Origin of the sequence: Aquibacillus koreensis (genome assembly GCF_025154055.1) — a bacterium.
In the GTDB taxonomy this organism is placed as follows: domain Bacteria; phylum Bacillota; class Bacilli; order Bacillales; family Amphibacillaceae; genus Aquibacillus_C; species Aquibacillus_C koreensis.
Map to the genome: position 1 here is coordinate 1 of NZ_JAOALK010000033.1, position 57671 is coordinate 57671.

General features: G+C 36.9%; 60 protein-coding genes, 1 pseudogene, 1 riboswitch and 1 other annotated feature (1 of these 63 running past the window's edge). Of the genes and pseudogenes, 22 read left to right on the plus strand and 39 right to left on the minus strand.

Annotated elements, in window-relative coordinates; genetic code table 11:
* Positions 1-167: 167 nt before the first annotated feature.
* Both leuS and NYQ66_RS08635 read right to left on the minus strand, forming a co-directional pair.
* Entirely contained in the window at positions 168-2585 is a 2418-nt protein-coding gene (gene leuS / locus NYQ66_RS08630; RefSeq protein WP_259868845.1) for a leucine--tRNA ligase, read from the minus strand.
* A 95-nt stretch (positions 2586-2680) separates the two neighbouring features.
* Positions 2681-2897, minus strand: a binding site (T-box leader).
* A gap of 650 nt (positions 2898-3547) precedes the next feature.
* On the minus strand, positions 3548-3832 hold the full coding sequence (locus tag NYQ66_RS08635) for a YtzC family protein (protein ID WP_259868848.1): 285 nt from the start codon (positions 3830-3832) through the stop codon (positions 3548-3550).
* Positions 3833-4006: 174 nt separating this feature from the next.
* On the opposite strand from NYQ66_RS08635, the gene NYQ66_RS08640 reads away from it, so the two are divergent.
* Positions 4007-4969: a TIGR01212 family radical SAM protein gene (locus NYQ66_RS08640; RefSeq protein ID WP_259868851.1), complete on the plus strand. Its 963-nt coding sequence runs from the start codon at positions 4007-4009 to the stop codon at positions 4967-4969.
* The gene (locus tag NYQ66_RS08645) at positions 4963-5529 is read left to right on the plus strand and encodes a class I SAM-dependent methyltransferase (RefSeq protein WP_259868854.1); all 567 of its coding nucleotides are present in this window, start codon (positions 4963-4965) and stop codon (positions 5527-5529) included. Before NYQ66_RS08640 ends, NYQ66_RS08645 begins: the two co-directional genes overlap by 7 nt.
* A gap of 47 nt (positions 5530-5576) precedes the next feature.
* On the opposite strand, the gene NYQ66_RS08650 is transcribed toward NYQ66_RS08645, so the two are convergent.
* On the minus strand, positions 5577-6647 hold the full coding sequence (locus NYQ66_RS08650; RefSeq protein ID WP_272479957.1) for a tetraprenyl-beta-curcumene synthase family protein: 1071 nt from the start codon (positions 6645-6647) through the stop codon (positions 5577-5579).
* 179 nt (positions 6648-6826) lie between these two features.
* Here NYQ66_RS08650 and NYQ66_RS08655 point away from each other — a divergent pair, with 179 nt between their 5' ends.
* Together NYQ66_RS08655 and NYQ66_RS08660 are read left to right on the plus strand one after the other, a co-directional pair.
* Entirely contained in the window at positions 6827-7345 is a 519-nt protein-coding gene (locus NYQ66_RS08655; RefSeq protein WP_259868857.1) for a gamma carbonic anhydrase, read from the plus strand.
* Between the two features lie 69 nt (positions 7346-7414).
* Entirely contained in the window at positions 7415-8299 is an 885-nt protein-coding gene (locus NYQ66_RS08660) for a C39 family peptidase (RefSeq protein ID WP_259868859.1), read from the plus strand.
* On the opposite strand, the gene asnB is transcribed toward NYQ66_RS08660, so the two are convergent.
* Together asnB and metK are read right to left on the minus strand one after the other, a co-directional pair.
* Positions 8289-10190 carry an asparagine synthase (glutamine-hydrolyzing) gene (gene asnB / locus NYQ66_RS08665; RefSeq protein WP_259868861.1) on the minus strand — a complete coding sequence of 634 codons (1902 nt, stop codon included), beginning with the start codon at positions 10188-10190 and terminating at the stop codon, positions 8289-8291. The two genes, NYQ66_RS08660 and asnB, sit on opposite strands and share 11 nt — an antisense overlap.
* Before the next feature lie 738 nt (positions 10191-10928).
* The gene (gene metK / locus NYQ66_RS08670) at positions 10929-12128 is read right to left on the minus strand and encodes a methionine adenosyltransferase (protein ID WP_259868864.1); all 1200 of its coding nucleotides are present in this window, start codon (positions 12126-12128) and stop codon (positions 10929-10931) included.
* 531 nt (positions 12129-12659) lie between these two features.
* Between metK and NYQ66_RS08675 the strand changes: the two genes are divergently transcribed.
* From NYQ66_RS08675 to NYQ66_RS08685, 3 genes are read left to right on the plus strand one after another with little or no spacing between them, the layout of a single operon-like run.
* A complete protein-coding gene (locus NYQ66_RS08675; protein WP_259868865.1) occupies positions 12660-13655 on the plus strand; it encodes an ABC transporter substrate-binding protein in 996 nt (331 codons plus the stop codon).
* A gap of 12 nt (positions 13656-13667) precedes the next feature.
* Positions 13668-14450, plus strand: coding sequence for an ABC transporter ATP-binding protein (locus NYQ66_RS08680; RefSeq protein ID WP_259868866.1), 783 nt, complete (start codon positions 13668-13670; stop codon positions 14448-14450).
* Positions 14425-15234, plus strand: coding sequence for an ABC transporter permease (locus NYQ66_RS08685; protein ID WP_259868868.1), 810 nt, complete (start codon positions 14425-14427; stop codon positions 15232-15234). The genes NYQ66_RS08680 and NYQ66_RS08685 overlap by 26 nt, the downstream gene beginning before the upstream one ends.
* 84 nt (positions 15235-15318) lie before the next feature.
* On the opposite strand, the gene ytkD is transcribed toward NYQ66_RS08685, so the two are convergent.
* The 3 genes from ytkD to NYQ66_RS08700 form a co-directional block, all read right to left on the minus strand.
* Positions 15319-15795 (minus strand): RNA deprotection pyrophosphohydrolase, encoded by a 477-nt coding sequence (gene ytkD / locus NYQ66_RS08690; protein WP_259868870.1) that lies wholly within the window; start codon positions 15793-15795, stop codon positions 15319-15321.
* Between the two features lie 41 nt (positions 15796-15836).
* Positions 15837-16415 carry a hypothetical protein gene (locus tag NYQ66_RS08695; protein ID WP_259868872.1) on the minus strand — a complete coding sequence of 193 codons (579 nt, stop codon included), beginning with the start codon at positions 16413-16415 and terminating at the stop codon, positions 15837-15839.
* A 208-nt stretch (positions 16416-16623) separates the two neighbouring features.
* The gene (locus NYQ66_RS08700) at positions 16624-16938 is read right to left on the minus strand and encodes a hydrolase (RefSeq protein ID WP_259868874.1); all 315 of its coding nucleotides are present in this window, start codon (positions 16936-16938) and stop codon (positions 16624-16626) included.
* A 114-nt stretch (positions 16939-17052) separates the two neighbouring features.
* Between NYQ66_RS08700 and NYQ66_RS08705 the strand changes: the two genes are divergently transcribed.
* A complete protein-coding gene (locus tag NYQ66_RS08705) occupies positions 17053-17283 on the plus strand; it encodes a DUF6154 family protein (protein WP_259868876.1) in 231 nt (76 codons plus the stop codon).
* Between the two features lie 66 nt (positions 17284-17349).
* Here NYQ66_RS08705 and NYQ66_RS08710 read toward each other — a convergent pair whose 3' ends face one another.
* Positions 17350-18195 (minus strand): ABC transporter ATP-binding protein, encoded by an 846-nt coding sequence (locus tag NYQ66_RS08710; RefSeq protein WP_259868878.1) that lies wholly within the window; start codon positions 18193-18195, stop codon positions 17350-17352.
* 277 nt (positions 18196-18472) lie between these two features.
* Between NYQ66_RS08710 and NYQ66_RS08715 the strand changes: the two genes are divergently transcribed.
* Complete coding sequence (locus tag NYQ66_RS08715) at positions 18473-19723, plus strand: Y-family DNA polymerase (RefSeq protein WP_259869172.1); 1251 nt, start codon at positions 18473-18475, stop codon at positions 19721-19723.
* A gap of 274 nt (positions 19724-19997) precedes the next feature.
* Here the strand turns inward: NYQ66_RS08715 and NYQ66_RS08720 are convergent, their stop codons facing one another.
* The 6 genes from NYQ66_RS08720 to NYQ66_RS08745 form a co-directional block, all read right to left on the minus strand.
* On the minus strand, positions 19998-20549 hold the full coding sequence (locus NYQ66_RS08720; protein WP_259868881.1) for a GNAT family N-acetyltransferase: 552 nt from the start codon (positions 20547-20549) through the stop codon (positions 19998-20000).
* A gap of 43 nt (positions 20550-20592) precedes the next feature.
* Positions 20593-22074 (minus strand): o-succinylbenzoate--CoA ligase, encoded by a 1482-nt coding sequence (locus NYQ66_RS08725; protein ID WP_259868882.1) that lies wholly within the window; start codon positions 22072-22074, stop codon positions 20593-20595.
* A gap of 152 nt (positions 22075-22226) precedes the next feature.
* On the minus strand, positions 22227-23045 hold the full coding sequence (menB, locus tag NYQ66_RS08730) for a 1,4-dihydroxy-2-naphthoyl-CoA synthase (protein ID WP_259868884.1): 819 nt from the start codon (positions 23043-23045) through the stop codon (positions 22227-22229).
* Between the two features lie 139 nt (positions 23046-23184).
* Positions 23185-23985, minus strand: a complete 801-nt coding sequence (gene menH / locus NYQ66_RS08735) for a 2-succinyl-6-hydroxy-2,4-cyclohexadiene-1-carboxylate synthase (RefSeq protein WP_259868885.1) — start codon at positions 23983-23985, stop codon at positions 23185-23187.
* 4 nt (positions 23986-23989) lie between these two features.
* On the minus strand, positions 23990-25729 hold the full coding sequence (gene menD, locus NYQ66_RS08740; RefSeq protein WP_259868886.1) for a 2-succinyl-5-enolpyruvyl-6-hydroxy-3-cyclohexene-1-carboxylic-acid synthase: 1740 nt from the start codon (positions 25727-25729) through the stop codon (positions 23990-23992).
* On the minus strand, positions 25726-27123 hold the full coding sequence (locus NYQ66_RS08745) for an isochorismate synthase (protein WP_259868887.1): 1398 nt from the start codon (positions 27121-27123) through the stop codon (positions 25726-25728). Before NYQ66_RS08745 ends, menD begins: the two co-directional genes overlap by 4 nt.
* Before the next feature lie 366 nt (positions 27124-27489).
* On the opposite strand from NYQ66_RS08745, the gene NYQ66_RS08750 reads away from it, so the two are divergent.
* A complete protein-coding gene (locus tag NYQ66_RS08750; protein WP_259868888.1) occupies positions 27490-28437 on the plus strand; it encodes a 1,4-dihydroxy-2-naphthoate polyprenyltransferase in 948 nt (315 codons plus the stop codon).
* A gap of 60 nt (positions 28438-28497) precedes the next feature.
* The gene (locus tag NYQ66_RS08755) at positions 28498-28884 is read left to right on the plus strand and encodes a hotdog fold thioesterase (RefSeq protein WP_272479959.1); all 387 of its coding nucleotides are present in this window, start codon (positions 28498-28500) and stop codon (positions 28882-28884) included.
* 49 nt (positions 28885-28933) lie between these two features.
* Here the strand turns inward: NYQ66_RS08755 and NYQ66_RS08760 are convergent, their stop codons facing one another.
* Both NYQ66_RS08760 and NYQ66_RS08765 read right to left on the minus strand, forming a co-directional pair.
* Complete coding sequence (locus NYQ66_RS08760) at positions 28934-29509, minus strand: ECF transporter S component (RefSeq protein ID WP_259868889.1); 576 nt, start codon at positions 29507-29509, stop codon at positions 28934-28936.
* 148 nt (positions 29510-29657) lie between these two features.
* Positions 29658-29805, minus strand: a riboswitch (FMN riboswitch).
* A 63-nt stretch (positions 29806-29868) separates the two neighbouring features.
* Entirely contained in the window at positions 29869-30927 is a 1059-nt protein-coding gene (locus tag NYQ66_RS08765) for a M20/M25/M40 family metallo-hydrolase (RefSeq protein WP_259868891.1), read from the minus strand.
* Between the two features lie 170 nt (positions 30928-31097).
* Between NYQ66_RS08765 and NYQ66_RS08770 the strand changes: the two genes are divergently transcribed.
* Positions 31098-32099, plus strand: coding sequence for a potassium channel family protein (locus NYQ66_RS08770; RefSeq protein WP_259868893.1), 1002 nt, complete (start codon positions 31098-31100; stop codon positions 32097-32099).
* On the opposite strand, the gene NYQ66_RS08775 is transcribed toward NYQ66_RS08770, so the two are convergent.
* Positions 32091-32492: a YugN-like family protein gene (locus NYQ66_RS08775; RefSeq protein WP_259868894.1), complete on the minus strand. Its 402-nt coding sequence runs from the start codon at positions 32490-32492 to the stop codon at positions 32091-32093. The genes NYQ66_RS08770 and NYQ66_RS08775 overlap by 9 nt on opposite strands.
* A 148-nt stretch (positions 32493-32640) precedes the next feature.
* Positions 32641-33987, minus strand: coding sequence for a glucose-6-phosphate isomerase (locus tag NYQ66_RS08780; protein WP_259868896.1), 1347 nt, complete (start codon positions 33985-33987; stop codon positions 32641-32643).
* 242 nt (positions 33988-34229) lie between these two features.
* Here NYQ66_RS08780 and NYQ66_RS08785 point away from each other — a divergent pair, with 242 nt between their 5' ends.
* A complete protein-coding gene (locus NYQ66_RS08785; RefSeq protein ID WP_259868898.1) occupies positions 34230-34469 on the plus strand; it encodes a DUF378 domain-containing protein in 240 nt (79 codons plus the stop codon).
* A gap of 47 nt (positions 34470-34516) precedes the next feature.
* On the opposite strand, the gene yugI is transcribed toward NYQ66_RS08785, so the two are convergent.
* A complete protein-coding gene (gene yugI, locus NYQ66_RS08790) occupies positions 34517-34915 on the minus strand; it encodes a S1 domain-containing post-transcriptional regulator GSP13 (protein ID WP_259868900.1) in 399 nt (132 codons plus the stop codon).
* 320 nt (positions 34916-35235) lie between these two features.
* On the opposite strand from yugI, the gene NYQ66_RS08795 reads away from it, so the two are divergent.
* On the plus strand, positions 35236-36060 hold the full coding sequence (locus tag NYQ66_RS08795; RefSeq protein ID WP_259868902.1) for an alpha/beta fold hydrolase: 825 nt from the start codon (positions 35236-35238) through the stop codon (positions 36058-36060).
* 61 nt (positions 36061-36121) lie between these two features.
* Entirely contained in the window at positions 36122-37294 is a 1173-nt protein-coding gene (locus NYQ66_RS08800; RefSeq protein WP_259868903.1) for a MalY/PatB family protein, read from the plus strand.
* 425 nt (positions 37295-37719) lie between these two features.
* Here the strand turns inward: NYQ66_RS08800 and NYQ66_RS08805 are convergent, their stop codons facing one another.
* The gene (locus NYQ66_RS08805; protein ID WP_259868905.1) at positions 37720-38295 is read right to left on the minus strand and encodes a superoxide dismutase family protein; all 576 of its coding nucleotides are present in this window, start codon (positions 38293-38295) and stop codon (positions 37720-37722) included.
* Positions 38296-38373: 78 nt separating this feature from the next.
* A complete protein-coding gene (locus tag NYQ66_RS08810; RefSeq protein WP_259868906.1) occupies positions 38374-38577 on the minus strand; it encodes a hypothetical protein in 204 nt (67 codons plus the stop codon).
* A gap of 119 nt (positions 38578-38696) precedes the next feature.
* Here NYQ66_RS08810 and NYQ66_RS08815 point away from each other — a divergent pair, with 119 nt between their 5' ends.
* Entirely contained in the window at positions 38697-39086 is a 390-nt protein-coding gene (locus tag NYQ66_RS08815; protein ID WP_259868908.1) for a kinase-associated lipoprotein B, read from the plus strand.
* Positions 39087-39180: 94 nt separating this feature from the next.
* Here the strand turns inward: NYQ66_RS08815 and NYQ66_RS08820 are convergent, their stop codons facing one another.
* The 3 genes from NYQ66_RS08820 to NYQ66_RS08830 form a co-directional block, all read right to left on the minus strand.
* Entirely contained in the window at positions 39181-40359 is a 1179-nt protein-coding gene (locus tag NYQ66_RS08820) for a cation:proton antiporter (protein ID WP_259868911.1), read from the minus strand.
* Between the two features lie 7 nt (positions 40360-40366).
* Positions 40367-40855 carry a cation:proton antiporter regulatory subunit gene (locus NYQ66_RS08825; RefSeq protein ID WP_259868913.1) on the minus strand — a complete coding sequence of 163 codons (489 nt, stop codon included), beginning with the start codon at positions 40853-40855 and terminating at the stop codon, positions 40367-40369.
* A 199-nt stretch (positions 40856-41054) separates the two neighbouring features.
* A complete protein-coding gene (locus NYQ66_RS08830; protein ID WP_259868916.1) occupies positions 41055-41318 on the minus strand; it encodes a phosphocarrier protein HPr in 264 nt (87 codons plus the stop codon).
* Between the two features lie 308 nt (positions 41319-41626).
* Between NYQ66_RS08830 and deoD the strand changes: the two genes are divergently transcribed.
* From deoD to NYQ66_RS08845, 3 genes are all read left to right on the plus strand, one after another.
* Positions 41627-42334, plus strand: coding sequence for a purine-nucleoside phosphorylase (gene deoD / locus NYQ66_RS08835; protein ID WP_259868919.1), 708 nt, complete (start codon positions 41627-41629; stop codon positions 42332-42334).
* A 125-nt stretch (positions 42335-42459) separates the two neighbouring features.
* Positions 42460-42822 (plus strand): hypothetical protein, encoded by a 363-nt coding sequence (locus NYQ66_RS08840; RefSeq protein WP_259868921.1) that lies wholly within the window; start codon positions 42460-42462, stop codon positions 42820-42822.
* A 165-nt stretch (positions 42823-42987) separates the two neighbouring features.
* Positions 42988-43467, plus strand: a complete 480-nt coding sequence (locus tag NYQ66_RS08845) for a divergent PAP2 family protein (protein ID WP_259868923.1) — start codon at positions 42988-42990, stop codon at positions 43465-43467.
* 84 nt (positions 43468-43551) lie between these two features.
* Here the strand turns inward: NYQ66_RS08845 and NYQ66_RS08850 are convergent, their stop codons facing one another.
* The 3 genes from NYQ66_RS08850 to NYQ66_RS08860 form a co-directional block, all read right to left on the minus strand.
* Positions 43552-44232: a 3D domain-containing protein gene (locus NYQ66_RS08850; RefSeq protein ID WP_259868925.1), complete on the minus strand. Its 681-nt coding sequence runs from the start codon at positions 44230-44232 to the stop codon at positions 43552-43554.
* Positions 44233-44299: 67 nt separating this feature from the next.
* A complete protein-coding gene (locus tag NYQ66_RS08855; protein ID WP_259868927.1) occupies positions 44300-44611 on the minus strand; it encodes a YuiB family protein in 312 nt (103 codons plus the stop codon).
* 230 nt (positions 44612-44841) lie between these two features.
* Positions 44842-46059, minus strand: coding sequence for an NAD(P)/FAD-dependent oxidoreductase (locus NYQ66_RS08860; RefSeq protein ID WP_259868929.1), 1218 nt, complete (start codon positions 46057-46059; stop codon positions 44842-44844).
* A gap of 261 nt (positions 46060-46320) precedes the next feature.
* Here NYQ66_RS08860 and NYQ66_RS08865 point away from each other — a divergent pair, with 261 nt between their 5' ends.
* Positions 46321-47304 (plus strand): NAD(P)/FAD-dependent oxidoreductase, encoded by a 984-nt coding sequence (locus NYQ66_RS08865; RefSeq protein WP_259868930.1) that lies wholly within the window; start codon positions 46321-46323, stop codon positions 47302-47304.
* 100 nt (positions 47305-47404) lie between these two features.
* Here NYQ66_RS08865 and NYQ66_RS08870 read toward each other — a convergent pair whose 3' ends face one another.
* From NYQ66_RS08870 to NYQ66_RS08885, 4 genes are all read right to left on the minus strand, one after another.
* Positions 47405-47767: a HesB/IscA family protein gene (locus NYQ66_RS08870; protein WP_259868932.1), complete on the minus strand. Its 363-nt coding sequence runs from the start codon at positions 47765-47767 to the stop codon at positions 47405-47407.
* A gap of 56 nt (positions 47768-47823) precedes the next feature.
* Positions 47824-48687 (minus strand): diaminopimelate epimerase, encoded by an 864-nt coding sequence (gene dapF, locus NYQ66_RS08875; protein ID WP_259868934.1) that lies wholly within the window; start codon positions 48685-48687, stop codon positions 47824-47826.
* Between the two features lie 44 nt (positions 48688-48731).
* Positions 48732-48971, minus strand: coding sequence for a DUF1450 domain-containing protein (locus tag NYQ66_RS08880; RefSeq protein WP_259868936.1), 240 nt, complete (start codon positions 48969-48971; stop codon positions 48732-48734).
* Positions 48972-49061: 90 nt separating this feature from the next.
* The gene (locus NYQ66_RS08885; RefSeq protein ID WP_259868937.1) at positions 49062-49382 is read right to left on the minus strand and encodes a YuzD family protein; all 321 of its coding nucleotides are present in this window, start codon (positions 49380-49382) and stop codon (positions 49062-49064) included.
* Between the two features lie 237 nt (positions 49383-49619).
* On the opposite strand from NYQ66_RS08885, the pseudogene NYQ66_RS08890 reads away from it, so the two are divergent.
* Positions 49620-49838, plus strand: a pseudogene (locus NYQ66_RS08890) (NifU family protein); the annotation flags it as partial.
* 813 nt (positions 49839-50651) lie between these two features.
* Here NYQ66_RS08890 and thrB read toward each other — a convergent pair.
* The 4 genes from thrB to NYQ66_RS08910 form a co-directional block, all read right to left on the minus strand.
* Complete coding sequence (gene thrB, locus NYQ66_RS08895; RefSeq protein ID WP_259868939.1) at positions 50652-51551, minus strand: homoserine kinase; 900 nt, start codon at positions 51549-51551, stop codon at positions 50652-50654.
* Complete coding sequence (gene thrC / locus NYQ66_RS08900) at positions 51548-52609, minus strand: threonine synthase (RefSeq protein WP_259868942.1); 1062 nt, start codon at positions 52607-52609, stop codon at positions 51548-51550. The genes thrB and thrC overlap by 4 nt, the downstream gene beginning before the upstream one ends.
* Positions 52610-52612: 3 nt before the next feature.
* Positions 52613-53908 (minus strand): homoserine dehydrogenase, encoded by a 1296-nt coding sequence (locus NYQ66_RS08905; protein WP_259868944.1) that lies wholly within the window; start codon positions 53906-53908, stop codon positions 52613-52615.
* Positions 53909-54079: 171 nt separating this feature from the next.
* Entirely contained in the window at positions 54080-55090 is a 1011-nt protein-coding gene (locus NYQ66_RS08910) for a protein kinase family protein (protein ID WP_259868946.1), read from the minus strand.
* A 135-nt stretch (positions 55091-55225) separates the two neighbouring features.
* Between NYQ66_RS08910 and NYQ66_RS08915 the strand changes: the two genes are divergently transcribed.
* A complete protein-coding gene (locus tag NYQ66_RS08915; RefSeq protein WP_259868950.1) occupies positions 55226-55735 on the plus strand; it encodes a phosphatidylglycerophosphatase A family protein in 510 nt (169 codons plus the stop codon).
* Between the two features lie 218 nt (positions 55736-55953).
* Here NYQ66_RS08915 and NYQ66_RS08920 read toward each other — a convergent pair whose 3' ends face one another.
* The 3 genes from NYQ66_RS08920 to mobA form a co-directional block, all read right to left on the minus strand.
* Positions 55954-56523, minus strand: coding sequence for a GNAT family N-acetyltransferase (locus NYQ66_RS08920; RefSeq protein WP_259868952.1), 570 nt, complete (start codon positions 56521-56523; stop codon positions 55954-55956).
* Between the two features lie 261 nt (positions 56524-56784).
* A complete protein-coding gene (locus tag NYQ66_RS08925; protein WP_259868954.1) occupies positions 56785-57171 on the minus strand; it encodes a YbaN family protein in 387 nt (128 codons plus the stop codon).
* A gap of 23 nt (positions 57172-57194) precedes the next feature.
* Positions 57195-57671 carry the 3' portion of a molybdenum cofactor guanylyltransferase gene (gene mobA / locus NYQ66_RS08930; RefSeq protein WP_259868956.1) on the minus strand. The gene runs 123 nt beyond the window's last position, so only the last 477 of its 600 coding nucleotides appear in the window; its start codon lies off the right edge, out of view; the stop codon is at positions 57195-57197.

Below are 57671 nucleotides of genomic sequence, written 5' to 3' on the forward strand. Positions count from 1 at the left end.
AATCGCTCAAGTAGAGCAGTCTAAGAACTGCCCTTGAGCGAAGCCCTTACATCCACGGGGCAAGCCCGCGTGGTTTTACGGGCTATTTCTATAACAGTGAAAAAGAAGCTACTCGAGAGGAAAAGTTAATCCACTCAAGTAGCTTCTTACTATTATAATAGTCAACTTTAGTTAGCTACAATATTAACAAGCTTACCAGGAACAGCAATCACTTTTCGAACCGTTTTGCCTTCAAGACGTTCTTTAATAGCATCCATTTCAAGTGCTTGCTTCTCTAATTCATCTTTAGATGCGTTTTTATCTACCATCATCTTTGCTCGAACTTTCCCCATTACCTGAATGACAATTTCCACTTCATTCTCTACAAGCTTCGCTTCATCATATGCAGGCCAAGCTTGGTATGCAATTGTTTCATCATAGCCTAGCTTCTCCCATAATTCTTCTGCTAAGTGTGGAGCAACAGGAGATAGTATTTTCACGAAGCCTTCTGCGTAATCTTTTGAAATTTGTTCCGCTTTATATGCCTCATTGATAAACACCATCATTTGAGAGATACCTGTATTAAACCTTAGATCTTCGAAGTTTTCAGTGACTTTTTTAATTGTCTCATGATAAATTTTTTCTAATTCATCATTGGAAACACTATCTACAATTTGAGAAGAAAGTTCATTATTATCATTAATAAACAAACGCCATACACGATCTAGGAATCTACGCGCACCATCTAATCCATTCGTAGACCAAGCAATAGAAGCATCTAAAGGTCCCATAAACATTTCATACAATCGTAAGGTATCAGCACCATGGCTTTCTACTATCTCATCTGGATTTACGACGTTCCCTTTAGATTTACTCATCTTCTCATTATTTTCACCTAGGATCATCCCTTGGTTATATAACTTTTGGAATGGTTCCTTCGTTGGTACTACACCAATATCATAAAGGAATTTGTGCCAGAAACGTGCATATAACAAGTGAAGCACTGCATGTTCTGCACCACCAATATAGGTGTCTACCGGCAACCATTTGTTCAAATAATCTTCGCTTGCCAACTGTTCACTGTTATCAGGGTCAATAAAACGCAAGAAATACCAACAGCTACCAGCCCATTGTGGCATGGTGTTTGTTTCTCTTCGTCCTTTCATCCCTGTTTCTGGATTGACTACATTCACCCAGTCATTAATATTTGCAAGTGGAGATTCACCCGTACCTGATGGTTTAATCTCTGTAGTTTTCGGTAAAACAAGCGGCAACTCATCTTCAGGCACTGCTGACATTGTTCCATCTTCCCAATGAATAATAGGAATCGGTTCACCCCAATATCGTTGACGGCTAAACAACCAGTCTCTTAAGCGATAGGTAACTTTCTTTTCACCTTTGCCATTCTCCACTAACCAATCAATTACTTTTGTGATTGCATCTTCTTTATTAAGTCCATCTAAGAAACCAGAGTTAATGTGAGGTCCATCGCCCGTAAATGCTTCTTGTTCCACATCTCCACCATCAACAACTGGAATGATAGTTAGATCAAACTTCTTAGCAAACTCATAGTCACGTTCATCATGAGCTGGTACTGCCATGATTGCGCCTGATCCATATGTCATAAGAACGTAATCTGCAACCCAGATCGGAAGTTTTTCACCATTAACTGGATTTACGGCATAAGCACCTGTGAATACACCTGTTTTATCTTTAGCTAAATCTGTTCGTTCAAGATCACTTTTCACTTGTACTTGGTCAATGTACTGATCAACTGCACCTTTTTGCTCATTGGTTACAATTTTATTAACAAGTGGATGTTCAGGTGCTAAAACTGCATAGGTAGCTCCATATAATGTGTCAGGTCTAGTTGTAAACACAGTAAAAGTATCATCAAAGCCATCAATATCAAAATGTACTTCAGCACCTTCTGAACGACCAATCCAATTTCGTTGCATGTCTTTAATGCTCTCTGGCCAATCCAAATCTTCTAGGTCTTCTAACAAACGATCAGCGTATGCAGTAATCTTTAGCATCCATTGTTTCATCGGTTTCCTTACAACTGGATGCCCGCCACGCTCACTTTTTCCATCGATCACTTCTTCGTTAGCCAATACAGTTCCTAATGCAGGACACCAGTTTACGGCTACTTCATCGATATAAGCTAATCCTTTTTCAAATAATTGCAAGAAAATCCATTGGGTCCATTTATAATAATGTGGGTCCGTTGTATTGATTTCACGATCCCAATCATAAGAAAAACCAAGAGCCTGAATTTGTCTACGAAACGTATCTATATTATGTTTCGTGAATTCTGCTGGATCATTTCCTGTATCAAGCGCATATTGCTCTGCAGGTAAACCAAAAGCATCCCACCCCATTGGGTGTAATACTTCATATCCTTGCATTCGCTTCATACGAGAAATGATATCTGTTGCTGTATAGCCTTCTGGATGCCCTACATGAAGACCTGCACCTGATGGATACGGAAACATATCTAATGCATAGAACTTTTCTTTATTTGTATCAGATTTTGTCTTAAATGTTTTGTTATTCAACCAATATTCTCGCCATTTGTTCTCGATTTGATTGTGATTAAATGACATTGCAATTGCCTCCTCATTTGTTCGCATTTTCTTTTTTGATTATCAATTTCAGGGAACGTTTGTTCTAATTATATACAAAAAAGCCCTCATCCCAAAAATGGGACGAGAGCTTAACTTCCCGCGGTACCACCCAACTTTAGTGCATAAATGATGCACCCGCTTCAAGTCCTTAACGCGGATAACGGCAAAAGCTACTCAGTTCACTTTTGCGACATCAAAGGTGAGTTCATAAAGTACAGGAGTAACTCACACCAACCGTTACCTCTCTTTAACCTGTTTAGCTTTATTACTAATCCTTCTCATCGTCGTTCAATAGTTATTGTAATCGTATTTTAAAGAAAGCGTTCCTCTTTGTCAAGGTTTCCCACTATGTACACTTTTTTCTACGTACTTTATGTATTTATGTAACCCACGCAAAGTTGGGTATTTCCGGATTTGATATAAACTCCGACGTAACTAAAAATGGAAATATTGCTCTACCGTTCCGGAAATACACTTCGCTTTCCGTGGGGCGAGCGCCGAGCCGCTTCGTCGCTTTGCTCCTGCAGGGTCTCGCCTGTCTCGCAGATCCCACAGGAGTCTACGTGTATTTCCTCCACTAGCATTTATATACAATATAGAAATAAAACTTATTCATGTAGATGTATTTATGAACTCTGCTAAAAGTTCACTCATTTACAAGGCATAGTTACTAGCGGATCGAGTGAAATTGGCGACACTCCTGCGGGAACAGCGCGAGCCAAAGATCCACTCAGGAGCGTACTTTGCGACTGAGTTAGCTGAGGCCGTGCCCGCAAGAGGAATCTGAACTTAGAAAAATTCGGGTTCTGGGATTTTTCGTGATTCCTCCTCGGAAAGGGAGTCAATTTCACTTGAGGAGCGGGTGGGTTAGTTACGACGGAGTTTATAGAAACACTGCACTAAACATAAAGAGCCCCTACTAAAGTAAGGACTCTAAATGATTATTCATATTTATTAAGCTGAATGTGATCAAGAACCATGTCATTCATATAATTCGTAACAACTAAGTGAATACGATGCAGTTGATCTCTTTGTTGATGACTAGCACTATCCATTAATTTACGTATTTCATTCTCAACGTTTGCTAACTCTCGTTGAACATTGGAATATTCACTATTGATTTCATAGCCATTACGATTCGAGATATCTAGTTGCTCTTCCGCATTTTCGATACATTGATTGGCTTGTTGAATGATATTATCAACTGACTCTCTAGTTGCCACCATCATCACCTCATTTATTAATTTGTATTAACAAGAAAAAAACATGCATGGCAATTGTTAACTAACGTAGATAAAACAGTGTTCCAATAATTCCCTTCAACCAAGAAAGGCTTTTTGCTTCTAACCACTTCATGCTACAATTAAATCTATAATTTTCTAATTAAAGGAGTTTTCTTTTTGAACAATCCATTCCCCTATTCATTTGATCAAAAAAGATACCATTCATGGAATTATCATTTGAAAAATACATTTGGACATAAAGTATTTAAAGTTGCACTCGATGGCGGTTTCGATTGCCCGAATCGTGATGGTACTGTTGCTCATGGTGGATGTACGTTTTGCTCTGCTGCAGGTAGCGGAGATTTTGCAGGAGACCGTGTAGACGATCTTGAAACACAGTTCACCGATATAAAATCAAAAATGCATCAGAAATGGAAAGACGGAAAGTATATGGCATACTTTCAAGCTTATACAAACACACATGCACCTGTCGCGGAACTTCGTGAAAAGTTTGAAAGTGTGTTAAATCAAGAAGGAGTGGTCGGCCTATCCATTGCAACAAGGCCTGATTGCCTTCCAGATGATGTTGTGGAATACCTAGCCGAATTAAATGAACGCACGTATTTATGGGTTGAGCTCGGATTACAAACGATGCACCAACAAACGTCTGATTTAATAAACCGTGCACACGATTTAGATTGCTACTTAGAAGGTGTAGCAAAATTAAGAAAACATAACATACGAATATGTTCTCACATTATAAACGGGTTACCTGGCGAGGATTATAACATGATGTTACAAACTGCAAAGGCTGTTAGCGAAATGGATGTACAAGGAATTAAAATCCATTTGCTACATCTATTAAAAGGAACGCCAATGGTGAAACAGTACGAGAAAGGTTTGTTAACATTCTTATCAAAAGATGACTATGTCAAATTAGTGGTTGACCAGTTGGAACTTCTTCCAGAAGACATGATTATCCACCGTATAACGGGTGACGGTCCTCCTGATTTATTAGTAGGTCCTATGTGGAGTTTAAACAAATGGGATGTATTGAATGCAATAGATGCAGAATTAAAAGAAAGAAATAGTTGGCAAGGGAAATATTACAATAAGAAAGAAAGTGTTTTATCATGTTAAAAAGAGTATTGTCTTATGCCCATGAACTGCTTCAGTCTTCTATTCAACCTGGTGAAACAGTTATTGACGGAACATGCGGGAATGGAAAAGACACAATTGTATTAAGCAAGTTAGTCGGAGATTCAGGACAAGTACTTGCCTTTGATGTGCAGGAGCAAGCAATAGAAAATACAAAACAACGCCTTGCAGAGGAAAAGATAAGTAACGTGAAATTAATTCATGATAGCCATGAAAACGCAGAAACGTATTTGCCTGAAGAAGTTTACGGATTCGTAGGCGGAGCAATTTTCAACCTTGGTTATTTGCCAGGCAGTGATAAATCCGTCATTACGAAACCTACTAGTACGATCCAAGCAGTTGACACGATTGTAAAATATCTAAAGTCAGGTGGTCTAATTATTCTTGTTGTCTATTACGGGCATGAAGGTGGCGAAGCGGAAAAGAATGCACTTTTAGATCATTTGCGTAGCTTTGAGCAAAAAAATTATAACGTCCTGCAATACGGTTTTATTAATCAAAAAAACAGTCCGCCGTTTATTTTGGCTATCGAGAAGAAATAAAAAATGTACAACACTTATCCTGTAGTGGGATAAGGTTGTACATTTTTTTATTTCTTGCCGGCTAATTTATTATAAACACGAGCATTCACATGAAAGAAACTAGACCTTCTTCCACTTGCTTGCAATAAGGTTTTTGTAATATCTTTACCACTCTGTAGTAGCTTAACTTTCGGGTCAGCTAAGTACAACCCTACTAAACCATTGTGAATCATTTCATGAAAATGTTTGTGTGGTAGGTCCTGCACATGAAAATTAGTTTGATTTATAAAATATAACAATCGTTCTTTTAGATGGTCCGTGTTATCGTAATAGTTACAAAAATTTAAATCGCCTTCCTCTGAATCCTCTAATTGATCGATATAATAATCCAACAAAATATGCAACCCTTGCATAAACGGAAAGTAACTATCAAATATAGCTTTAGCTAGTTCTTTCGTCATCGTTTGACCCATCGTATAGCTAACTAAACAAAAAATTCCTAATGTCGAACCGCTGGAAGCAGAAAACTCATACCAACTAAGAGAAGGCCACTTTTCCTTATATTCGTTAAACCAATTTTCTAATCGTGGAATTCTTTCTTCCTCTTTTACATGCTTATGTACTTGTAAATCACTATATAATTGTTCCAATTGCAAAGCATAGGGTTTGATCCAAGCGTAATTGTCTAGTGTACGTAAGCTATCTTGGCACGTTTGTACCAGCGCAGCTAAATAACCATCATCATTTTGTTCTTCTCTATTTGCATAATAATTTATCAATTCTTTTTCTGGAGATAGCGCATCTTCCATGGACTGGTGTAATAATCTAAAATCATTTGGATCTAACGATGTACTGCGATCACAGAGGTTGTCCAAATAATCACTTATGGTTTGATAAGCCACAATAAACCTAATTGCATCTTTCCATCGTTGACCAGCTAAGATACTGTAAACACCACCGCCTTGACAATGGAACTTTTTTGACCGAATACTAGCTAAAGCTTGTTCCCTCAACTCTGCATTAGGTATTTGCTCTGCACGATTAATCCAACCGGCTAATTCCTTATTCACTTGTGGAAAAACTTTTCTATATACGAATTGCATTAAATATGGTGATGTTCTTGGTATCGTCTTTGGCACTTACTTTCCCCTCATTTCTAAACTGAAGTAACAATAGTATCATTGTAAAGCAAAAATGTCACAGATGAACATGTACGATACATCTGTTTGTAATTTGTCATAAACTCTAGGTTATACATATCTAGTTATTTTATTGTGTTATTATTTAATATATCACCACAAAACGGAGGGAGATTCAAATGATTTACGAATATAAAGGGAAAAATCCCACCATTCACGAGTCAGCATATATAGCAGAGGATGTCGTTATAACAGGAGATGTACACATAGATGAATTAGCAAGCGTATGGTTCAAGACAGTCATCCGGGGTGATGTAGCACCTGTACATATTGGTAAAAAGACAAACATTCAAGATCTAAGTATGCTTCACCAAAGTCCGAATTTGCCTCTTATTATTGAAGATGAAGTAACAATTGGACACCAAGTAACCCTGCACTCTGCCATCGTAAGGAAAAAAGCATTAGTCGGTATGGGATCTATTATCTTAGACGGTGCAGAAATAGGTGAACAAGCTTTTATTGGAGCAGGTAGTTTAGTTCCTCCAGGTAAAAAGATCCCACCAAGAACGCTTGCTTTTGGCAGACCCGCTAAAGTTATACGGGATTTAACCGATAAAGATATAGAAGAGATGGAACGTATTAAAGCATCGTATATCGATAAAGGACAGTATTATAAATCACAACAAGAGAAAGTGTAAGATATTGTTATGATTGATCTTTAGTTTTTTTGTCCAAATGAGATATCCTATAGACAAGGAGGTACCATCATGCTTCAGTTTATTGTTATTACATTTTCACTCATGATGACACTCATCCTAACTTTTTTGGCAAAAAAAACAAGGAGACATATTCTTAAGCAAGCCTTCATGATCTATGCTATTTTGTTTGGAATAACTAGCCTTATAACAAGTGGGATGATCCTATACAATCATAAAACAGGGATTTATAACTGGGTTAAATCACACACGGTGGATGAGTACGTATCGGCAACAGCGTTACCATCCGAAAGAATAGAATCGCTACTACCAATCGTTGAACCTATTCATATGCGTGAAGAAGTCCACTTAGACGTACCAATCATTGGTCAACATCCAGAGTTACCAAGAGGTTGTGAAGTAACTAGCCTTGCAATGTTACTTCAGTATCACGACGTGGATGTAGATAAAATGACTCTAGCCAAACAAATCAGAAAAGATGATACACCTTATAAAAAAACAAAAAATGGTGTTCATTTCGGAAACCCACATAAAGGTTTTGTTGGAAGTATGTATTCGTTCTCCAAGCCTGGTTATGGTGTGTACCACGAGCCTGTTGCTGATTTAGCAAAACAGTATCTTGGCGAACAAGTAGTTGACTTTAGTGGCGGTTCCTTTGAGGACATCTTAAATCACGTCAACCAAGATCGACCAGTCTGGGTGATTACGAATGTTTCTTATAAAAAATTAAGTGATAAGCAGTTTGAAACGTGGCAAACCGATGATGGACCAATTCAGATAACAATGAAGGAACACTCTGTATTAGTTGTTGGTTATGACGAGGAGTATATCTATTTTAATGAGCCAATAAAAGCAGAAAAAAGAAAAGTACCCATACAAAACTTCAAAGAAGCATGGGTACAAATGGGAAAGCAAGCAATTACGGTTACACCGTAAGCTTGCTTTTTGTTCTATCTTCTGCTCTCAATTCTTCAAAAGAGAACTTTCTTTCCACATAAATTTGATGCCATAACATGAACATTAAAACTGTCCAGATCTTTCTGCTATAGTCACCTTTACCTTGACAATGCGCATCTAAAAGACCACGTATATAATCCTTATGCAACAAGTGATCTGTTTCACTCTCATTGATCAATGTCTTCGCCCAATCATTCAATTCATTTTTCAACCAATGACGAATCGGAACAGGGAATCCAAGCTTTTTACGATCCAATACATGATCCGGCACGATTCCTCTGGAAGCTTCTCTTAGGATGCTCTTTGTCGTTCCATTTGCAATCTTAAGATCAACCGGAATCTCACTAGCAACTCGGAATACTTCTTTATCTAAGAATGGAACACGTAATTCCAGTGAATGAGCCATTGTCATTTTATCTGCTTTTAACAAAATGTCACCGCGTAACCACGTATGAATATCAATATACTGCATTTGATTTACTGGATGATCATTTTTCACATTGTTATATAGAGCCTCTGTGATTTGTTGATAATGCAGGTTAGGATTATAGCCTTTTAACAGTAAGCTTTTTTCCTCATCTTCAAACATTTTTGCATTACCAATGTAACGATCCTTAAGTGGTGTTGTTCCGCGCTCTAAAAAGCTTTTGCCTCTTACACCTTCAGGTAAGACAGCAGCTACACGGGATAACAAGCCCTTTGCAGGTGTCGGAATAGATTGGAAGATCTTTAAAGATTCGGGTTCACGATATATATTATACCCTCCAAATAACTCATCGGATCCTTCCCCTGACAATACTACCGTAACATGTTTGTTTGCTTCTCGTGCAACAAAGTATAAAGGAACACAAGCTGGATCTGCTAGTGGATCATCCATATGCCACATGATTTTTGGTAACTTTTGAACATATTCCTCTGGTGTGATCATATAAGAAATATTTTCAACGTTTAATTTCTCAGCTGTTTCTTTTGCGACATCTACTTCTGAGTAACCATCTTGTTCAAAGCCAACAGAAAATGTTTTCAGATTTGGATTAAACTCTCTCGCAATAGCAACAATTAGTGTCGAGTCTATTCCACCTGATAAAAATGATCCTACAGGTACATCACTTCGCATGTGCACATTAACAGAATCATACATAACATCCTGAATACGTTTAAGCCATTCGTTCTTTTCCATTAATATTGGCGAGAATGTTGCATGCCAGTAACGGTGGAAAGCGATAGGTTCTCCAGGCTTCTTAACAAAATAATGACCTGGCTCTACTTTTTTAATCCCTTCTGTAAGGGTCATCGGTTCTGGTGCGAATTGAAAGCTTAAGTACTGTTGCAATGCTTCTTGGTTCACTTTTTCATCTTCATGAAAAGTTAAACTTTTTTTCTCTGAAGCAAAGAAGGTTCCTTCATCTGTTTCTCTATAGAAAAGAGGTTTAATACCAAACGGATCTCTCACCCCATATAATACTTGCGCTTGTTTGTCCCAAATAAGAACTGCGAACATACCTCTTAAGTGCTTGAAAGCTTCTTCTTTATGTTCTTTAAACATCGCTATGATTACTTCCGTGTCAGAATCCGTTTCAAACGTATAGCCTTTTTCCTCTAATTCTTTTCTTAATTCGACGTAGTTATAAACTTCACCATTAAAGATCATCCAATAGTTATCATCATCATAACGAAATGGTTGATGTCCACATTCAATATCAATAATACTTAAACGTCTAAATCCAAATGAAATATAGTCATCATGAAAGTACCCTTCATCATCAGGACCTCTATGAGAAATGACATTATTACGTTGTTGAAATAAATCTTGTTTATCTTGATCTTGTTCTTGCGGAAGATTTCTAATCATTCCTATAAAACCACACATAGCGTTGCCTCTCTTTCTGATATCAACATGTAAATGAGTATATCACAAATTAAATTGATTCAACATATAGTTCGTGCTTCTTTGTTATAATTTGACGTTCTCACAATGTAATTCGTTTCATGTAGATGTTAATTTCTATCGGATTTTTGTTACTTGCAGAAAATCAATTGAGTGCGACGTATTTTAATTATCGAATTCATCTTCTTAAGTTCGAATTCACACAAGAAGACGTGCAGAAGCCACTCAAAATCAGACTCGGATTTGGACAACAAGAACGAGTTTAAAGGCCATCAGAACCAGACCTGAATTCCGAGAGCAAGTGCGAGCGAAAGCCATTCTGTGTCAGTATTAGGCACCGATTCGGACATCAGGTGTGACCGTGAGCCATTCTGTGTCAGTATTAGGCACCGATTCGGACATCAGGTGCGACCGTGAGCCATTCTGTGTCAGTATCTGGCACCGATTCGGACATCAGGTGCGACCGTGAGCCATTCTGTGTCAGTATTAGGCACCGATTCGGACATCAAGTGCGAGCGAAAGCCATTCTATGTCAGTATCTGGCACCGATTCGGACATCAGGTGTGACCGTGAGCCATTCTGTGTCGGTATTAGGCACCGATTCGGACATCAGATGCGATCATAAGCCATTCTGTGTCAGTATCAGGCACCGATTCGGACAGATCCTTCTGTTTTTTCCCAAGCAAAAAGAACCAAGCGCTTGGCACTTGATTCCTTCTATTACTTTTTCACGTATGATTTTAAATCTTCCACTTTATCCGTTTTTTCCCACGGGAATTCAACATCTGTACGTCCAAAATGTCCGTACGCTGCAGTATCTTTATAAATTGGTCTTCTTAAATCAAGCATTTTTATAATTCCAGCAGGTCGCAGGTCAAATATAGCACGTACAGCTGCAACAAGTTCCTCTTCGCTTACTTGCCCACTCCCAAAAGTATTAATGGAAATAGATACTGGTTCAGCAACACCAATAGCGTAAGCAAGTTGTACTTCACATGTATCAGCTAACCCAGAAGCTACAATGTTTTTCGCTACATAGCGAGCTGCATAAGCAGCTGAGCGGTCAACTTTTGTTGCGTCTTTCCCACTAAATGCACCACCACCATGACGTGCATAGCCACCATAAGTATCTACAATAATTTTTCTACCGGTTAAACCTGCGTCTCCTTGAGGTCCACCGATTACAAATCTACCTGTAGGGTTGATGAAATACTTTGTCTTTTCATCCAACAACTGCTCTGGAACGACTGGATTAATGACATGTTCCTTTAAGTCATCTTGTATCTTTTTTAACTCTACTTCCGGATGATGTTGGGTAGAAATTACAATTGTATCCACTCTTAAAGGTTGGTTATTTTCATCATATTCTACCGTCACCTGTGTTTTACCGTCTGGACGTAAGTAATCGAGTGTTTCGTCTTTTCGTACATCAGATAAGCGCTTTGCTAATTTATGAGCTAATGAGATTGGTAGCGGCATTAATTCAGGTGTTTCGTTTGTAGCATACCCAAACATCAAACCTTGGTCTCCAGCACCTATTGCCTCTATTTCATCATCAGACATTTTTCCTTCTCGTGCTTCTAACGCCTGATTCACACCACCAGCAATATCTGCGGACTGTTCATCAATTGCTGTAAGTACAGCACACGTTTCATAATCAAAACCATACTTCGCACGTGTGTATCCTATATCTTTAATTGTTTGCCTTACGATACTTGGAATATCTACATAAGTAGACGTCGTGATTTCCCCTGCTACTAACACTAAACCTGTTGTAACAGTTGTTTCACATGCCACACGCGCATTAGGATCGTTTGTTAAAATTTCATCTAAAATTGCATCAGAGATCTGATCACTAATTTTGTCCGGATGACCTTCTGTTACAGACTCTGAAGTAAATAATCGACGATTTGCAGCCATTCTGCTAAATCCCCCTTCATATTCTTTTATTACGGAACTACTCTATTTTCTAGCATATGTTATTAAGAAAGCTAATGATCAACAACTCTATGTGTATGGAAAAATTAAATCATTAACCGATAGCTTTTCTGATAAAAAAAACACAATAGCTTACACTTATATACCTTAAAGTGTTTGCTATTACGGTTTGAATTATGAATGACAAATACAGATTGTATGTGTCTTTATGTAATAGCTCGTTCATAATACCTACCCTGTATTCTATGCATTAAGTAGGAGCTTGTAAATAAATTAAGCCTAACTTTATTGAACCCACTCTTTATTTCTCCAAAAACTTATCCTACTGAAAAATTTGAAAGGAGAGCTTCCGCTTATCTTATCGTATCGAAAGGTTGGTTTTATGTCAATAATTCATACCTAATCACTTGGAATTATTCCCTCTCATTATTTTAATTTTCTATAGGCATTCACACAATTTCTTCTTATGCATAATCTATTCTAAATACATTCCATCCAGAAAGGAAGTTTAAAGTGAAAAAAGTATATATATCACTGCTTTCTATTATTTTTGTCTTATTAATTTCCGCTTGTTCCCAAGATAATGGAGATACCGATACAGAAGTCAAGATAGCTGAGGTAACACGAAGTATTTTCTATGCACCTCAATATATTGCTTTAGAAGAGGGATTTTTTGAAGAAGAAGGACTTGACGTTGAATTACAAACAATTGCTGGTGGGGACAAGGTAATGACCTCTCTCTTATCCGATAATTCAGATATTGGACTAGTAGGATCTGAGACATCCATTTATGTAAAAGCAAGAGGGGCAGAGGACCCAATTATTAATTTTGCTCAACTTACGCAAACAGATGGGACTTTCCTTGTAGCCAGAGAGCCAAATGATAATTTTGAATTTGACCAGTTAAAGGGTAGTGTATTTTTAGGCCAACGTAAAGGCGGCATGCCACAAATGGTTGGTGAACACGTACTAAAACAAAATAACATAGATCCAGATAATGACTTGGAATTAATCCAGAATATTGACTTCGCGAATATCGCAAGCTCATTTAGCTCTGGAACCGGGGAGTACGTACAACTATTTGAACCAACTGCAAGTCAGTTTGAAAAAGATGGAATTGGTCATGTTATCGCATCCTTTGGAGAAGAATCAGGTAAAGTTCCATATACTGTATTTATGACTAAAGAAAGCTATATGAATGAAAATGAAGAAACAATTAAAAAATTCACCCGAGCAATCTATAAAGCACAACAATTTGTCCAGGAGCATTCCGCAGCAGAAATCGCCGAAATTGTGCAACCCTACTTTGAAGACACAGATCTTGATCTACTAGAATCGTCTGTAGAACGTTATAAATCACAAAATTCCTATGCGGATAATCCTATTCTTGATGAAGAAGAGTGGAATAACCTAAAAGATATTATGGATGGATCTGGTGAGTTGCCTGAGGATATACCATATGAAGATTTGGTTAATTCACAAATTGCTGAAGATGTAATAAGTGAATAGGAGGTTTTACAGTTGTCCTTTTTACACTTAGACCACGTTTCTTATCACTACTTCTATAAAAAGGGGTACACCAAAGCATTAGAAAATGTATCTTTTACTGTTCCAGAAGGTTCGTTTATTTCTCTGTTAGGTCCAAGTGGGTGTGGCAAAACAACACTATTGTCGATTATTGCAGGGATATTAGAACCTTCTGAAGGCACTATTCAATTAGAAGAAAAACCATTAGAAGCATCTAAGTTAGATATCGGATACATGCTACAACAGGATTATTTATTTCCGTGGAAAACAATACTTGAAAATGTGTTAATGGGTCCTAAAATACAGAAGATGCAAAAGCGCGCAATGAAAGAAAAAGCTATTAAATTATTAGAGGATATTGGCTTATCTAAAGTGATTGATTCGTATCCTCAAAGCCTTTCTGGAGGAATGAGACAAAGAGCAGCACTAGTTAGAACATTATTAACTGATCCGAAGCTATTATTATTGGATGAACCTTTCTCGGCATTAGACTTCCAAACAAAGTTAAAGTTAGAAGATCTCGTGTCAGGTCTTTTGAAAGAATTTAATAAAACATCTGTTTTGGTCACGCATGACATCGGAGAAGCCATTGCAATGAGTGACAAAATATTTCTTATGAAAGCAAACCCAGGCGAGATTCACGAAGTTTTTGAGGTACCTATTGAGATAAGAAATTTAACACCATTCCAAGCAAGGAAACATTTAAAATACCAACAACTATTTGATCGGGTATGGGAGGAGTTGAACAGTCTTGAGTCACAAACAGTTAGCAGATGACCAGCTCTTTCAACAATACTGTAAAAAAGTAAAAGCAGATAAAAGGAATACACGATTGTGGCAAATTGTACTGTTTATTTCGTTTTTCGTTCTTTGGGAAGTAACAAGTCGATATGGTCTAATTGACCGGCTGATATTTAGTTCTCCAACGAAGGTTTGGGATCTTTTTATAGCAAATTTATTAGATGGTTCGCTTTGGTACCACCTTCGTATTACGCTATTTGAGACAGTGGCAGGATTTATTATCGGTACTTTGGCCGGGATTGTATTAGCAGCTTCCTTATGGTGGTCCGATAAGTTATCCAAAATACTTGATCCTTATCTTGTTGTCTTAAATGCTTTGCCTAAAGTGGCATTAGGCCCTATTATTATTGTTGCTTTAGGCCCTGGTTACTTTTCAATCATTACCATGGGTGCGATTATTTCCGTTATTATTACTACTTTAGTCGTTTATTCTTCGTTTAATGAAGTGGACGAAAACTATGTTAAAGTTCTAAAAAGTTTTGGAGCATCCAAATGGCAATGTTTTAAGGAAGCCATCTTCCCAGCTACGTTACCATCGATTATTTCAACATTTAAAGTGAATGTTGGACTGTCCTGGGTAGGTGTAATTGTTGGAGAATTCTTAGTTGCCTCGGAAGGATTAGGTTATCTCATTGTTTACGGGTTCCAAGTATTTAATTTCACACTTGTCATGTACAGCTTGTTACTCGTAGCATTCTTTGCGGCTATTATGTATCAAATCGTTGAGAGATTAGAAAAGATATTAATAAAAAACAGATAGACAATAAGCTTGAGCTACTGTTTTTTATACAAAAACAAACTAGGCTAGCGATTCAGCTTGCCTAGTTCTATTTACAGATCATTATTAATGAAACACAGATAGGTTACAAATGTATGTTAAGCTAATTGGCAAAACCTCATCTTTCATCATAAAACTATAAGATGGGTCCTTATCTAGATCAGACGGCAATTCTTCTAGTAGAATCGGCCCTTTTGTTTCATAATAGGTAGGTTGTGATTCCATTTCGCCTATTGTCGCAAAATATACATTTTTAACAATATGCTCACTTTTTCCTGATACATAATATTGTCCTATATACGTAAGATCTTTAACTATACCACCTGTTTCTTCTTTCACTTCTCTTATAGCTGCCTCTTCGGGTGTCTCCCCTTCTTCTACTTTTCCTCCTGGAAATTCTTTTCCCCTATCTTTGTGCTCCGTTAATAGCCAACGATTTTCATACCTGCAAATGACCCAAACATGTTTAGGATGTTTATCAAATGGATGATCTTCAAATGATAGCTCCACTTTATTGTTGTAGTAATCTTGAAATGTCTTCATTTTATTCAGCTACCTTTTTATAATTCGTGGTAAGTTATATCTTACAAGTGGTTAATTTCCGTTATGATCCAACCATCACCTGTATCCTGTAATATAAATTCAATACTATATTGACCGTATAACTCTGTTTCATTCTCTTGCTTAATTTTTACCGTTGAAGGATCTATCTCTATTTTCTCATAATTGGTTTCTTTTTCAAACCATGGAGGTGTTTCGGTTGGAATAATATACAACCCATCTTGCTTTTCCTCATAATAAAAATCAATATATTTTTTTGCCACTTCTTTCGTTGCAACGGCTGTAAAAGCTTCAAGCAAAGAGGCTTTCGTATCATGTTGAACTACTTTATTGTTATCCATATTCGTTTCCTGTACAAGCAAATGCATAAATTTTCCTGTCAAAGAAACAACCGTTTCATGGTCAATAGATTGGTTATTTGCATTTTCTTCTATTTTTATGCCATCTTTATGGAGTGTCTGGGATGTAGCACTATTTGTTAAATGAGCAGTGTACGACCTTTTAGCAGAGACTTCTCCAAAATGAAAAGTGTTAGATACAAACAACAATGTAATAATTGCAAATAAACTGATCGTTCCCACTATTACCTGATATTTTTTCATGCTACCCACCCTTTTATTATTTCTTATTATCTTTATTCTCTATTTGGTAACTACTTAAACATAATATGAACAGGTTCTCATATATAATATGACGTTTAACTGGCGTAAAATGTTTCAAAATCTTCAAAATATTTCAGGTAGCCAGTTGAAGGAAAAAGTACATATTTGATTACGTGGACTTCGATGTTGATCGATGTCCACGATTTTTCTATTTATTGTCCAATACTCCCATCGTTTCAATATGCTCTTTTGTTGTTTCATCTCCTAAATCATGGATCATTTGAAAAGCCTCAACGATACCATCATCATAAGTATCATTTGATTTATCATTATGGTAAGGAACATAAGGTACATGTGCTCGCCAAAATCCACGCATATCAGAATCATACATTTCGTTCATTATTTCCCTAAGATGATACACTTCTTCACCCGTCGCATATATCGTAAAATCTTTGTTATTTCCATATTCCATTTGAGATATTTCTAATGTACCTATGTTTACAAAATACTTTTTCTTTTCCATTATCCACCCTCCTATCCTTTAATTTTCTCTAATTCATAAGATTTATGAACAACTTTTCATAATTTCTGCATATGGTATGTTACAAAGAGACTATGAAAAAGGAAGGAGAATTACATGCGATTTGCTGATGACCTTTTCCAACGATACTTGCGTCATTTTAGCGACAGTGATTCGGGTTCTTTAGATTTATTTATCCAATCGATTTTAGAACAAATGGACCACGATGATTTATTAGAAGTATTTGAGTCGTGTACAAAATCCGATCTTAATAATATCTTGTCTAGTTACCTTAGTGACATAATGATTGAAAAGCTCAGAGACACAAACTCCAATGCTGTCTCCTAAAAAATAAAGTAAGCGCATACAAAATGAAAAAATAAAAAACTCACCAATCTTTTGGTGAGTTTCACATTAATTAACCTGTGTCATCGCTGCATTACATGGTTCATCTGATACAGCGCTTTTAATTAAACAGCGGCCTCTTCCATGTGGAATGCACATTGGTGTGCCAAACATTGGATCATAAGTAACATCACATTTCATTTGGAAGACATCATGAACCATGTTGCAGCTTACGATCTCTTCGGGTCTACCTTGTGCATATACTTGTTTATCCTTAATGGCAACAATGTGGTGTGCATACCTGCAAGCAAGATTTAAATCGTGCAATACCATTACAATCGTAGAATTATTTTTTTCATTTAATTCAAATAACAAATCCAAAATCTCTATTTGATGTGTCATATCTAGATATGTTGTTGGTTCATCTAATAAAATCGTGTCCGTTTTTTGGGCAAGTGTCATGGCAATCCACGCACGTTGACGTTGACCACCAGATAATGAATCAACAGCTCGATCTTTTAGATCAAACATATTCGTCGAACGTAACGCTTCATTTACTGCTTGCTCATCATCCATAGACCACTTTTTAAACATCGTTTTATAGGGGTGTCTCCCTTGTTTCACCAGATCATGAACAGTTAAGCCTTCTGGACTTACTGGGCTTTGCGGTAAAATGGCAAGTTCTTTCGCAACCTCTTTTGTAGGCTTCTTTACAATATCTTCGCCATTCAAAATAACACTACCGTCTTTTGGCTTTAATAATCGCGCCATTGAACGCAGTAATGTGGATTTACCACACCCATTTCCCCCAACAAAGACTGTAATTTCACCTTTAGGTATTTCTATATTTAGTTGATCAATGATTGTCTCTTCGCCATATCCAAGTGTTAAATCTCTTGTTGTTATTGTCTCCATATGCAATCTCTCCCTTACGAGCAGTTGCGTCCTACCTATTAATTCATACTTTCTAGTTTATTGTGTTTAAGAAGATTCGTCAATGATTTTGAGAATCTTTATCAATTAATTTAATCAACATGTCACTATTTTATCAAATTAAGCTTGTACTTATGTCCAGTTTTTTTTACTTTTTCTTTTCTAGGAACATTTTAACACTTTTAAAAAAAGGTGAAGCGAGTTATACTATTAAACACGAACAAATGTTCTTTTTTTTTAGAAAGGAGCCTCCTCTTTGATTGACTACAACCATTACCCTAGAAATGATGTCCTTTGTATAGATATGCGCTCTTTTTATGCAAGTGTAGAATGCGTCAAGCGTGGACTTGACCCGCTGAAAGCTATGTTGGCGGTGGTTGGGGACAAAAATCGCTCTGGTAGTATTATTCTTGCTGCCTCACCCGAATTAAAGAAAAGACATGGCGTGAAAAATGTTAGTCGTTATTTTGATTTACCAGACGATCCAGCTATTCATGTCGTGGATGCTAAGATGGGTGATTACTTAAAAGTTTCTGTTGAAATAACAAAATTGGTAAATCAATATGTACCAAAAGAGGCGATCCATCAGTATTCGGTGGATGAATTATGGGTCACTGTAAATGGACTTCATAAATTATACGGGAACCGTTGGAACGTTGCCAATATGATTAAACAAGAACTATACGAAACGATGGGACTTACTTGTTCTATCGGTATCGGTGATAATAAATTTTTAGCAAAAGTCGTGATGGATTTATATGCGAAACAAACAGGAATTGCAGAATGTACATACGAAGACGTCCAGGAAAAGCTTTGGCCTACACCTGTGGAAGACATTTGGGGAATCGGAAAGCGAATGATGCGTAATTTAAACCGGATGGGGATTGTCACTCTAGGACAACTAGCCAAATACCCTTTGGATCGGTTAAAAAAGCGATTTGGCGTCATGGGGGAGCAACTGTACTGGCATGCATGGGGAGTTGATCTAAGTCCAGTCATTGGTAATTTCCAAAAGCAAGAGCAGAAAGGATTTGGACATGGCATCACTCTATTAAGAGATTATCAGCAAGGCGAAGTGTTTGCCTGCATACTCGACCTGGCTGAGGAAGTGTGCCGACGTGCGAGAACTGCAGGAAAAGCAGGACGTACGATTCATTTAGGTATTGGATACTCTCAAGAAACTGGTGGTGGATTTAGCCGGTCACGCTCGGTGGATTTACCAACAAATGTAACCTTGGATATATATAATGTTTGTATGCAACTTTTCAATGAATTTTATGATCGAAGAAGCAAGATTCGTCGGGTATTTGTAACGTTAGATCATTTGTATGATGATGAAGAAACGCAACTTGATCTATTTGAGGATAAAACAAAGCGAAAAGATATCGGTTACGTAATGGATCAAATAAGAGATCATTATGGTTCGACCGCACTTTTACGTGCAACTAGTTTTACCGACGCTGGTGTTACGATTGGACGAAGCCAAAAAATCGGTGGGCACAAAGCGTAAGAGACTGCTAGGCATAACCTTCTGACAAAGTAGTCCGTAGTTGACCTCACCTCGGACTTGAAATCGAACAAGGAGCTAATCTTTGTCCGTAGTTGACTCAACCTCGGACTACAAAAACAGCTAGGAGCTAGTTTGTGTCCATAGTTGATCCAACCTCGGACTAGAAATAGAGCATGAAACTATTTTTTGTCCGAAGTTAGCCTAACCTCGGACTAGGCAAGAGCAGAAAAGCCACAAACAGTCCGTAGTTGGCCTCAATCAACTAAGGCACTACTCACTCGTTAGTAATAAGCATACTTTCTTCCCATTCTTCACGCAGTAAACCCATGCGAATAGAGTCATAATACGTCCCATTATAATACCTACATTTCCGTAAACGGGCTTCCATCGTCATTCCAAGCTTTTCCCCTACTTTTATCATCCGCTCATTGCCAGACCATGTCGTGTAGCCCACTCGTACGAGTGGTAGGGTATTAAATAAGTGGTTGATCCACATCACCAGCGCTTTTGTACCATATCCGCCGTTCCAATAGGTAGGATCATAGATTCCAATACCCATCTCAAGCCAATTAGAAGGTTTATGTTCCCAATAATAGCCAACAGTACCAACGACTTTATCCTCGACCAAAATAACCCAACGATCATCTTGATCAATGTATTGACCTTTATGTGCTAAAAACGCCTGCTTTGGAATTTGTTTATGTTCAAAATAAGGAGCATCCCACTTTTTCCATTCTGGTGATGCAACGCCATACATTAATTCCCAAAGTGGTAACAAATCTTTTTCCTCAATTGACCTAATTGTTACATTATCGTTTGTGTACATAAGAACTCCTCTCCTTTTTTTCTAATCAGTAAGGATAGAGCAACTACTCTTCCTCTTTATATAACAGATCCACCAGTTTATGACGAACAAGCTTGTTTGAAGCATTTCTTGGTAAAGCGTCTAGAAAATATATATGTTTTGGTGTTTTGTATTTAGCCAATTTTTCCAAACAATAAGCGATAACTGCAGATTCATGAAGGCTATTTTCATTTTTCACTACAAAAGCGACCGGTACTTGTCCCCATTTCTCATCGTCTTTACCTACAACGCCCGCTTCCACAATTCCAGACATACCTAAAAGAACATTTTCAATTTCAGCTGGATAAATATTTTCGCCACCAGAAATAATTAAATCTTTTCTACGATCTACAACATAAAGAAAACCTTCATTATCAAGATAACCTAAATCCCCCGTTGCAAGCCAGCCATTATGAAAGGACTTAGAATTAGCTTCGTCATTTTGATAATATCCAGGCGTTACCATCGGCCCCTTTACGAAAATTTCACCGATTTCGTCATTCGTAATCACGGAATCTTGATTAACAATTTTAAGTTGGGCTGGAAATAAAGGTTTTCCTGCAGATCCTAATTTCCTTAGAGCATCACTAGGACTAAGTGTAACAATCTGTGAAGACGTTTCGGTCATCCCATACGTTTGATAGACAGGTACAAGACAAGCCTTTGCTTTTTCAAGTAGCACTTTTGGAGCAGGTCCACCACCTAATAACATACACTTGAATGCTTCAGGATACGTTTGTTCTCCTAGCCTATCAATTAAACGATCTAACATAACAGAAACAACAGATACAATGGTGACACCATTTTCTACTATGCCCTGATGAACTTTATCTGCATCAAAATGATCTAATAGATAGACGGGCATCCCGTAAATCACGCTTTTCATTAAGATAGAAAAACCACCGACATGAAACAGTGGTAAACTTGCCAGCCACTTATCCCGGGGATCTAAGCCCAAATTTAATGCAGATGATATCGCACTCCACCAATGGTTCCCAAATGTATGTTGAACCCCTTTTGGAAAACCAGTTGTTCCAGAAGTATAGATAATAGTGTACGTATCTTCTAATGCTATTTCTTTTTTAAGCGAAAGCTGTTTTTCATCTAGACGAGACACTTGTTCAAATGATTGAACCTCACACTGCCTAGATTGAGCTATTTCAACTCCATTTTCATATAAATCGTCTCCTGTTAAAACAAAAGACACATTAGAGTCGGTTAATTGATATACGATTTCTTGGTTAGATAATCTAGTATTTAACAATACTACAACGGCTCCGATATAACTTAACCCATGTATAGCGGTAACCATATCTATGGAATTGTTAGAATAGATGGCAATAGCATCTCCAGGCATCACTCCTAGTTGAGCTACTTTACGCGAGAAGGACTGTGCTTGGTCTCTTAATTGCTTAAAAGTAATTGACCCATTCATTGGATGTTCGATTGCTGTGTCGTCTGGTGACAATGCTGCTCGCTTGTCTAACCAGTGTTGCATGATTTCCATTGGTAAGCTCCCCTTCTTCCAAATTTCTCTTTACAAAAATAAACTTCTTTAATAATAACAAACAATGATGATTTGTGGGTATTTTACACTTTCGACAGCACAATAAAAAGGCCAACACACTAATTGTGTATTGACCTCTCTGTAGCTTGTCCTTATGGAAAACGAGGGAACTGCTTGAAATCTGGATCGCGCTTTTCTTTAAATGCATCGCGACCTTCTTTTGCTTCATCCGTTGTGTAATACAATAACGTAGCATCTCCACCCATTTGTTGAAGACCTGCTAAGCCATCCGTATCTGCATTGAGTGAAGCTTTAAGGAAACGAAGTGCAGTCGGTGATTTTGCTAACATTTCTTCACACCACTGAACTGTTTCTGCTTCCAATTGCTCTAAAGGAACCACTGTGTTAACTAGTCCCATATCAAGTGCTTCTTGTGCGTTATATTGACGGCATAAGAACCAAATCTCACGAGCCTTCTTATGACCAACAATACGAGCTAAGTATCCAGCGCCGTAACCCGCATCAAAGCTACCTACTTTAGGTCCTGTTTGTCCAAAAATAGCGTTATCTGCAGCAATCGTTAAATCACAAACGACATGTAACACATGCCCTCCACCAATTGCATAACCAGAAACCATTGCAACTACAGGTTTCGGAATGACACGAATCAAACGCTGTAAGTCTAATACATTAAGACGCGGTATTTGATCTTCCCCAACATAACCACCATGTCCACGAACTTTTTGGTCTCCACCAGAACAGAATGCATCATCACCAGCACCTGCTAAAACGATCACACCTACGTTAGAATCATCTCTTGCAAAAGCAAAAGCATCAATTAGCTCATTCACTGTTTTCGGACGAAACGCATTACGCACTTCTGGTCGATTAATCGTAATTTTTGCTATACCATTGTAAGTTTCGTATAGAATATCTTCATATTTTCTTTCATTTACCCATTCAATTGCCATATCATTTTCCTCCATTCTTACGACTGCTAGTTTGTTTGCCCAGTTATAAAAGCCTTCTAGTTATGATCAACTAAGAATAAAATAGCATCTAAATTACTTTAGGATAACCGGGCGATTTCCTATACGATCAGTAAATGATTTATTTACTGCGCATAAAATCTCTTACTATTGTATCAAATTTTTCAAATTGTTCCACATGTACTGCATGGCCAGCGTCAGAAATTACCTTTACATGACTGTAACGTAGGTTCTCAGCCATTTTAGTGGCTATACGTATAAATTTTTCATCTAATTGACCTACTACTAATAAGACATTTACAGACAAGCTAGGTAACTGGTCCCACCAAGAAGGTTGAGCCCCAGTCCCCATTCCTCTAAGGGAGGCAGCTAATCCTTTTTCAGATTGATTTAGGCGTTCTTGTCTTATAAGCTGTCTGTGGTGCTCAGGGAGCTTCTTTTGACTTTCAAACAAAGGGATGTTCTCCCAATACCGAACAAATGCCTCGATGCCCTCTTTCTCTAGTCTTAAGGCCAACGCTTCATCTTTTGCTTGCCTCGCTACCTGTTCGTTCACCTCTTGTAGACCAGGAGAACCACTTTCTAAAATAAGCGATTCCACTTTTTCTGGATACAACATTGCAAAAGATAAGGCAGCTCTCCCTCCCAAAGAATAGCCAATAAAATGAGCGGAAGGAAGGGATAGCTTCTCAAGTAGTTGACTTATATCTTTGCAGAACTCCTCCATACTGACCGGATCGGTTAACTCCGTCTTACCATGTCCAGGAAGATCAACCAATATCAACCTATTATCTGATTTCCAAGACTCTACAAACGCATCCCACGTATGAGAAGATCCTGTGAATCCATGAAACAAGACAATAGGGTTACCGTTGCCTTGCTCTTGTACCCAATATTTTCTGTTATTGAGTGTATAATACACCAACTCACCCTTTCAGAAAAATCTTCGATAAGTGTTCCTCAATACGTTGCCATTTTTGTTTATGCCATCTTACATTCTCACTGCGATCCGTTAAGACTTCAATAACAGAAAGGCCCTTGTATGCATAACTATCCATTAAAGACTGCCGGTACGCGTCCAAATTCATCGGTTGATGATACTGAGCGCCATACATGTTTATCACATGTTTAAAATCAATATGTAATGGCGTGCCAAATAATACTTCAAAATGCTCGGAATTCTCATTTGCTTGCGGTAAAAATGAAAAAATACCGCCCCCGTTATTATTTACAAGTACAATCGTTAAGTTGATTTGATATTGTTTTGCCATAAGCAGTGCATTTGTGTCATGAAAGAAAGATAAGTCACCGATCAACAAGCTAACTTGATTGCCATTTGCAGCAGCACCAAGTGCACTGGACGTTATTCCATCAATTCCATTTGCACCCCGATTACCTAAGGCTATAATTTTTTTATCCAAAGTCATAAAAAAAGTATCTAAGTCTCGAACAGGCATACTATTACCAACATAAACTGTACTTGAATCCGGAACCATGTCAATCAATTCTTTTGCCACTATGCCTTCTGTTAATAGCTCGTCTTCTTCTGTCAAAATCGATTTCGTTACATTATTCATCTCTGTCCAAGTTTCCATCCATGGCGATTCATAAGTAACAGTCTCTTTTGCTAAAACAGTACACAATTGATGTGGGTCAGCGTAGATAAATTGAACGCGCTCACCCGTAGGTTCTCTATACCCTTGTTTCGATTCAACAATGAAATGGTCAATCTCTTTATTCTCTTGGAGATAAAGTAGGTATGGTTTAGAAATAGGCATAGCACCAAAGCGAATAATAAAATCGGGTTGAAGCTTTTCCCTTATATTTTTACTCTTTAGTATTGCATCATATCCTTCAATGATATGCGCTTTACGATGATCCCCAGCCCGAAGTTGAGACAACGGATCGGCCAAGATTGGAATATTCCACGACTCTGCAAGTTGAACAACTGCTTTTGCAAGCGAAGTGTCTTCCTGTGGCCCACAGACAATTAAGCCGCGTTTATGTTGCGAAAGTTGAGCAATAAGCGATTGCACCTGCTGTTTTCCGATGACTTGTGTCCCCTCTATGCTAACCTGATAAGCTCCATTATTCTTCTCGCCCCAAAGGTTTGGGAGGCTAAAGTCAGGTACAAGTGGTTCTCGAAGCGGAAAATTCATATGTATCGGACCTGCATTTGCTTGCTGAGCAGTATGAAAGGCCCGAGATGCTTTGTTTCTTACATAGCTAAATTGTTTGTCTGAACCATCGGGAAGAGCCATTTCATGAAACCATTTCACATAGTTTCCATACAAATGTATTTGATTAATTGCTTGGGGTGCGCCAACATCCCTTAATTCATGTGGTCGGTCAGCTGTTAAAATTAACAAAGGAACCCTGCTATAATAAGCCTCAATTATAGCAGGATAGTAATTAGCTGCAGCAGTACCAGACGTACATACTAACGCAACAGGTCTTTTTTCTTGTTTCGCCATTCCTAAAGCGAAAAACGCTGCGGAACGCTCATCCATGTTTACCCAATGATGAATCGAATCGTGCTCTGCAAACGTCATAGCTAAAGGAGTAGACCGTGAACCTGGTGAAATTACCACATCTCTTAAACCACTTTGATACAACTCATCCACAAAATTTGCAACATATCTTGTTAAGATTTCTTTGTGATTCATGATGCCCCTCCTAGTACAGATAGCATTGGTGTAAACTTTATATTCGTTTCTTGATATTCCGCTTCTGGCTCAGATTCTTTAACTACTCCGCATCCCGCAAACAAGGATGCTTTTTTACCATTTATTAAAGCAGATCGGATCGCTACAGCAAATTCGCCATTTTGATGCGGGTCAAACCATCCGATTGGAGCACCGTACCATCCTCGATCTAATAACTCATTCTCCCTAATAAACGCTAAAGATTTTTCTCTAGGTAAACCACCAAGAGCAGGAGTTGGATGCAACCTTTTTACAATATCAATAATCGTATATTCTCTTTTTAATACAGCTTTTACTGGTGTGTATAAGTGCTGCAAATTCTTAAGTGGGTATAAAACAGGTTGGTTCGGCACTTGAATATCCTCACAAGAAGATGAGATGGCCTCATGAATCATCTGTACAACAAATTCATGTTCTTCACGGTTTTTCACATCATTCAGCAACTCTAAACCAATCTGCTCGTCTTCTTCACGCGTATCCCCTCTTGGAGCAGTGCCAGCAAGACAAGTAGACAATAATTGTTGATCATGAACGCGAACTAACCTTTCGGGTGTAGCCCCGAGAAAGCAGGATTGACTATTTTCAAATGCAAACACATAGCTATTCGTTTGCGTTTTAATTAAATTATCAAGGATAGGTGCTACATCTGTCTTTCGTTCAAAGGTTACTTGCATTTCTCTCGCTAGTACAATCTTATCTGCATAACCATTTTTTATTTCTTCTGTTGCTTTTGAAACCATTTCCTTCCACTTTAAGGGCTCAATTTCATGCTTTGTTTTAATTGTTGGGCCGTTAGCAAGTGGTGTAGTTCTATTTAACAACAACTGCTTGTTTGTCTCTATCTCATATAAAAGTTGTTGCGGATGATCTTCTGGACAAACCACGAGGTTAATCGTTAGATAATATTTTCCTTTTTCGATCGTTAATAAATAAGCTGGTATTCGAAATTGACTTGTTTCAAAGTCTTTCCATAGGGCAGTTCTTTGTTTCGATGGATCAAAAGAAAAGCCCCCCATAGCAATAGGACCTGTCCCAGCGACTTGATGGGGATTAAACATGATTACTTCTGATAGCATTTGCTTCCATTTTTGTTCAATCTGCTCAAATCGTTTCAATGATGCGTGTGCAGACAAGGCGAAAGCTTCACCAACGCCTACTAAATAGAATTGGTCAAATGGGCTTGTCCAGAATACTCTTTCTCCCTGCATCTCTTTTGCATGGTTAAAAAAAGTAATCGGATCTATTTTATCAATAGTATCGGTTATACTTAACATTTGGGCTGTTTGTTTATGTTTAGCTAGTAAGATGGACTCATGGAGAGCATCTTCTAGGCTTTTTATTTCCGTCTGAATCATTAAAGACCCTCCAATATTCATAGGGGCAAAAGCCACACACTTCATACATGCGTGTTTCATTATATTATAAACGAAATCTGATTTAAATAAATAGTATTTGCCTGTAAATCATTCCCCTTATCTATTTTATTCTCTTTCCACCTGTTTCTCAACAATTGGTACTATTTCCTAGTAATTATAAGTTTTGATAATTGACACCTCTAGACGAATTACCTACACTATAAATGATGTCTAAAACTAAATCATTGTTATTACGAATAAAGCTTCTTATGCTAAGTCGTTATAGTAACAGGTTTTGCATTTCGCATATCTACTATCTGTAACAAAATATAGAAAAACAGATAGGGTAAAAAGGAGAGACAAGTTATGCAAACAGTAGAAAATAATACAATAAAGAACTCCTTAAATGAAAAAGACGGCTTTCATATTTGGTGGAGATTATTACGACCACACACGTTGACCGCGTCCTTTATTCCTGTATTTATTGGATCTATGCTAGCCATACTGGATGGCAGTATTAACTATCTATTATTTTTGGCAATGCTAATCGCCGCTATAATGATACAGGCAGCAACAAATATGTTTAACGAGTATTACGACTACGTACGCGGTCTGGATAATGAGAACTCTGTTGGGATAGGCGGCACAATTGTTCGCGATGGAATAAAACCTAAAACAGTACTTATTTTAGCTTGTTCTCTATTCGCAGCTTCTATGTTATTAGGTGTTTATATTTGTTTAGAATCAAACTGGTGGGTATGTGCAGTTGGACTTGTTTGTATGTTATTTGGTTATTTATATACAGGTGGGCCACTTCCAATTGCATATACACCACTTGGAGAGTTGTTTGCGGGTTTCCTTATGGGAACAATGATTATTGGAATTAGTTATTATATTCAAACCTTATCTATCCCTGCAAACATGGTGTTGATTTCTATACCAGTCTCCATTTTCATTGCGACTATACTATTATCAAACAACATCCGAGATCTGGATGGTGATAAAGAAAATGGTCGAAAAACAATTGCTATCTTAATCGGTAGAAAGAATGCAATAAGCTTGTTAGCCGGTAGTTTTGTAGCTAGTTACATCATTACCATAGTTTTAATTATTGCAGGAATTTTACCACTTTGGTCTTTCATCACACTTCTAAGTGTAGGACAAGCATTGAAAGCTGTAAAAAGATTTATTGGTAAGTCAACTAATGTAGAGATGATTCCAGCAATGGTCGCAACTGCAAAAACAAATACCATTTTTGGTGCATTGCTTGGTATTTCATTACTCATTCAAATATTTATCCCATTTTCTTTTTAACGACAAGTGATCTACTTGTCGTTTTTATTACCTACTTTTTTTGAGAGAGGAAGCAGATAATTGGATTTTTCTAATACATTGATGGAAGCATTAGGCATGGAGATAATGAAAACAGAGAAACAGTTAGTTGAAATAAAGATGCCCGTGGATCATAGGACAAAGCAACCAATGGGCTTTCTACATGGCGGAGCAAGTGTAGCTTTAGCAGAATCCGCAGCAAGTATCGGAGCATTGTTACAAGTGAATCCCAACGAGTCAAGAATCTTCGGGATTGAAATTAACGCGAACCACATTAAAAGTAAACGCGATGGTTGGGTAATCGGTAGAGCTACTCCAGTTCATATTGGTAAACGGACGATGGTATGGGAAATAAATATTGTAGATGAACAAGATGTGTTAATTTCTATATCTAGATGTACGATTGGCGTTGTTCCAATAGCTAAATAACCAACCAAAGTAAAAAGGCTACCACATTGTTGGTAGCCTTTTCCTTTATTTATATAAAGGAAGCTCTTTTCCTTTCAATCCACGTTCGAAGTTTAGTAAACAATACTAGGAACACAACCCCTACTATGACTCCTTTAATGATATTAAACGGCGTAATACCGGCAGTTACCGTTGCCCATTTCACTGTTGGTAACGCCATTGCTTCTATATCCATAATCGCGCTATATACAGGTAGGAAAACAAAATAATTTAGTACTCCCATTCCAATCGCCATTGAGATTGTACCGACAATAATTCCAGTTATGAGACTATTTACACCTTTAAACTTATGGTAGAACATCGTCACAGGTACCACAAACAAAATTCCTGCACAGAAGTTTGACACAGCACCGACAGGGTCACCTGCTCCTGTAAAGATGAGGTATAAAACATTTTTCAGGCCTTCTACAACTACTGCAGCAACTGGGGTAAATAACAACCCAGCAATTAAAGCAGGTACGTCACTAAAATCAATTTTCAAGTACGCATAAGCAGGAAGTACGGGGAAATTTAGAAACATTAGCACCACAGCAATCGTACTTAGTAAAGCAAGAATAGTAAGTTTTAATAATTTTGATGATTTCATCACCAATTCCTCCTCCATCTTTATCGATTCTATACTTTTTGATGAAGGGAGAGCACTGCCCTGAACAACAGAAAAACCCTAAAACCTATGGGGCTTTAGGGTACACTTATATCAGGAAATAAAGGTATAGTTAAAATACCTTTTTGCTCCTTATCTTCTCCCATCCAGACTTTAACTGTCGGTCCCGGATTTGCACCAGGTCCACCGTCTCCAAAAAAGGAAACGGGTCACGGACTAAAAGTGTAGCTACACTTATCACCGTCGGTCGGGAATTTCACCCTGCCCCGAAGATAGAATCGATATTTATTTATAAACTTATTATACAATAAACACTTAAGTTTGTGAAGTGATAAACATAATTAATCTTCTAAAGGATTTAAACTTTCTTGACCAGATAGATCTTCAATCATTTTTACGATTAATTCAATTTCTTCTTCGATATCTTTTATACTAGCTGTCTCCACAGGTGAATGCATATATCTAAGCGGCAGAGAAACTAAACTAACTGGAACACCTTTACCTGTTAGACGCATTTTATCTGCATCCGTCCCAGTAGCACGAGGTGTTAATTCATACTGCACGTTCATGTTCATAGAGCGAGCCGCTTTTTCTAACAGTCTATTCATTTTAATATTAATTGGTGCACCTTTGGCTAATACAGGGCCTTTTTCAAGCTTTATGTCACCATATTTATTTTTATTTACACCAGGATAGTCTGTTGCAAAGGTAACGTCACATGCAATTGCCATGGTAGGTTCAATTCCAGCAGCTGCAAAATATGCTCCGCCCATATTTGTTTCTTCGTTTACCGTACTAGCAGCATAAACTCCAACGTTTAAATTTTTATCTGAAAGTCTACGCAAGACTTCAGCTACGATAAACGCACCAGTACGATTATCCAAACCTCGACCAGCTATATAACGATCCATCAAGATCTCTGGCTCACGTTTATAGACTGCTAAATCACCAATTTGCACAAACTTTTCCATTTCTTCTTTAGACTTTGCACCACAATCGATAAATAGATCTTCTAATTCAAAATCACCTTTTATCCCACCGTGATGTTGGGCATTAACTCCAATAACACCAGTAATCGATCCATTAAAGCCTAACACTTCTACTTTCATACCAATTGCTGCTTTTGGATTAATCCCACCCATTTTATCAAAATGTAGGAATCCTTGTTCGTCAATTCGATTGATCACTAAGGCAATCTCATCACAATGTCCTGCCAAAAGAACTTTAAATGGAGCATCTTTATTCAGTACGCCTATGGCATTTCCTGCATTATCCGTAATTATGTCTTCCGCAAACGGCTTAACGTATTCGATCCATTTCTTTTGTATATCCATTTCCATGCTTGATGGGGATGGTGTTTTTAATAATTCAATTAAAAAGTCTTGGTTCATTTTATGCATATGTATGACCTCCTTGTTATCTCTATGTATCATATCAGAAAGTACAAAAATTTCTAAATAAAATACTTCTAATACCAGAAGATACGCAATTTTATTTTGTTACCTATAACTTCTACTAATTTTGTCCATACTGAATGAAGTAGTTTCAATAATGAATTTAGGTGAAAAAAATGAACTTATTTAAATTTTGGCAGTTTTACTTTCATTTGCCAGTATTAGTCAGACTTTTATTAACCGTTTTACTAACGATGTTTCTATTCGGTATAACGATCCACCTTATTGAACCAAATCATTTTCCTCATATTTTTGATGGTATATGGTGGGCATTTGTGACGGGATCAACTGTTGGTTATGGAGATTATGTTCCGCTTAGCACACTTGGAAAAGTAATAGCCATCTTACTTATTCTTACAGGTGGGGGTCTAGTCACATTCTATATGGCAACTATTTCTGCTAGCACGATAAATCATGAAAATGAATTGTCCAAGGGATCTATTACGTTTAAGGGGAAAAACCACATTATTTTTGTTGGTTGGAATGAGCGTACAAAACAATTAGTAAAAATGATTACGGAACGAGATATACGAGAGCAAATTGTGTTAATCGATAAAACATTATCGAATTTACCCTATTCAAAAAATACGGTGCATTATATACGAGGGGATGCTTCCGAAGACGAAGTCCTTGAAAAAGCAAATATAAAAGAAGCCAAATATGCCATTATTACATCTGACCCTTCCAAACAAGAAAGACAAGCAGATCAAACGACTATTTTGACTACAGTAGCAATGAAAGGAAATAATCCTGACTTGTATATTGTCTCTGAGATCTTAACCAAAGAACAGGTAACCAATGCAACACGAGCAGGGGCAAATACGGTGATACGCTCTAATGACTTTATGAGTACGCTTTTTTTTCATGAGTTATTTCGCGATACTCCAGTAAAACCATTTGATGTTTTATTAGAAGTTCTATCTAGTCAACAGTTTGAGCAGTTGCTATTACCTAATGAAATGGTTGGGAAAACCTTTCTTGAATGTTCTGATCATTATGTTGCGAAAGATTTTTTACTTATTGGAATGATCAATGAGGAAGAGTTGAAACTCAACCCTTCCTTTGATATAAAATTAAAAAGTGGTGATATCTTAGTAGGACTATCTAAATTAAAGTAATAAGTGCTCGACATGTTCAATTAGCTTTTTCCCTTTTTCCACATATTTGTCAGGGACCTCAGCATCCGGCTCCACCGGTTCCTGAAACTGGTTAAACGAGCCTTGTAGCACACCATTGTCAGCAAAAGTATCAATTCCTGCTTCATACTTGTGTGTAAGAATATATGGTGTACCTAAACGGACGATGACACCTGGAGAATCCAATAATCCTTGCTCTGCCGTTATTGGAATACGAATAAATTGATAGCCGTCATCATCTGCCATTTTATAATCAATCGTTCCTTGTTCATAATCCCAGTTGCCACCAATCACATAGCCTAACGGTTTTAGTCTTTTTTCTATCTCATACAGTGGTAAAACGTGATTTTCAAGCTCAGAAGTTATAGGGATCATTGTAGTTATGCTCCTTTTTTCTTATTACTTTACCCTACAATGCCACTTTTATAACATCCGCTACTATTGTTTACATGTTGAGATAACCTATTTCAATATAAAAGAAGAAGGCTTGGTAACAAGTACCAAACCTTCTTCTTATTGTTAATTAAAGTCTCTTCTCTAACTTAGCCTTCTCTTCCTCAAATCCAGGTTTACCTAATAATGCAAACATGTTTTTCTTATATGCTTCAACACCTGGTTGGTCAAATGGATTAACTCCTAATAAGTATCCACTTAACGCACATGCTTTTTCAAAGAAATAAACGACATATCCAAATGTAAATGCATCTAATTTTGGAAGGTGAACAATTAAATTAGGAACTTGTCCATCTGTGTGCGCAAGCATTGTACCTTGATATGCTTTTTCATTTACAAAATCAACTGTTTTACCTGCTAGATAATTTAATCCATCAAGATCTTGGCCTTCTTTTTCTAAAGTAATATTCGATCTTGACTCTTCCACATGTAAGACTGTTTCAAACAAGTCTCTGCGACCTTCTTGTACATATTGTCCTAAGGAATGAAGATCTGTTGAAAAGTTAGCAGATGAAGGGAAAATACCTTTAAAGTCTTTTCCTTCACTTTCTCCAAATAATTGCTTCCACCATTCTGCAAAGTACTGTAATCCCGGCTCATAGTTGATTAACATTTCAATCGTTTTACCTTTGTTGTAAAGAACATTACGTACAGCAGCATATTGGTATGCTGGATTTTTTTCTAAATCTGCTTCACTTAATTCGTTTTGTGCTTGTTGTGCACCTTTCATCATATCGTCAATATTAACGCCACTAACTGCAATAGGTAGTAATCCAACCGCTGTAAGAACGGAATAACGTCCACCTACATCATCAGGAATAATGAAGCTTTCGTATCCTTCTTCAGTTGCTAATGTTTTCAAAGCACCTTTTGCTTTATCTGTTGTAGCATAAATACGGCCCTTCGCTTCTTCTACACCATATTTTTCTTCTAAAAATTTTCGATATAATCGGAATGCGATAGCTGGTTCAGTAGTCGTACCACTTTTTGAAATAACGTTAACAGAAACATCTTTATCTTTTAACACATCGAAAAGGTCATTCATGTATGTAGAGCTAATGTTATTACCTACAAAAAACACTTGTGGATTACCTCTTTGTTCGGAAGAAAGCGCATTGTAAAAAGAATGATTTAACATTTCAATTGCAGCACGTGCACCTAAATACGAACCACCTATTCCAACCACTAAAAGTACATCGGAATCTGATTTTATTTTTTCAGCAGCCTTTTTAATTCGGCTAAATTCTTCTTTATCGTAGTTCTCAGGTAAATCAACCCAACCAAGAAAGTCATTTCCAGCTCCAGTTTGATTATGGATTGCATCATGAGCAAGCTTTACTGGTTCTTTTAGATAGTCCAATTCATGTTTCCCAAAGAAAGATAGTGCTTTATCGTACTCAAAACGTACATGTGTCATTCATTGCCCTCCTAATTTAGAAAAAATTATCTCTTCTATTAATGTACCTAAAGGTGGTAAGTAAATCAAGTAAACGATAGGACATGCTTGTAATAGTAAAATGCTTACGAATGTATAATTTCACATTTTAGAGTCAACATATAGATGAAAGTTACTATTTATATGTTGATTATTGTACAATGCGCCATGCAAAAAAAGTGGCGCTTTACAAATAATTATCTAATAAAAGGAGGACAACAAACATGAGTGCTCTTCAGCGTATCGCATTACTGTTAGTAATAATAGGCGCGATTAATTGGGGACTTATTGGTTTGTTTCAATTTGACTTAGTAGCAGCTATTTTTGGCGGCGGCGAACAAAGTGGTGCCTTTGCCAGAATTATTTACACACTAGTAGGTATTAGTGGCCTAGTTACCTTATCACTGCTATTTAAGCCATCTGAAGAATTGGCTGATCGAAGAGAGCCCCGAACAGACAGATAAGGAAGAAAAAAAACCTTTCGGATCATTCCGAAAGGTTTTTTCTTTGTTTACTTTTTAAAAGTGTTTTCACGTTCTTCTGATTGTTTAATCCAATCTGTAAGCTTATCCTTTAACGTATTAAAACCAGGCTCTGGATTTCCTTGTTGAGCTACAGCTTGTTTTTTCGGTTGCTGCTTTGGTTTATTTTCTGTTTGTTGAGGTGCATCTTGAGTTGCACGAATGGATAGTGAATATTTTTTATTTTCTTCATCAATGCTAAGAATTTTCGCCTTAACTTCATCACCAACAGATAGAAATTCATTAATATCTTTTACATATCCATGAGTTACCTCAGAGATATGAACTAACCCTTGTATTTCATCATTTAAAGCGACAAATACGCCGTATGGTTGAACACCTGTTACCTTACCTTCAATAATCTGTCCTACAGTAAATTTATCTGACATTTGAACACTCCTGACTTTTTCATAACTATACACAATTATTAATTTTAACATAGTATTAGAAAAATACGCAAAGATTATTATTTCGTATACCCTGTCCCATAGAAGTTGAACCAAAAATCACTAAAATAACAAAATAAAAAGTTTAATGTTACGTAATAATGGTAATACTTATAAACGAAAGACTTTCTCGTATTCCCCCTGTGTAGCAAAGTGATTACGTAATCACTTTGCTTTTTTTATACTTCTAAACTTTTTTACACTATACGCTAATTCGGTATCACAATAAATAAAAACACAATATGGGAGGAGTTTTACCTTTCATGAACAATAATAATCAGAAAAAGTTAAATTATAAGGGAACAAACATCTCTTACCAATTGTATAAAAGTACTAATAATGATAAACCCTACTTAATCTTTATTCATGGATTTTTGTCATCACAATTTAGCTTTAGAAAAATGATCCCACTTTTATCAGACCAATTTAACATCATCACAGTCGACCTACCACCTTTTGGAGATAGCGATAGAATAAAATCCTTTGAATATTCGTATAAAAACATGGCGGATCTAATTATATTTTTTATGGATTACTTTAAAATAAATAGCGCTTATTTGTTAGGACATTCCATGGGTGGACAAATCGCACTAACTTGCGCCTATCATTACCCTGATCGAATAAAACAGTTAATTTTACTTGCTCCATCTTGTTATATGATAAAAGCAGATTATTTATCTTACTATGCTAGCTATATACCCTTTTTCCGATTTTTTTTGCGCAAACTTATGAAAAAAAAAGGGGTATATGAAATGATCCGACAGACTTTATACCATGATGAACTCATAACCGAGGAAATGATTGAAACTTATAAAGCACCCTTCTTGGATAGCAAGATGTATATATGTTTAACAAAAATGATTCGGGATCGTGAAGGTGATCTGAGTGTTGATTGCATAAGAAATATAAAGACAAAATGTTTATTATTCTGGGGAAAATATGACGAAATACTGCCCATATCCACTGCTTATCAGATGGCGAAAGATCTATTGGATGTTGATTTATGCACCTTTGACTACGCAGGTCATTTGTTATGTGAAGAGGTACCTCACGTTATATGTGATCGAATCCTTGCTCAATGCCAATAATTTATCATTTATTAGAAAAGTAATTATAATAAGGGTAGATCGTTAAGAAGGGGGAAAACACATGTCAATCTTTCATAATGTTCCTAATCGTATTGGAACACGTTCTGTCAAATGGGATTTAGTAAAGAATTTATATGGATCTGATGAAATCCTACCAATGTGGGTAGCAGATATGGACTTTAGTGCTCCAGAAGCTGTTACAACAGCTTTATCGGAAAGAGCAAAACACGGTGTTTTTGGTTATACCTTTACGGACTTAAAAATTCATAAATCTATCACTAATTGGATTAACGACCGTCATGGATGGGAGGTTAGTCCATCATCCTTATACTATAGTCCTGGAGTTGTTACTACGCTACATATGGCTGTTCAGGCTTTAACAAAAGCCGAAGATGCTATTCTGATACAAACACCGATCTATCCTCCCTTTTATGATATTGTGGAGAGTCATGGTCGTAAATTAGTCACCAACTCCCTTCTCTTAAAAAATAATCGGTATGAAATCGACTTTGATGACTTTGAAGAAAAGCTAAAACAAGGAGTAAAAGCCTTCATCTTATGTAATCCGCACAATCCTGTTGGGAGAGTCTGGACACAGAATGAACTGAAGAGAATGGCAGAATTATGTCTCCAGTATGACGTTATGATTTTTTCAGACGAGATTCACGCAGACCTTATTTACAAGGGTTCGAAGCATATACCTATCGCGTCATTATCAGAGCGTACGGACCACGCCACAATTACTTGCATGTCACCAACAAAAACATTTAATCTCGCTGGTTTACAAGTTTCCTATGCTGTTATTTCTGACAAAGAGAAAAGAGATGCGATTAGTGCGTTTTCTAAAACGCAGGGAATTATGATGTTAAATACAATGGGGATAACCGCACTAGAGGCCGCCTATACAGATGGAGAGAATTGGTTAGAAGGGTTAATGGAGACGCTTGAGAATAATAAAACACTTGTTAACAAAGCGTTCGAAAATCGAAGTGAAATAGATATCATCGATGCAGAAGGAACGTACCTACTGTGGATGGACTGCCGCAATATGGGATTTCCTCATGAAGATCTGAAGAAATTTATGCAGGAGAAAGCAAAAGTTGGATTAAACGATGGCATAACTTTTGGTAAAGAAGGCGAAGGATTTATGCGCATGAATATAGCCTGCCCATCTGCAGTCGTAGAAGATGGCCTAGACAGAATTATAACTGCTTTGGATCAATATAGGCAGTGATCGATACTGAGCAATAACATAACTATTGCACTTGTTACGCTAGTAACTGCGTCTTGATAAAGACTTGGATGTAGCCATATAAAACTGCTATTAAGAGTAGTATATTTCTGCTAAGAAGAGTTTGCAAAACGACGTAGTTACTTTATCATTAACTAGACAGCCAATTTTAGCGTAGGCAGAATGCGGAGACTCCTGCGGGAACAGCGCGAGCCGAAGATCCACTCAGGAGCGCTCTTTGCTACTGAGTTAGCTGAGGCCGTGCCCGCGGAAAGCGACGTATTCTGACGAAGCGGCATATTAGCACTCAACCCATAAAGACCGTAAGGAAGTTACTGCACAGTTTATGAAAACTGTGTAGTAGGATAAATAAGGCTTTTGCAATATAGTAAAACAAAGAGGAATAGGTACGTAGAAGTGTACGTTACCTATTCCTCTTCCTCATTGGATTCTGTTGGGTCTGTCGGTGCTTCACCTTGGTTCCCTTCACTTAATGAAATAACACCACAAGCAATTCTATTTCCTGCATCTCCTGCAGGTTGGCTTACACCATCATCTTGCTTCTCATGGATAACAATTGATGTACCATCTTGCTGTAACAGAGAATTTTTACCGTCAGTCAAAGTTGCACCACTTAATGTTAATTCAGCTTCTACTGTCCCATCTTCTCCAACTTCAATGTTTGGCATATCTCCTAGATGTGCTCCATCTGGGTGCATTAGTCCATGTTCATTTCCTTCTGTATCAAAATGATTTCCAGCTGATTTAAAATCTGGTCCCTCACATGTTGGAAACTCATGAACATGTATTCCATGTAAGCCAGGTTCTAATCCTTCTACAGACACCTCTACTTTAACACCATCAGATTCCTCTGATAACTTAACTGTGCCAATAGAATCGTCGGAACTATTATAGATGGTTAGATCTAAGGGTGAGCGGTCATCTGATTGACATGAAGCTAATAGAAGCAAAACGAGCACCAAAGCAAAAGATAACTTTTTCATAACATACGTCTCCCTTCTTCGTTTCTTTGTCTAGTATTACCAAGAAAGAAGCCGCATAATCTTATAAGATCTTAATCACTACTGATGATTATTATTTTTATCCGCGTTTTCTGTTATCGTTTCATGCTTGTTAAACCGAGCTTCGATTTCTTTTTCTTCTTTCTTGGATGCTTTATAAATAAGATACATCGTTACAACTGCACCGATTGCAAAAATGACGAGACTAATTACTGCCGGGATATATTTAGTTTTATCTTCTGGAAAATATAAGAACTCCATCATGTTTATCACGCCCTTTTCCGTCGAAAACTACCTGTATTATACGACTAAATCGTAAGACTTGTACAATGAATAACACTTTAGCTATGATAAAAACAAATAAATTTTTGGAGGTAATACGATTGGATCACGCAACAATAGGACAAATTGTGAAAGCCCATTATAAATCTGGTACATATATAGGTGAAGTAATGGAAGAAAGAGGAGAGAACTACCTTATAAAAGTGCTAGCCGTTATCAAGCATCCACTTCAAGGCGATTTGCATAATTACGGAAAAACAGAAGATGTATTTTTTCATCAGCGGAAAGCACTAAGTTATCAAGAAAAGATGAATGTGTCTAAACCAGCAATCCATCCATTTGAGGAAGATGTTCCAGATTATTTGGATTCATTAAAACTAGCGATCGACCAATTAAGGACAAAGCTTTCGAAAGAAAATAAACCTTTTAATGAAGCTGCTTTACGCAGCCTAGACCAGTTAGAACAAGAATATTTTAAAAAAAGAAAATAACAAAAGCAAAGAGGTACCAGTATTCGGTACCTCAGCTTAAACTCTCTATTAATTTATAGGACTTATATTTCAATTATAATACATGAACTTTCCATTAAGAGCCTGGCACTCGCAGATCTTTTTTCTTCGGCTTTTTCTTCCCATATACTTTATTGGCTATTTTGGGTGCCTGATCAAATAAAACCATTCCTACGAATGCAGCAACAATAACGTATATACCACCTAATACTTTTGCGGTTCCTGTGGCAATACTGGCAATAACAACCGAAAACTCACCCCGAGCACAAAGGGACAAGCCTGCTCTTAATGATACTTTTTTCGAAAGACCATACCATCTTCCGCCAATTATTCCTACTAATACTTTAGCAATCATGGACCAAATTAGTAATGTAGCTAAGAAAACAGGCATCGGAAATCCTTCCCCAAGCTCGACCGATGTACCAAAGTAAACAAAAAATGTCGGTAACATTAAGTCTCTAATCGGTAACACCGTGTGTTCGACTTTTTCAATTTTACCTATCTCTGCTAACATCATACCCGCTAAGAATGCTCCAAGCACTTCGGAAAGACCTAACCATAAAGCTAGTCCACCAAAAGCTACAGCAATCCCGACTAGTAAAGCTATTTTAAAATCCTCATCTTCTATTCGATCTAGGAATCTTTCAAAATGTTTAAATAATGTTTTTCCAAGAATAATTGCTAAAGCAATTAAGCCAATGACTTTTGCCATAATATAAAAGAGATCTGTTGGGGCAAAGTCTCCGCCTGTACTTAAACCAATTAAAACTGCGATTACAATTGGTGCAACTAGATCTTCAAAAATTAGAATAGCTAGCATAAACTCAGTTTCTCTATTAGCCATACGACTTTTATCATCAAGTAATTTTGCTGTTATGGAAGAACTCGTCGCATACGCAATTCCACCAATTATAAAAGCAGTAAATAGATCCATTCCAAAACCTAGTGCAATTAGCATGGAAACACCAAGGCTTAGGAAGACATCTAATAGTCCGGATGGCCATATTTTTTTAGCAATAGAACCTAATCTTTTTACACTAAACTCTAATCCTAATAAGAAAAACAACAACACAATTCCAATTTCACTCGCAAAATGTAAAATCTCGTTATGATGTAACCAGTCTGCAATCACAACACCGAATATGATATATAGAATGACACCCGGGAAGTTAATTTTTAAACTAAGAAAACCTAAATAAAATATACCGAGTAGAACTAATCCTGCACCTAGTAATGTTGGAAAATCACTTAGCAAAATATAATCATTCCTCTCCCTTGCACAAAGCTTCAAGTGACGCTATTTGATCTTTTTTTCCGATAGACATAAGCACATCTCCCGGCTTAAGCTTTCTGTTTACATCTGGGATCGCAATCATTTCTTCCCCTTGTACCACACCAATGACAGTTGCACCAGTTTTGTTTCTAACCTCTGATTCCTCTAATGATTTGTTAGCAATTGGTGATTTATCCGAAAGTGTTATATAATCCAACACAATTTGTTTTTTGAACATTTTAAGTTGGTCAATATTAACAGGTTGATACGTTGCACCTAATAGTTGTGCACCTAATGCTCTTGTTTCGTCTGGAGTTAGATCCATTGCGAAATCCGCCTCATCACTATCTGCGTCATCAAAGAAATACAACTCTCTTTTCCCCGTATGATGCACAACAATAACTAGCATACTGTCTTCTGCCGTTTTCAACGTTATTTTTTGCCCTATTCCTGGTAACTGTGATATTGATACATCCACTACTAAACACCTCTTATTTTCCCTTAATACTTCTACCATAATGGTTAAACGACTTTATGTCGATATGTAATAGTTTATTCTTGTGTAGATACTTCGTGTACATATGCACACTTATAATTCCACTAATTTCACTATATTAAACGTTTAGTTTTTCACATAAAAAAAGCTAGAAAGAATACTTTCCAGCTTTTATAATGTATTATTCACCTAGGTGTTCACCGATTGTTTCAGCGATACCGTCTAGGGCTTGCTCTTCATCTGTACCATCAGCAGTAATAACTACTTGTGCTCCCTTAGGTACACCTAAAGACATGACACCCATGATAGATTTCAAATTCACCGTTTTACCATTGTACTGTAATTCGATGTGTGACTCATACTGTCCTGCTTTATTCACTAATAGTGTAGCTGGTCTAGCATGAATACCGGTTTCATCTGTAATTGTAAAAGTACGCTCTTTCATCCATAATTCCTCCCTTTATAATCCAAAACATATAAAATATGTCTTTAGTAAATCGATTTTTCAAAGTACTAATACACTTATTATATACGAAAAAGTTTAGTTTAGAAACAATATTGCAAGGATAATTTACAACGAAGTGAAAAATGAGGCGGTGATTTTCAGGTATTATCGCCCTATAAAATGTACAACCTAGAAGAAGTAAGAACTATTTGTGTTATAAAAGGCATTATGATACGTTATTTTTATTGGTTTTCTTTTATGGTTTAAATAAAGTAATGATTTGACTTGAAATGTAGGAGGATATGAAAATGAGTGTACATATTGGTGCTAAAAAAGGAGAAATCGCTGATAAGATATTATTGCCTGGAGATCCACTCCGAGCAAAATATATTGCTGAGACCTTCTTAGAGGATGTTACTTGTTATAATGAAGTTAGAGGGATGTATGGTTATACTGGTACATACAAGGGAGAAAAGGTATCTGTACAAGGAACTGGCATGGGGGTTCCGTCAATCTCTATTTATGTGAATGAACTAATACAAAGCTATGATGTAAAAAAACTTATTCGTGTTGGAACGTGTGGTGCGATTCAAAAAGATGTGAAGGTTAGAGATGTTATTTTAGCATCCACATCTACAACAGATTCACAGATGAATCGCATGGTATTTGGAGGTATTGATTACGCACCAACGGCTGACTTCAACTTATTAAAAACGGCGTATGATGCTGGTACGGAAAAAGGACTTAAACTTCGGGTTGGCAATGTTTTTACTAGCGATAGTTTTTATAGAGATAGTGGACTTGAATTATTTGAACTTTTAGCTAACTACAATGTTCTTGCTGTTGAAATGGAAACAACTGCTTTGTACACATTAGCAGCAAAATATGATCGACAAGCGTTATCGGTATTAACTGTTTCGGATCATATTTTAACTGGTGAAGAGACAAGTGCGGAAGAACGACAAACAACCTTTAATGACATGATTCATGTAGCTCTTGATACAGCAATCAAATAAGGTATAATTTTACTACGCTTGAGTGTAGCTTTCCTTAAAGGACTAGCTATGTTCAAGCGTTTTTACTAGAAATCAACACCCTTCCGCCTTTTCTTTCATATTCTAGAAAAAAAGGAGGGAGTTACATGCTTTATCCAATTCAGTACACCTATACCCAACAACCCTATTATGGATATTATGCTCCTGTTCGGTACCCCTACCCCGAAGTAAATACGCAACAACTCAAAATGTCTGCAAAAGCATTAAGACCACTTATGCAAGATGCAAACAACATACTTGAATCCTTTTCAAGTTCAGAAGATTTTGCATATAAGGTCATGGATGCTGCACAAAAATCAGAAACGGATAATATAAAGACATATATAAGAGAACTTGGAATTACACGAGACGTGGAAATAAAATACAATCCCGACAGCATACAATTAAGGCTTGTAAATCAAACGAACCAGATTGATTGTTGTAAACTCTCTATTAGCTTGCATTGGTAAATATTGTATGATTAAATTTTTGTAATGCTCTTCTGCAAACAATGACTTCCTTTTCATTCGTGTGTTATAATCGAACATATTATTTTAACTTTCCTTTTGTTTAGTTCATTTTTGAAAAGGGAAAATTAAAGTTACGACTGATGCAGGAAGAAAGGATGTTTTCGATTGGATGTTTTCGCTAACTTTCCACTTTGGGCAGCACTATCTGCGATTGTTTTCGCGCAAGTAGTTAAAATACCTATTCACTTTATTGCTACAAAAGAGTTTAAACCAGGTCTTGCTTTTAGTACAGGTGGTATGCCTAGTAGCCATTCGGCAGCTGTTGCAGCAGTAACAACAGGAATAGGGATAGAGCACGGCGTAGCATCCGGACTCTTTGCAGTTTCGTGTATTTTCAGTATCATCATTATGTTTGATGCTACGGGGATCCGAAGACAAGCAGGAGAGCAAGCCATCATTTTAAATATGCTCGTAAAAGACTTCCATTATTTTATTGAAGAAGCAAAAGTATGGTCAAAAAAAGAAGAATACGAAAAGCAAGCAGAGCTTAAAGAACTGCTAGGTCATCAACCGATTGAAGTATTTTTCGGCATGACTACCGGTATCATACTTGCATTTATTCTTTATCCACTTTTCGGAGCATAAAAGCTTTAAGCACATTGTGTTATAACTGGACGCGTCTATTGCACATTAATAAAAAAACCGCCACGCAGGCGGTTTTTTTATTGATTAACTTTTTCTAAATTGTTCTCTAAACACTTGTAGTGCTTCTGTATCATTTAATTCTTGCAACACTTCTTCTGTTAAATTCCCATCACCTTTTTTTATAAGGAAGACTTCGACATCCTTTTTCCCCCACTCTTCATAGACCTCGTCTACCGTAGGGTAATATAGATCAATCTTATTCCCGGTGATTGCAGAACCTTTATCGGCAACAACTCCATAACCATAGCCTGGAATATATAGAATAGTTCCAAGTGGATATACATCTAAGTCAGCCGCAATGGTTGAATATAAATCCCTTTTCACCTGAACACCTGAATAAGTAATTCCGTATTCGGGGTGATTAGGAGTCTTACCAGTTGATTCGATCCCTGCGGTATAGCCAGTTGCTGTGACCAACGCACGTGGGTATTGTTCTAAATCAATGGCTTCCTCTAATGTTTCAGGACGTTCAGTCTGTTCACTAGAGACATAGGTCGTGTTAGATTCTTGATAATGTAATGATTTGCTCATAATTGCAACTTCTCGAGCTGGTTGTTGTTCTGATTGGATCACAGAAGCAGAACTTTCAATATCACCCAATAGATCATTCACTGTGATATTCGTTATAATAGAAAGCGTCGTACAAACTGCAACTATAAATAATAGCGCAATACAAAACCTTCTTAATAACTGTAATTTTTTCATGTATGGATAACACCTCTCTGGGTGTCATCTTTTCCATTTTTACAATCTTTTATACATCAAAACAGTATTAGAACATCTGGTAGCCACTCTTTCGTAATTTCTTTATGACAATTCCAGAAGCAATTGTACCGATTAATCCAGATAATAAAATAGCAATATCATAACCATTTAATTTGGTCATATCAGACCATACCGTAGTAAACGCTGAAATAGGATTAGTAAAATAATAAGAAATCGCAAAATCATCCACAATTAATAAGACGACAATTGGATAAAAGAAGGACATAATCCACGTGCGCCTCAATAACATATTTAATATAAAAGATATTCCGAAAAATAAAACAAAGTAAATGACGAGTGAAACGACTAACTGTATCATTCATGTTCTCCCTTTTTTAGATTAACCCTAGTCTATTTTCTTAGATAGGTCAATGGCTTGTATGTATTTTTGTATCAAACAACATTTTAATATTAACATGGCACAAGAGCAAGACAAAAAGTAACTTTAACATCATTCCTATTTGAAACCTTCTATTACACATCACTATTCTCCATCGTCATGTAAAAAAAGGCAAGGACAGAACCTCTGCCATTGCCTTTTTGAATGGATTAAAATATATTGAATTTACCTTTTTTAAGGACTAGTCCAATTCCACCGACTTTTAATAAAGCACGATTATCAATAACTTTTTTCATGACAGAAGCTGACCAACCAAATAGTTTTTTGTTACCGAAAATAACACCAATCGCATCACCGTGACCTAAAGATGCTACTGTACCTTGGTTGTTAAATTCAAATGATTCAAGATCGCCTCCACCTTTTACAAGTGTTGCTAAATTATGGGCACATACGTCTGCTTCTTGCATTGCAATTTGAGCAGTCGGAGGATAAGGACGATCTGTTTCTTTATTCCAAATAAGTGCACAATCTCCTACTACAAATACATTTTCGTGTGAAGGAGCACGTAAATCTGGCTTCACTTCTACTTTACCTCTATTGTGCTCTAAGCTTGACTCTTCTACTAGATGGTTAGCTCGTACACCTGCTGCCCATACTGTAGTATTAGTAGCGATTTCTTCTTGTTCCCCATCTTTCTCAATTACGATACCATCTGGCTTACACTCTTTAAGCATAGCACCTAATTTAAATTCTACACCACGTGATTCTAGTGAATTCATCGCATATTCAACTAGTTGTGGATCAAAGCCTGGAAGAATAGATGGCATTGCTTCCACATTAATAATTCTAACTAAGTTTCGATCGATATCATATTCTTTACAAAGTTGAGGTACACGGTCAGCAAGTTCACCTAAGAATTCGATACCTGTGAAACCACCACCACCTACAACGATGTTTAAGCGCGATTCATTTTTTTCTGACTCGTTATTATATTTCGCAAAGTTGTATTCGATGTGTTGTCGAATTAAACGTGATTGGTTAACACTTCCAATTGTAAATGCATTTTCAATTAATCCAGGAATACCAAATGTTGCTGCCTCAAATCCTAATGCAACAACTAAATAATCGTAATCTAACTCACCATTTTCAAGAATTACTTTATTCTCATCTGGCTTAATCGCTGTAACTGTGTCTTGTACAAAATCTACTTTTCCAGAGTTGATAACATCTTTAATCGCATAGCGACCACGATCATGGTGCAACGTGCCTGCGGCAGTTTCATGTAACCATGTTGATTCGTAGTGATAATCATGCTTATTCACTAACGTTATATGTGCGTCGTTAACTCCTAATTTTTTTTGTAATTTTACTGTAGTTGTGAGGCCCCCATAACCTGCGCCTAGTATTACAACCTTTGGTTTGTTCATTTCATCACATCCATTTATATAATATTGTAAATTAAGCCATCGTGATATTTTTCACTTATACGACTATATTGTCATTAAATCGTAATATTTAACCTAAATTTTATCTTAGACTCTTTTATAATAATTTTCAACCCAAAAGTATATTTTTAGAAAATTCCTATAAATATACTTGTTATCAAACTGTTCATTATTACACATTACTAATAATGTGTTAAAATAATATGGTCTACTTATGCTTATGTAAATTAGGAGGAATCATTCATGTCCGATCAGGTATATGATATTACTATAATAGGAGCTGGACCAGTAGGTTTATTTACAGCGTTCTACGGTGGTTTAAGACAAGCAAGTGTTAAAATAATTGAAAGCTTGCCACATATTGGGGGTCAATTAAGTGCATTATACCCCGAAAAATATATTTATGATATTGCCGGATTTCCAAAAGTTCGAGCACAGGAACTAATAGATAACTTAAAAGAACAAACGGATCTTTTTAAACCATCCATCGTACTTAACCAATCCGTTGAAACAGTCGAACGATTGGAAGATGGTTCTTATAAATTATCTACAAATAGTGAAACACATTATACTAAGGCACTCATTATCACGGCTGGAAATGGAGCATTTCAACCAAGAAAGCTAGGTTTAGAAGGCGAAGATCAATTCGAAGGTAAGAACTTACATTATTTTGTTGAAAACATGAATGCCTTTAAAGATAAGAAAGTTGTTCTTTTTGGTGGTGGAGACTCAGCAGTGGATTGGGCATTAATGCTTGAACCAATTGCTAAAGAAGTGACGCTTGTACACAGAAGAGATCAGTTTAGAGCACATGAACATAGCGTAGAACTTCTTAAGAATTCAACCGTAAACATCATGACACCCTATGTACCAGAGGCATTAGTTGGTGATGATCAAATTGATCAAGTTGTTTTGAAACAAGTAAAAGGTGACAATGAAGTAACGTTAGATGTTGACGCGGTGTTAGTTAATTATGGATTTATCTCTTCATTAGGACCAATCAAAAATTGGGGCCTTGAAATTGATAAAAATAGTATCGTTGTTAACTCTAAAATGGAAACAAATGTGGAAGGGATTTATGCTGCTGGAGACATTTGTACGTACCCTGGTAAAGTTAACCTGATAGCAGCTGGATTTGGCGAGGGACCAACTGCAATTAACAACGCAAAAGCATATATCGACCCTAATGCACGGGTGCAACCAAAGCATTCAACAAGTATGTTTTAAATGATTTTGCTCAATGTAGACGACTCAGTATTTTACTGAGTCGTTTTTGTTCCTGAATATAAAAAAACAACACCCATAAGATGGTGTTGTTTTGTATTAGTTAACAATTTTCTGGCGTGCCTTCACGTTCTTTTGCTTTAAAGGAAGATCCACAACCACATGATACAATCGCATTTGGATTTTCAATTGTAAACCCGCCGCCCATCATGTTTTGTTTGAAATCAATCACTGTTCCTTCAATTACAGGGATATCTTGTTTAAATATAGTAACCGGGATCCCGTTTATTTCTTCTTCAAGGTCTAATTCTTTATTTACTTCATAATCAAAACCTAATGAATAAGAAAGTCCACTGCATCCGCCACCTTTTACGCCAAAACGCAAGCGTGCATTTGCTTGATCTTCTTCTTCCTTCAGCATTTCCTTAATTTGAAGACTCGCAGCGTCCGTTATATTAAGAACCATTGTATGTCCTCCTCACTTGTTTCATAATTAGAGTATACTAAGGAATGCAAAAGCATTCAACTTTTAGGATTCCAATAGAATTCTCCACTTACTGTTGTTGAAGCGTTCCCTCTCATCCAAACATGACCATCATTTGCCCAAGTAATAAAAAGGTCCCCTCCACTAAGATGGACACAAATTTCCTCACCCTTATTAGCAAAACCATTTAGAATCGAAGCCACTACTGCGGCACAAGCACCAGTGCCACACCCTTGGGTTATACCTGAACCTCGTTCCCAAACTCTAAAGTGCATTTCCTTATCGGAAACTATCTCAACAAACTCAACATTTACACCTTCTGGAAAACGTTGGTCTACCGTTATAATTGGACCCAATTCAGTTAATGGTGCTTCCGCTATATCTTCTACAAAGAAGATCGCATGTGGGTTTCCCATTGATACAGCAGTCACAACTAACGGGTGGTGACTTATTTCAAAAGATTCTGCAATTACTTGTTCGTCTGCGTTTCCTTCCATAGGAATTAAGTTCCTCTTTAGGATAGGCTCACCCATATCTACAGTAACTTCCTCTACAAAGGCTCTGTCGCCACGAATTTCTGCCGTAACATTACCTGCTTTTGTTTCAATTGAAAAGGTTTTACTTTCGACCAGGTTATTTTCGTAAGCATATTTTGCAACACACCGCAGGCCATTACCGCAATTTTTTCCTTCTGAACCGTCTTTATTAAAAATCCTCATACCAACATCCGCTTGGATACTAGGATGGATCAGAATTAATCCGTCAGAACCAATTCCGATGTCCTTGTTCGCTATATCAATAGCCAGTGGTGCTAACAGTTCTTCTTCTATTTGATACTTAAATAAATCTAGAAAGATATAGCTATTTCCTAAACCGTGCATTTTTGTAAATGGAATATTCATGGTTAACCTCCACAATACTTCAAATATATTATCTATTAAATCGTTTAGAGTAGGGGATTTTCGTCTATAAACGCATATACTTTTTCAACTAACTCTTCTGCTGTGTCAGCAATAATTGGTTCACCACCAACGATAGCGACCATAAACTGGGCACATAGGCCACAGAAACTTGTACAACCATATTCTACAACATCAAGATCAGGGTCCTTTTCTAGCACTTCTTTTGCTTTTTGAGAACCACTCACTATATTATTGATACAAAACTCAACTACTATTGGATTCATGTTTCTCTCCTTTATCTATCATGAACTTTGAATCCCCTTATATCTACCATAGCTTATCACAGAATCAAAAAAAACTACTAATAATTATTCTTATAGTGTAACCTTTGATTCAATGACTTGCATAATTGGTTTTATAGTTGGAATCCCTTCCCCCACAACTTCATCATCTATGACGATCAATGGATAAAATAACGCATCGCTTTCTAATTGCTCTATATACTTTTCATGCTTTTGACTAGTAGCTGGTTGATCGATATCCACATAAACAAATTCAAATTTATTTTTATTAAACTTACGAAAAACAGCCGCTTGAAGCCATTCATAAGTATCTTTTGATCCAGGTGCATTCACACAACTCGCACAAATACGATCCGCACCATACACCGTAATATTTACCTTTGGTTGAGTCAATACAACCACCTCCATTATTTCTCTATCCTCACTTAGTAATAAGTAGAGAATGAATATCCTAATACATGACTAGGTTACTTATATTTTACAAAATGATCAATTAAAGATAAAATATAAATGATTATATGTCTAAAAAACAATCGAGTGATTTAGATCATAGATTTTTTTCTTAAAAGCCTTTATAATAATAGTTATGAAGAAAGGAGAAGATGGATGATGCAAGAACAAGCTACGCAAGTAGAACAGGTACAAGAGGTATTAAACAAATTGCGTCCATTCTTACTACGTGATGGTGGAGATGTTGAGTTGGTTGATGTAGATGAAGGCATTGTACGTCTTCGTCTAATGGGAGCATGTGGGAATTGCCCAAGTTCAACCATTACCTTAAAAGCAGGTATAGAACGCGCTCTCATGGCTGAAGTACCAGGAATCACTGAAATCGAACAAGTATTTTAATCATATATAATAGATGATCCTCTTACTTAGGTAAGAGGATTTTTTAATTCCTTCATGCGATTATGGTTTATGAGAGTTCTGACGAGTTGTCTATAAACTGTGACGTAACAATCTATATTCAAATAGAAAGTGGTCATGATGCCCGAAATGATTGCAGAGGACCTCAAATGGGAACCAAATGTTAGTTATGATGCCCGAAACGATGACAGAGGAGCTCAAAAGGGAATCAAATGCCGGTTATGATGCCCGAAATGATTGCGGAGGAGCTCAAAAGGGAATCAAATGCTGGTCATGATGCCCGAAATGATTGCGGAGGAGCTGAAAAGGGAATCAGATGCCGGTTATGATGCCCGAAATGATTGCAGAGGACCTCAGAAGGGAATCAAATGCTGGTTATGATGCCCGAAATGATGGTGGAGAACCTCAAAAGGGAATCAAATGCTGATCATGATGCCCGAAATGATTGCGGAGGACCTTAAAAGGGAATCAAATGCCGGTTATGATGTCTGAAATGATGACGGAGGAGCTAAAAAGGGAATCAGATGCCGGTTATGATGCCCGAAATGATTGCAGAGGACCTCAGAAGGGAATCAAATGCCGGTTATGATGTCTGAAATGATGACGGAGGACCTTAAAAGGGAATCAGATGCCGGTTATGATGCCCGAAATGATTGCGGAGGATCTCGAAAAGGAATCTAAGCTAATTATAATCTGGGAGTTATCTTAGAATAGACTAGCGTTACGTCGCCTTTTATATCAACTACGAAAACAAAATCAAAAAACATATCCAAGCAAAATGGATATGTTTTTTAATCAGTATGATACATTCAATTTCATTGTAACAAGGCCTTCATTTTCTACCTGAAGTGGCAACCACTCAAATTCGGGATAAGCATTTTCCCAGTCAGCTAACCGTTCCTTCACCACTTGATTATCTACAATAGCAATCATGGTTGGACCAGCGCCGCTTAAGAAAGTTCCATACACATCGTGCTCTAAATAAGCTTCTAATTTATCATAATGAGGTACTAGAGGCTTTCTGTATGGTTGATGAAATAAATCCTTTTTCATCATCTTTCCGAGCAACTCCCAATTTCCTTGACAGATTGCTGCAGTGCTCACATTTGCGATACTGCTTGCATGCACACTTTCTTGATACTGAAAATTAGCAGGTAAAACGGCTCTCGCTTCTTTTGTTTTCAGTTCAAAATTAGGCACAATTGCCAAAAAAGTAATATCTCGAATAGCTGCCTTCGTCCAATTGACCTCATAATCAAAATGGCCAATAACACAGCCTCCCATTAGAGAAGGTGCAACATTATCTGGATGCCCTTCAATCTTGGTAGCTATCTCTAATTTTTCTTCGGCAGATAATTCTAATTCTAATAATAAATTAGCAAGTTCAATACCAGCAATCGTAGCTGTAGCACTGCTACCAAGCCCTCTTGCTAATGGAATATCACTTTTCATTTCCACCTTACAAGCTGGTAATTCGTTGTAGCCAAACTGTAATGCCGTTTCAATTGCGATTTGATAAACAAGATTTTCCTTACCAGTCGGAATACCCATAAGACATTCAGACGCAGGGACAAACTCCCATTCGTCTGACCGGTTTACTTTTAAATCAAGGTATAGGTTTAACGCCAAACCGATTGAATCAAAACCCGCCCCTAAATTCGACGTACTGGATGGAACTCTAATTACCCAACTCATACCATTACACTACCTAGAATTTCCTGCACTACTTTTTCTTCATCGTTAGGTAGTACACGTGGTTTTATTGCACTATAGTCAATCGCCGTATTAGGATCTTTTAATCCGTTTCCTGTAAGAACCGTAACGACAGTAGAACCTTCTTCTACCTTATTCTGTTTTAATGCTTTAAATAGACCGGCAATAGAAGCGCAGGATGCAGGTTCTGCAAAGATACCTTCATTTGCTGCAATCCACTGGTATGCCTCGATCATTTCTTCATCTGTAATCTCGTCAATCGCACCACCAGATTCATCTCTAGCATTCACTGCACCAGTCCAACTTGCTGGGTTACCAATCCGAATCGCTGTACCAACAGTCTCAGGATTTTCAAATACACGATCATGAACAATAGCAGCTGCACCACTTGCTTCGAATCCCATCATCTTAGGAAGACCTGTTTGTTTCAGCTCATTGTATTCTTTGAAACCTTTCCAATAAGCAGTAATATTTCCAGCATTACCTACAGGAATAAATAAATAGTCAGGTGCTTTTCCTAACACATCACATACTTCAAACGCAGCTGTTTTTTGTCCTTCAATACGATAAGGATTGACTGAATTTACTAATGCAATATCTTTGTTTTCTGAAAGCTTTCGAACATATTTAAGTGCATCATCAAAATTACCCTCGATTGCAAAGATCTCTGCACCGTACATCACTGCCTGTGCTAGTTTTCCTTGTGCGATTTTACCATCTGGGATGACAACAATACATTTAAGTCCTGCTCGAGCGGCAAAAGCAGCCGCTGAAGCTGACGTGTTACCAGTTGAAGCACATACAACTGCCTTTGCACCATCTTCAATCGCTTTGGCCATAGCCATTACCATACCACGATCTTTAAATGAACCAGTTGGGTTAGCTCCTTCTATTTTTGCGTATGCTTCGATGTTGTATTGTTTTGAGAGATTTTCTAATTTAATTAAAGGCGTATTACCTTCATGTAAACTTAAAGTTGGTGTATTTTCATTAACAGGTAAATACTGCTTATAATTTGATAATAATCCTTGCCAAGTCATTCTTTATTCCTCCCCATCCACTCGGTAGTAGCTAATAATTCTATTGACAACAGATAGCCCTTGTAAATGATCTAAGCTATTCAGTAATTGTTGTTTACTAATTTGGTGCGTAACCATCACAATCTCAGCCGTCTCTTTTTTACTTCCAGGAAGCTGTAAGATCTTTGCAAAACTAACCTTTTCATCAGAAAATACATTCGTTATTTTCTGGAATGTACCTGCTTCATCATCAACTTCCATTCGAATGAAGTACTTCGTGTACTTTTCTTCATTCTTTTTCAGTTGTGTTTCGTATTGTGGTGAAACATATGAATTCCCACTGATTCCAAGACGAATATTTTTAATGACCTCCATTAAATCGGAAACAACTGCAGTTGCTGTTGGCATGCTTCCTGCACCTGGACCATAAAACATCGTTTCTCCTACTGCTTCTCCATACACATAAACCGCATTATATTCATTTTTCACTAATGCAAGTGGATGATCTTTCGGTAAGAGTGTTGGCTCCACACTTACTTCCACTTTTCCGTTATTAATGGAAGCAATTCCTATTAACTTAATAGTATAACCGAGACTATCCGCAAAAGAAATATCTTCTTGGCTAATATTACTAATCCCGGAAACTTCTACATCATCTAGGCCAATCTCCATCTTAAAAGCCAAATTAGCTAACAATGTCATCTTCCTAGCAGCGTCTAAACCATCTACATCAGAAGTGGGGTCAGATTCAGCAAAGCCTAGTTCTTGTGCTTCTTTTAACACTGGATCAAAAGCTAAATGATCATCCGTCATTTTTGTTAAAATATAATTCGTTGTGCCATTTACAATCCCCATAATCTTTTGGATACGGTCAGAAGCTAAACCATCTGACAGTGAACGAAGGATTGGAATTCCACCTGCCACACTTGCATCGTAAAAAATATCACAGTTATTTGCTTTCGCTAATTTTAATAATTTTTGACCATGTACAGCCATCATATCTTTATTGGCTGTTACAATGTGTTTATTATTTCTAAGCGCTTGTTCTATGAGTAAGTTTGTTTGATCTATACCACCCATTACTTCAACAATAACATCTATTTCAGGGTTATTTACAAGCTCATCAGGATTACTAGTAAGCCATTCAGGATTAACAACTATATCCCTTGGCTTATGTATGTCATGAACAAGAATTTTGTTTACGACGATCTCACAGCCCAATTTATACTTGATTTCTTCTTGATGATTCTTTAAAATTTTCACAACGCCTGTTCCAACCGTACCTAGGCCACATAAACCGACTTTTATCTCTTTCAACATTAACGCCTCCCCCTGTTTGTTTAAAGAGTACATGTGTTTATCTATAGTGGACATTATACAGATGTAATTCTTGTTAATCAAGATTCATTTGCCCAAATTTCTGAAAATTTAAAGTAGAATGATAATACACGTATGTTACTTTTTTTTACTAAACGTAAAAAACTCAGTTTATCACTGAGTTTTCACCTTACTTTTATAAGTTTGTTTCAACCACTGAATTTCTGGGATTGCTTTCTGCCTAGGATGAATCCCCATCTCCTCAAAGAAATAGGACAGCTTCTCCTGATAGTTCCTTTGATTTATCAGTGCTTTTTCAAACGATTCATAGATTTGCTCATCATTGCCCGTGGAAAGTCCTACTTCTAAATAATCAAATAAATGGATAGGAAATAAAAGACGTGAATATAACAACCTCCACCCAAAAATCGATAACGGTCTTACCTGCTCATATTCATTTAGAAACGTCTTTATCCTTGTGATTGAATGACCTTCATCGGATGACATTAACGGTCGAATGTGCTCACAAATATCTCTTGTAGGATGATCGTAAGTAAGTTCGTGGGACCAAATTAAATCCTTTTGAACTTGGTTCGTGTACCGTTGGAAAGTAATACTAGCTTGATCGCCTTCATGAAAACGTTGATCTGTTTCTGTTTCTTGCAAGTACTGTATAGCATTTTCCGATAAACCGATTAAATATGGAAATGAATCCAGAAATAACCGTTGAAAATGTGAAACAGGTCTCTCCTGCATTTTCTGTTGATATAATTGTTCAAAGGTGTCTAGCTTATTCTCCCATAATGTTTTCCATTGACCGTAACTGGAGATATAGTTTGGTGCGTATGGATATCGGGTACCTGTGTCATGAAAGGATGCTAATAACTGAGGGTGTGACATCTGACTAGAATATTTTTTTATGTTACCTTTGCAGACTACATATTCTTTCTCATGTAAATGCGTTATTATGTTATTTTGTTGATTAAAAATTGGAGAAGCAATATTTTCAAATCCATTTGCAATTAAATACGTACTAACAAGTTTTTGTTCCTGATGAAGTAATGCATTGTTAGGATTGGGAATAATAATATAAAAGTCGTTTCCATTTTTATATCCTTCATAGCCATTGACTGTCACTTTTTGACCTTGAAATTGCGGAATATAGTTTGATAGTAATTCCATCATGATTATCATCCTTTCAAAGTGAGCTGTTAATGACAGTTTATGAGACTAAAATGGGAAACTGAACCTTGCATCATGATTTATACAAGGTTACGATGGGTATATTAGTAATACGAATCTAAAATAAGGTGTGATTTAATGAATCAACATACAAGTCAAACTGCGTTAGAAATAAAGGCTAGGGCCTGGTTAGAAGAACGTGGTGTAACAATCGATGATATTGCTGATCTTGTTTACTACTTACAAAGCAAATACCACGACAATCTTACCATGGAAGATTGTGTCCATCATACGAATAAAGTTTTAATGAAACGTGAGGTACAAAATGCAATCCTAACAGGTATTCAATTGGATGTACTTGCTGAACAAAAAAAGCTAGAATCTCCATTACAAGAAACCATTGAAATTGATGAAAGTTTATATGGCGTTGATGAAATCATTGCATTTTCTATTGTCAATGTATATGGTTCTATTGGTTTCACAAATTATGGATACATTGATAAACAAAAGCCCGGGATTTTAGAAAAATTAAATGACAAAAGCAGCGGTCAATGTCATACATTTTTAGATGACATTGTTGGCGCAATTGCTGCAGCAGCATCTAGTAGGCTTGCACATAGTGCAGCAAATGACCGGGACGTAGACTAAGACTAAAAGATAATAACAGTAAAGATAGCAAAAAATAACGCTTGGGTTATAAAAATACCCAAGCGTTATTGTCTTGTTAAACAAACGCACCATTTAACTTTCCTATAGTTGACATATTTTGTTAATTAGTTATTTCTTTTTCTAGACAAAAATGTGCATTGCCATTCTAATCTAATTCTTTGTACTTCACGAATCCTCGCCTATCCGTTTACAAAATCCTACTCATTAGAATTTTTATAATATATTAGATTATCTGTCCATTCTCCAAATTCGAAAATTAACCCTTTTCTTGTACATTCATACTCCATTCCAATACTCTCTGCTAAATGGATGGAAGCAGCATTATCTAAATTGATATGGGCTTCGATACGGTGGAATTTCAAATGATTAAAAGCAATAGTAAGTGCTTCTTTTACCGCTTCTTTGCCGTATCCTTTTCGCCAAAACTGATTATGGATGGTGTATCCTATTCTTCCCCATTGGAAGTCATCTCTTATTAAAGTTGAAAAATCCACCATTCCTAGATGTGTACCGTCTTCTTTTCTAAACACACCAAATACGTGTGCAGTATCTGTAAGTGCTAACTCTTGGTGTTTATCTACTAGATTATGAAACCACTCCTGCGTGCACGCACTCATGTCTATTTTCCCTTGATCATGGCGGTGTTGAGATGGATAACGGTTTTCAAATTCATTTAGCCAATTTTCATAATCAGCTTTCTGTAATGGTCTTATTACTAATCTTTCTGTTTCTGAAACAACCTCAAATTTTTCTTCTGTCAATTTCAATGTGACATCTCCTCTGTATAGACTTTTTCCTAAAGACAAAACCTGCTTTGATCATTTGATTTAGTTTATTTGCCATAAGACATCACACCTTTCAAATATAAATAGTACATTAATTAACATAAGGAACAGTATATAGCTTTTGTCATTATGCTATATAGGTTGAGAATGTGATTTAATACCTAATATTTAGCGTTTTGGTCTACTGATCGGTATTCTATTTCGTATGTCTCTCAACGGATACGTGACTACTTATGATTATAATCAGGTTTCTTTTATGTTTATTTTTGTTTTCAAATTGATTATAAAAAAAGTAACCCACACCACAACAAGTGCTAACAATATTTTCACGAAAATAAAAGGAATCAACACAATAATGGAATAAGATGTGCTTACCCATAACAATAGCAATATAGTGATCTTTGCTCTTAGTGGAATCCCTTCTCCCGCTTTAAATTGCTTTATATATTTTCCTAACCACCTATTATCTAATAACCATTGATGTAGTCGATTGGATGACTTTCCGTAACAGTAAGCAGATAACAATAATAACGGTGTAGTAGGTAAGAGTGGTAAGATGATACCTAAGAGTCCCAAAATTAAACTTAGTGTACCGAATGAAATAAGTAAATATCTTTTTAAACCTTGCATGACCATTACGCTCCCTATACTAGTTACTTTCTAGTGTTTCCATCTTTTCTATTAATAAAATTCGCATAATCCTCTTGTCGATTAATATTTATAAAAGGCATTTCATCATTCATTTTTACATATTTCACGTTAATTCTATCATGTAATTGTTGCATCGACCTTTGACTATGATCCAACTGGTCGAGGATAATTTCTTTGATTGATCCCCGATATAATGCTAACAGTGGTTGCATTTTACCTTTTACGATTGGAACAATGGCTTCTTTTGTATAATCTATTTGGTCGATCAGTTGTTTTATTATCGCTGCCTGTATAAACGGAACATCAATCGGAACAACAATATACCAATTTGCCTCTTGTTTATCCATTCCCGTATAAATACCCGCGAGAGGACCATTCCCCTGATAAACTTGATCGGTAATTACATGAACAGAGCTATCTATTTGCTCAAAAGATTCACTTAATATTGGGCTTGTCACCAATAATATCGTTGACGTATG

What these genes read in the sequence shown, in the direction of transcription:
- leuS (WP_259868845.1), bottom strand. Translation starts at nt 2,585, where the DNA reads ATGTCATTTAATCACAATCAAATCGAGAACAAATGGCGAGAATATTGG.
- NYQ66_RS08635 (WP_259868848.1), bottom strand. Translation starts at nt 3,832, where the DNA reads ATGGTGGCAACTAGAGAGTCAGTTGATAATATCATTCAACAAGCCAAT.
- NYQ66_RS08645 (WP_259868854.1), top strand. Translation starts at nt 4,963, where the DNA reads ATGTTAAAAAGAGTATTGTCTTATGCCCATGAACTGCTTCAGTCTTCT.
- NYQ66_RS08655 (WP_259868857.1), top strand. Translation starts at nt 6,827, where the DNA reads ATGATTTACGAATATAAAGGGAAAAATCCCACCATTCACGAGTCAGCA.
- NYQ66_RS08660 (WP_259868859.1), top strand. Translation starts at nt 7,415, where the DNA reads ATGCTTCAGTTTATTGTTATTACATTTTCACTCATGATGACACTCATC.
- asnB (WP_259868861.1), bottom strand. Translation starts at nt 10,190, where the DNA reads ATGTGTGGTTTTATAGGAATGATTAGAAATCTTCCGCAAGAACAAGAT.
- metK (WP_259868864.1), bottom strand. Translation starts at nt 12,128, where the DNA reads ATGGCTGCAAATCGTCGATTATTTACTTCAGAGTCTGTAACAGAAGGT.
- ytkD (WP_259868870.1), bottom strand. Translation starts at nt 15,795, where the DNA reads ATGAAGACATTTCAAGATTACTACAACAATAAAGTGGAGCTATCATTT.
- NYQ66_RS08695 (WP_259868872.1), bottom strand. Translation starts at nt 16,415, where the DNA reads ATGAAAAAATATCAGGTAATAGTGGGAACGATCAGTTTATTTGCAATT.
- NYQ66_RS08700 (WP_259868874.1), bottom strand. Translation starts at nt 16,938, where the DNA reads ATGGAAAAGAAAAAGTATTTTGTAAACATAGGTACATTAGAAATATCT.
- NYQ66_RS08705 (WP_259868876.1), top strand. Translation starts at nt 17,053, where the DNA reads ATGCGATTTGCTGATGACCTTTTCCAACGATACTTGCGTCATTTTAGC.
- NYQ66_RS08710 (WP_259868878.1), bottom strand. Translation starts at nt 18,195, where the DNA reads ATGGAGACAATAACAACAAGAGATTTAACACTTGGATATGGCGAAGAG.
- NYQ66_RS08720 (WP_259868881.1), bottom strand. Translation starts at nt 20,549, where the DNA reads ATGTACACAAACGATAATGTAACAATTAGGTCAATTGAGGAAAAAGAT.
- NYQ66_RS08725 (WP_259868882.1), bottom strand. Translation starts at nt 22,074, where the DNA reads ATGGAAATCATGCAACACTGGTTAGACAAGCGAGCAGCATTGTCACCA.
- menB (WP_259868884.1), bottom strand. Translation starts at nt 23,045, where the DNA reads ATGGCAATTGAATGGGTAAATGAAAGAAAATATGAAGATATTCTATAC.
- menD (WP_259868886.1), bottom strand. Translation starts at nt 25,729, where the DNA reads ATGAATCACAAAGAAATCTTAACAAGATATGTTGCAAATTTTGTGGAT.
- NYQ66_RS08745 (WP_259868887.1), bottom strand. Translation starts at nt 27,123, where the DNA reads ATGATTCAGACGGAAATAAAAAGCCTAGAAGATGCTCTCCATGAGTCC.
- NYQ66_RS08750 (WP_259868888.1), top strand. Translation starts at nt 27,490, where the DNA reads ATGCAAACAGTAGAAAATAATACAATAAAGAACTCCTTAAATGAAAAA.
- NYQ66_RS08760 (WP_259868889.1), bottom strand. Translation starts at nt 29,509, where the DNA reads ATGAAATCATCAAAATTATTAAAACTTACTATTCTTGCTTTACTAAGT.
- NYQ66_RS08765 (WP_259868891.1), bottom strand. Translation starts at nt 30,927, where the DNA reads ATGCATAAAATGAACCAAGACTTTTTAATTGAATTATTAAAAACACCA.
- NYQ66_RS08770 (WP_259868893.1), top strand. Translation starts at nt 31,098, where the DNA reads ATGAACTTATTTAAATTTTGGCAGTTTTACTTTCATTTGCCAGTATTA.
- NYQ66_RS08775 (WP_259868894.1), bottom strand. Translation starts at nt 32,492, where the DNA reads ATGATCCCTATAACTTCTGAGCTTGAAAATCACGTTTTACCACTGTAT.
- NYQ66_RS08780 (WP_259868896.1), bottom strand. Translation starts at nt 33,987, where the DNA reads ATGACACATGTACGTTTTGAGTACGATAAAGCACTATCTTTCTTTGGG.
- NYQ66_RS08785 (WP_259868898.1), top strand. Translation starts at nt 34,230, where the DNA reads ATGAGTGCTCTTCAGCGTATCGCATTACTGTTAGTAATAATAGGCGCG.
- yugI (WP_259868900.1), bottom strand. Translation starts at nt 34,915, where the DNA reads ATGTCAGATAAATTTACTGTAGGACAGATTATTGAAGGTAAGGTAACA.
- NYQ66_RS08795 (WP_259868902.1), top strand. Translation starts at nt 35,236, where the DNA reads ATGAACAATAATAATCAGAAAAAGTTAAATTATAAGGGAACAAACATC.
- NYQ66_RS08800 (WP_259868903.1), top strand. Translation starts at nt 36,122, where the DNA reads ATGTCAATCTTTCATAATGTTCCTAATCGTATTGGAACACGTTCTGTC.
- NYQ66_RS08805 (WP_259868905.1), bottom strand. Translation starts at nt 38,295, where the DNA reads ATGAAAAAGTTATCTTTTGCTTTGGTGCTCGTTTTGCTTCTATTAGCT.
- NYQ66_RS08810 (WP_259868906.1), bottom strand. Translation starts at nt 38,577, where the DNA reads ATGATGGAGTTCTTATATTTTCCAGAAGATAAAACTAAATATATCCCG.
- NYQ66_RS08830 (WP_259868916.1), bottom strand. Translation starts at nt 41,318, where the DNA reads ATGAAAGAGCGTACTTTTACAATTACAGATGAAACCGGTATTCATGCT.
- deoD (WP_259868919.1), top strand. Translation starts at nt 41,627, where the DNA reads ATGAGTGTACATATTGGTGCTAAAAAAGGAGAAATCGCTGATAAGATA.
- NYQ66_RS08840 (WP_259868921.1), top strand. Translation starts at nt 42,460, where the DNA reads ATGCTTTATCCAATTCAGTACACCTATACCCAACAACCCTATTATGGA.
- NYQ66_RS08850 (WP_259868925.1), bottom strand. Translation starts at nt 44,232, where the DNA reads ATGAAAAAATTACAGTTATTAAGAAGGTTTTGTATTGCGCTATTATTT.
- NYQ66_RS08855 (WP_259868927.1), bottom strand. Translation starts at nt 44,611, where the DNA reads ATGATACAGTTAGTCGTTTCACTCGTCATTTACTTTGTTTTATTTTTC.
- NYQ66_RS08860 (WP_259868929.1), bottom strand. Translation starts at nt 46,059, where the DNA reads ATGAACAAACCAAAGGTTGTAATACTAGGCGCAGGTTATGGGGGCCTC.
- NYQ66_RS08865 (WP_259868930.1), top strand. Translation starts at nt 46,321, where the DNA reads ATGTCCGATCAGGTATATGATATTACTATAATAGGAGCTGGACCAGTA.
- NYQ66_RS08870 (WP_259868932.1), bottom strand. Translation starts at nt 47,767, where the DNA reads ATGGTTCTTAATATAACGGACGCTGCGAGTCTTCAAATTAAGGAAATG.
- dapF (WP_259868934.1), bottom strand. Translation starts at nt 48,687, where the DNA reads ATGAATATTCCATTTACAAAAATGCACGGTTTAGGAAATAGCTATATC.
- NYQ66_RS08880 (WP_259868936.1), bottom strand. Translation starts at nt 48,971, where the DNA reads ATGAATCCAATAGTAGTTGAGTTTTGTATCAATAATATAGTGAGTGGT.
- thrB (WP_259868939.1), bottom strand. Translation starts at nt 51,551, where the DNA reads ATGAGTTGGGTAATTAGAGTTCCATCCAGTACGTCGAATTTAGGGGCG.
- thrC (WP_259868942.1), bottom strand. Translation starts at nt 52,609, where the DNA reads ATGACTTGGCAAGGATTATTATCAAATTATAAGCAGTATTTACCTGTT.
- NYQ66_RS08905 (WP_259868944.1), bottom strand. Translation starts at nt 53,908, where the DNA reads ATGTTGAAAGAGATAAAAGTCGGTTTATGTGGCCTAGGTACGGTTGGA.
- NYQ66_RS08910 (WP_259868946.1), bottom strand. Translation starts at nt 55,090, where the DNA reads ATGATGGAATTACTATCAAACTATATTCCGCAATTTCAAGGTCAAAAA.
- NYQ66_RS08915 (WP_259868950.1), top strand. Translation starts at nt 55,226, where the DNA reads ATGAATCAACATACAAGTCAAACTGCGTTAGAAATAAAGGCTAGGGCC.
- NYQ66_RS08925 (WP_259868954.1), bottom strand. Translation starts at nt 57,171, where the DNA reads ATGCAAGGTTTAAAAAGATATTTACTTATTTCATTCGGTACACTAAGT.